This is a genomic window from Nitrospirillum bahiense (genome assembly GCF_007828025.1).
Classification (GTDB): Bacteria; Pseudomonadota; Alphaproteobacteria; order Azospirillales; family Azospirillaceae; genus Nitrospirillum; species Nitrospirillum amazonense.
Window position 1 is genome coordinate 448,359 of record NZ_VITO01000002.1, and the last position, 56,739, is coordinate 505,097.

Annotated in this window: 49 protein-coding genes and 1 tRNA gene (1 of these 50 cut by a window edge); 31 read left to right on the plus strand and 19 right to left on the minus strand. The window is 67.5% G+C overall.

The features are described 5' to 3' along the window. Positions 1-146 precede the first annotated feature (146 nt). The 6 genes from FBZ88_RS04655 (at position 147) to FBZ88_RS04680 (ending at position 6,760) form a co-directional block, all read left to right on the plus strand. Complete coding sequence (locus FBZ88_RS04655; protein WP_186464200.1) at positions 147-1,373, plus strand: TCR/Tet family MFS transporter; 1,227 nt, start codon at positions 147-149, stop codon at positions 1,371-1,373. 303 nt (positions 1,374-1,676) lie between these two features. Beyond that, positions 1,677-2,846 (plus strand): response regulator, encoded by a 1,170-nt coding sequence (locus FBZ88_RS04660; protein WP_145615630.1) that lies wholly within the window; start codon positions 1,677-1,679, stop codon positions 2,844-2,846. A 55-nt stretch (positions 2,847-2,901) separates the two neighbouring features. After that, positions 2,902-5,607, plus strand: a complete 2,706-nt coding sequence (locus tag FBZ88_RS04665; protein WP_211102513.1) for a response regulator — start codon at positions 2,902-2,904, stop codon at positions 5,605-5,607. 60 nt (positions 5,608-5,667) lie between these two features. Then, a complete protein-coding gene (locus FBZ88_RS04670) occupies positions 5,668-5,955 on the plus strand; it encodes a type II toxin-antitoxin system Phd/YefM family antitoxin (RefSeq protein WP_145615631.1) in 288 nt (95 codons plus the stop codon). An 8-nt stretch (positions 5,956-5,963) separates the two neighbouring features. Further along, on the plus strand, positions 5,964-6,374 hold the full coding sequence (locus FBZ88_RS04675; protein ID WP_211102514.1) for a type II toxin-antitoxin system VapC family toxin: 411 nt from the start codon (positions 5,964-5,966) through the stop codon (positions 6,372-6,374). Continuing rightward, positions 6,371-6,760 (plus strand): hypothetical protein, encoded by a 390-nt coding sequence (locus FBZ88_RS04680; protein WP_211102515.1) that lies wholly within the window; start codon positions 6,371-6,373, stop codon positions 6,758-6,760. Before FBZ88_RS04675 ends, FBZ88_RS04680 begins: the two co-directional genes overlap by 4 nt. 21 nt (positions 6,761-6,781) lie before the next feature. Here FBZ88_RS04680 and FBZ88_RS04685 read toward each other — a convergent pair whose 3' ends face one another. Then, positions 6,782-8,392 (minus strand): S10 family peptidase, encoded by a 1,611-nt coding sequence (locus tag FBZ88_RS04685; RefSeq protein ID WP_246138493.1) that lies wholly within the window; start codon positions 8,390-8,392, stop codon positions 6,782-6,784. Between the two features lie 310 nt (positions 8,393-8,702). Between FBZ88_RS04685 and FBZ88_RS04690 the strand changes: the two genes are divergently transcribed. Beyond that, positions 8,703-9,665, plus strand: coding sequence for a Tim44 domain-containing protein (locus FBZ88_RS04690; protein WP_145615634.1), 963 nt, complete (start codon positions 8,703-8,705; stop codon positions 9,663-9,665). A 22-nt stretch (positions 9,666-9,687) separates the two neighbouring features. Here the strand turns inward: FBZ88_RS04690 and FBZ88_RS04695 are convergent, their stop codons facing one another. Continuing rightward, positions 9,688-13,209 (minus strand): CHASE domain-containing protein, encoded by a 3,522-nt coding sequence (locus tag FBZ88_RS04695; protein ID WP_145615635.1) that lies wholly within the window; start codon positions 13,207-13,209, stop codon positions 9,688-9,690. 178 nt (positions 13,210-13,387) lie between these two features. After that, positions 13,388-15,616, minus strand: a complete 2,229-nt coding sequence (locus FBZ88_RS04700; RefSeq protein ID WP_145615636.1) for a methyl-accepting chemotaxis protein — start codon at positions 15,614-15,616, stop codon at positions 13,388-13,390. Between the two features lie 271 nt (positions 15,617-15,887). Between FBZ88_RS04700 and gatB the strand changes: the two genes are divergently transcribed. Further along, positions 15,888-17,342 carry an Asp-tRNA(Asn)/Glu-tRNA(Gln) amidotransferase subunit GatB gene (gene gatB / locus FBZ88_RS04705; protein WP_145615760.1) on the plus strand — a complete coding sequence of 485 codons (1,455 nt, stop codon included), beginning with the start codon at positions 15,888-15,890 and terminating at the stop codon, positions 17,340-17,342. A gap of 209 nt (positions 17,343-17,551) precedes the next feature. After that, positions 17,552-17,643 (plus strand) — tRNA-Ser (locus FBZ88_RS04710). Between the two features lie 101 nt (positions 17,644-17,744). Here the strand turns inward: FBZ88_RS04710 and FBZ88_RS04715 are convergent. Beyond that, positions 17,745-18,110, minus strand: coding sequence for a DUF4180 domain-containing protein (locus tag FBZ88_RS04715; RefSeq protein WP_145615637.1), 366 nt, complete (start codon positions 18,108-18,110; stop codon positions 17,745-17,747). A gap of 216 nt (positions 18,111-18,326) precedes the next feature. Here FBZ88_RS04715 and FBZ88_RS04720 point away from each other — a divergent pair, with 216 nt between their 5' ends. Beyond that, a complete protein-coding gene (locus tag FBZ88_RS04720; RefSeq protein WP_145615638.1) occupies positions 18,327-18,638 on the plus strand; it encodes an alkylphosphonate utilization protein in 312 nt (103 codons plus the stop codon). Positions 18,639-18,647: 9 nt separating this feature from the next. On the opposite strand, the gene FBZ88_RS04725 is transcribed toward FBZ88_RS04720, so the two are convergent. Continuing rightward, complete coding sequence (locus FBZ88_RS04725) at positions 18,648-20,198, minus strand: S41 family peptidase (RefSeq protein WP_145615639.1); 1,551 nt, start codon at positions 20,196-20,198, stop codon at positions 18,648-18,650. A gap of 97 nt (positions 20,199-20,295) precedes the next feature. On the opposite strand from FBZ88_RS04725, the gene FBZ88_RS04730 reads away from it, so the two are divergent. Further along, positions 20,296-20,796 (plus strand): MarR family winged helix-turn-helix transcriptional regulator, encoded by a 501-nt coding sequence (locus tag FBZ88_RS04730; protein ID WP_186291098.1) that lies wholly within the window; start codon positions 20,296-20,298, stop codon positions 20,794-20,796. Between the two features lie 134 nt (positions 20,797-20,930). Here the strand turns inward: FBZ88_RS04730 and FBZ88_RS30115 are convergent, their stop codons facing one another. The 3 genes from FBZ88_RS30115 to FBZ88_RS04745 all read right to left on the minus strand — a co-directional run bounded on the left by FBZ88_RS30115 (position 20,931) and on the right by FBZ88_RS04745 (position 24,232). After that, positions 20,931-21,524, minus strand: a complete 594-nt coding sequence (locus FBZ88_RS30115; protein WP_186464201.1) for a helix-turn-helix domain-containing protein — start codon at positions 21,522-21,524, stop codon at positions 20,931-20,933. Positions 21,525-21,880: 356 nt separating this feature from the next. Further along, on the minus strand, positions 21,881-22,138 hold the full coding sequence (locus FBZ88_RS04740; RefSeq protein WP_145609467.1) for a hypothetical protein: 258 nt from the start codon (positions 22,136-22,138) through the stop codon (positions 21,881-21,883). 135 nt (positions 22,139-22,273) lie between these two features. Continuing rightward, on the minus strand, positions 22,274-24,232 hold the full coding sequence (locus FBZ88_RS04745; RefSeq protein WP_246138494.1) for a lytic transglycosylase domain-containing protein: 1,959 nt from the start codon (positions 24,230-24,232) through the stop codon (positions 22,274-22,276). 117 nt (positions 24,233-24,349) lie between these two features. Here FBZ88_RS04745 and dapA point away from each other — a divergent pair, with 117 nt between their 5' ends. Together dapA and smpB are read left to right on the plus strand one after the other, a co-directional pair. Continuing rightward, complete coding sequence (dapA, locus tag FBZ88_RS04750; RefSeq protein ID WP_145615640.1) at positions 24,350-25,243, plus strand: 4-hydroxy-tetrahydrodipicolinate synthase; 894 nt, start codon at positions 24,350-24,352, stop codon at positions 25,241-25,243. Positions 25,244-25,265: 22 nt separating this feature from the next. Further along, entirely contained in the window at positions 25,266-25,736 is a 471-nt protein-coding gene (gene smpB / locus FBZ88_RS04755) for an SsrA-binding protein SmpB (RefSeq protein WP_004272619.1), read from the plus strand. A 46-nt stretch (positions 25,737-25,782) separates the two neighbouring features. Here smpB and FBZ88_RS04760 read toward each other — a convergent pair whose 3' ends face one another. Together FBZ88_RS04760 and FBZ88_RS04765 are read right to left on the minus strand one after the other, a co-directional pair. After that, a complete protein-coding gene (locus FBZ88_RS04760) occupies positions 25,783-26,427 on the minus strand; it encodes a uracil-DNA glycosylase (protein WP_145615641.1) in 645 nt (214 codons plus the stop codon). A 41-nt stretch (positions 26,428-26,468) separates the two neighbouring features. Further along, positions 26,469-27,053 carry a LabA-like NYN domain-containing protein gene (locus FBZ88_RS04765; protein WP_050898188.1) on the minus strand — a complete coding sequence of 195 codons (585 nt, stop codon included), beginning with the start codon at positions 27,051-27,053 and terminating at the stop codon, positions 26,469-26,471. A 270-nt stretch (positions 27,054-27,323) separates the two neighbouring features. Here FBZ88_RS04765 and folK point away from each other — a divergent pair, with 270 nt between their 5' ends. The 9 genes from folK (at position 27,324) to FBZ88_RS04810 (ending at position 35,555) form a co-directional block, all read left to right on the plus strand. Further along, a complete protein-coding gene (gene folK / locus FBZ88_RS04770; RefSeq protein WP_186464202.1) occupies positions 27,324-27,815 on the plus strand; it encodes a 2-amino-4-hydroxy-6-hydroxymethyldihydropteridine diphosphokinase in 492 nt (163 codons plus the stop codon). A gap of 174 nt (positions 27,816-27,989) precedes the next feature. Further along, positions 27,990-28,373 carry a DNA-directed RNA polymerase subunit omega gene (gene rpoZ / locus FBZ88_RS04775; RefSeq protein WP_145615642.1) on the plus strand — a complete coding sequence of 128 codons (384 nt, stop codon included), beginning with the start codon at positions 27,990-27,992 and terminating at the stop codon, positions 28,371-28,373. Positions 28,374-28,508: 135 nt separating this feature from the next. Beyond that, a complete protein-coding gene (locus FBZ88_RS04780; RefSeq protein ID WP_145615643.1) occupies positions 28,509-30,689 on the plus strand; it encodes a RelA/SpoT family protein in 2,181 nt (726 codons plus the stop codon). A 248-nt stretch (positions 30,690-30,937) separates the two neighbouring features. Beyond that, entirely contained in the window at positions 30,938-31,456 is a 519-nt protein-coding gene (locus FBZ88_RS04785; protein WP_186464203.1) for a DUF2062 domain-containing protein, read from the plus strand. A 1-nt stretch (position 31,457) separates the two neighbouring features. Then, on the plus strand, positions 31,458-32,255 hold the full coding sequence (locus FBZ88_RS04790; protein ID WP_145615644.1) for a pyridoxine 5'-phosphate synthase: 798 nt from the start codon (positions 31,458-31,460) through the stop codon (positions 32,253-32,255). Then, positions 32,255-32,722: a holo-ACP synthase gene (acpS, locus tag FBZ88_RS04795; RefSeq protein ID WP_145615645.1), complete on the plus strand. Its 468-nt coding sequence runs from the start codon at positions 32,255-32,257 to the stop codon at positions 32,720-32,722. Before FBZ88_RS04790 ends, acpS begins: the two co-directional genes overlap by 1 nt. A 59-nt stretch (positions 32,723-32,781) precedes the next feature. Then, the gene (lepB, locus tag FBZ88_RS04800; protein ID WP_145615646.1) at positions 32,782-33,558 is read left to right on the plus strand and encodes a signal peptidase I; all 777 of its coding nucleotides are present in this window, start codon (positions 32,782-32,784) and stop codon (positions 33,556-33,558) included. Positions 33,559-33,562: 4 nt separating this feature from the next. Next, complete coding sequence (gene rnc, locus FBZ88_RS04805) at positions 33,563-34,282, plus strand: ribonuclease III (RefSeq protein ID WP_145615647.1); 720 nt, start codon at positions 33,563-33,565, stop codon at positions 34,280-34,282. Between the two features lie 97 nt (positions 34,283-34,379). Further along, on the plus strand, positions 34,380-35,555 hold the full coding sequence (locus FBZ88_RS04810) for a M23 family metallopeptidase (protein ID WP_145615648.1): 1,176 nt from the start codon (positions 34,380-34,382) through the stop codon (positions 35,553-35,555). A gap of 9 nt (positions 35,556-35,564) precedes the next feature. Here the strand turns inward: FBZ88_RS04810 and FBZ88_RS30730 are convergent, their stop codons facing one another. Beyond that, positions 35,565-36,878 (minus strand): SIP domain-containing protein, encoded by a 1,314-nt coding sequence (locus FBZ88_RS30730; RefSeq protein ID WP_246138495.1) that lies wholly within the window; start codon positions 36,876-36,878, stop codon positions 35,565-35,567. Between the two features lie 239 nt (positions 36,879-37,117). Next, on the minus strand, positions 37,118-38,143 hold the full coding sequence (locus FBZ88_RS04825) for a glycerophosphodiester phosphodiesterase (protein WP_145615649.1): 1,026 nt from the start codon (positions 38,141-38,143) through the stop codon (positions 37,118-37,120). 426 nt (positions 38,144-38,569) lie between these two features. On the opposite strand from FBZ88_RS04825, the gene era reads away from it, so the two are divergent. The 4 genes from era (at position 38,570) to cueR (ending at position 44,320) form a co-directional block, all read left to right on the plus strand. Then, positions 38,570-39,457 (plus strand): GTPase Era, encoded by an 888-nt coding sequence (gene era, locus FBZ88_RS04830; protein WP_040845569.1) that lies wholly within the window; start codon positions 38,570-38,572, stop codon positions 39,455-39,457. Between the two features lie 102 nt (positions 39,458-39,559). Beyond that, entirely contained in the window at positions 39,560-42,049 is a 2,490-nt protein-coding gene (locus FBZ88_RS04835) for a heavy metal translocating P-type ATPase (protein WP_145615651.1), read from the plus strand. An 82-nt stretch (positions 42,050-42,131) separates the two neighbouring features. After that, positions 42,132-43,919 carry a tetratricopeptide repeat protein gene (locus FBZ88_RS04840; protein ID WP_145615652.1) on the plus strand — a complete coding sequence of 596 codons (1,788 nt, stop codon included), beginning with the start codon at positions 42,132-42,134 and terminating at the stop codon, positions 43,917-43,919. Next, positions 43,916-44,320 carry a Cu(I)-responsive transcriptional regulator gene (gene cueR, locus FBZ88_RS04845; protein ID WP_145615653.1) on the plus strand — a complete coding sequence of 135 codons (405 nt, stop codon included), beginning with the start codon at positions 43,916-43,918 and terminating at the stop codon, positions 44,318-44,320. Before FBZ88_RS04840 ends, cueR begins: the two co-directional genes overlap by 4 nt. On the opposite strand, the gene FBZ88_RS04850 is transcribed toward cueR, so the two are convergent. Continuing rightward, positions 44,305-44,841 carry a DUF3237 domain-containing protein gene (locus FBZ88_RS04850; RefSeq protein ID WP_246138496.1) on the minus strand — a complete coding sequence of 179 codons (537 nt, stop codon included), beginning with the start codon at positions 44,839-44,841 and terminating at the stop codon, positions 44,305-44,307. The genes cueR and FBZ88_RS04850 overlap by 16 nt on opposite strands. Positions 44,842-45,008: 167 nt before the next feature. On the opposite strand from FBZ88_RS04850, the gene FBZ88_RS04855 reads away from it, so the two are divergent. The 3 genes from FBZ88_RS04855 (at position 45,009) to FBZ88_RS04865 (ending at position 46,179) form a co-directional block, all read left to right on the plus strand. Next, complete coding sequence (locus FBZ88_RS04855; RefSeq protein WP_145615655.1) at positions 45,009-45,401, plus strand: DUF1801 domain-containing protein; 393 nt, start codon at positions 45,009-45,011, stop codon at positions 45,399-45,401. A gap of 170 nt (positions 45,402-45,571) precedes the next feature. Then, a complete protein-coding gene (locus FBZ88_RS04860) occupies positions 45,572-45,838 on the plus strand; it encodes a ribbon-helix-helix domain-containing protein (RefSeq protein WP_145615656.1) in 267 nt (88 codons plus the stop codon). Further along, complete coding sequence (locus tag FBZ88_RS04865) at positions 45,835-46,179, plus strand: type II toxin-antitoxin system RelE/ParE family toxin (RefSeq protein WP_145615657.1); 345 nt, start codon at positions 45,835-45,837, stop codon at positions 46,177-46,179. Before FBZ88_RS04860 ends, FBZ88_RS04865 begins: the two co-directional genes overlap by 4 nt. A 144-nt stretch (positions 46,180-46,323) precedes the next feature. Here the strand turns inward: FBZ88_RS04865 and FBZ88_RS04870 are convergent, their stop codons facing one another. Then, a complete protein-coding gene (locus FBZ88_RS04870) occupies positions 46,324-46,665 on the minus strand; it encodes a hypothetical protein (protein WP_145615658.1) in 342 nt (113 codons plus the stop codon). 32 nt (positions 46,666-46,697) lie between these two features. After that, positions 46,698-48,902 carry a putative bifunctional diguanylate cyclase/phosphodiesterase gene (locus FBZ88_RS04875; protein WP_246138497.1) on the minus strand — a complete coding sequence of 735 codons (2,205 nt, stop codon included), beginning with the start codon at positions 48,900-48,902 and terminating at the stop codon, positions 46,698-46,700. Between the two features lie 222 nt (positions 48,903-49,124). Here FBZ88_RS04875 and recO point away from each other — a divergent pair, with 222 nt between their 5' ends. Further along, positions 49,125-49,910, plus strand: coding sequence for a DNA repair protein RecO (gene recO, locus FBZ88_RS04880; RefSeq protein ID WP_088871442.1), 786 nt, complete (start codon positions 49,125-49,127; stop codon positions 49,908-49,910). Between the two features lie 63 nt (positions 49,911-49,973). Further along, entirely contained in the window at positions 49,974-52,223 is a 2,250-nt protein-coding gene (gene parC / locus FBZ88_RS04885; protein ID WP_145615660.1) for a DNA topoisomerase IV subunit A, read from the plus strand. 80 nt (positions 52,224-52,303) lie between these two features. Here parC and FBZ88_RS04890 read toward each other — a convergent pair whose 3' ends face one another. The 4 genes from FBZ88_RS04890 to FBZ88_RS04905 all read right to left on the minus strand — a co-directional run. Next, a complete protein-coding gene (locus FBZ88_RS04890) occupies positions 52,304-54,688 on the minus strand; it encodes a glycoside hydrolase family 9 protein (protein ID WP_246138498.1) in 2,385 nt (794 codons plus the stop codon). Between the two features lie 290 nt (positions 54,689-54,978). Next, complete coding sequence (locus tag FBZ88_RS04895) at positions 54,979-55,440, minus strand: hypothetical protein (protein ID WP_145615662.1); 462 nt, start codon at positions 55,438-55,440, stop codon at positions 54,979-54,981. Positions 55,441-55,660: 220 nt separating this feature from the next. Next, on the minus strand, positions 55,661-56,395 hold the full coding sequence (locus FBZ88_RS04900; RefSeq protein WP_145615663.1) for an arginyltransferase: 735 nt from the start codon (positions 56,393-56,395) through the stop codon (positions 55,661-55,663). A 181-nt stretch (positions 56,396-56,576) separates the two neighbouring features. After that, positions 56,577-56,739, minus strand: partial view of a flagellar motor protein MotB gene (locus FBZ88_RS04905; RefSeq protein ID WP_145615764.1) — the 3' end only. 983 nt of this gene lie beyond the right edge of the window; the window shows 163 of its 1,146 coding nt (coding positions 984-1,146); its start codon lies off the right edge, out of view; its stop codon occupies positions 56,577-56,579.

Genomic DNA, 56,739 nt, shown 5'->3' on the forward strand with positions numbered 1-56,739 from the left:
GACAGGGGGGAGGGCTTGGACAGAATGACCGGCGGCGTTTTCGGGACTCCCCGCCGCCGGGCAAAAGGATTAAGGGTAGACCCTGCAAAGAATGACCAACTCATCCCGGCGCCCGCAACGCCGGGGTTCCAGTTCCGGGCCTGACCATGACCGCATCCCCCACGCCGCGCCGTGCCGCGCTGGCCTTCGTTTTCGTGACGGCACTGCTGGACGTCCTGGCCCTGGGCATCGTCATCCCGGTCCTGCCTGATTTGGTGAAGGGCTTCGTCGGTGGCGACAATGCCCGGGCGGCGCATATGGTGGGCCTGTTCGGCACCCTGTTCGCCGCCATGCAGTTTCTGTTTTCCCCCCTCATCGGCGCGCTGTCCGACCGGTTCGGCCGGCGGCCCATCCTGCTGGTCTCCTGCTTCGGCCTGGGGGTGGATTACCTGCTGATGGCCGTGGCGCCCAGCCTCGGCTGGCTGGTCGTGGGCCGCATCGTCTCCGGCATCACCGCCGCCAGCTTCACCACCGCCTCGGCCTACATCGCCGACGTGACCCCGGCGGAAAAGCGCGCCGGTGCCTTCGGCATGCTGGGCGCCGCCTTCGGCCTGGGCTTCATCGTCGGCCCGGCGGCGGGCGGCCTGCTGGGCGGGATCGAGCCGCGCCTGCCGTTCTGGGTGGCGGGGGGCTTGAGCCTGCTGAACGCCTGCTACGGCCTGTTCGTGCTGCCGGAATCGCTGCCGGCCGACCGGCGCGGCGCCTTTTCCTGGCGGCGGGCCAACCCGCTGGGCGCCTTCGCCCTGCTGCGCGGCGCGCCCGGCCTGCTGGGCCTGGGGGGCATCGTCTGGCTCTATTATCTGGCGCATGAGGTGCTGAACAACACCTTCGTCATCTACGTCAACGACCGCTACGGCTGGGGGCCGGAGTCCGTGGGCCTGACCCTGGCGGGGGTGGGCGTATGCAGCACGGTGGTGCAGGGCGGCCTGGTCGGCCGCGTGGTCAAGCGCCTGGGCGCGCGGCGCACCATGATGGTGGGCCTGGTGGCGGGTGCCGCCGGCTTCACCACCTTCGGCGCCTCCCCCGTGGGGGCGGGCCTGCTCTGCGGCATTCCCCTGGTGGCGCTGTGGGGCATGGTCGGCCCCTCGGCCCAAAGCATGATGTCGGCCCAGGTGGCGGCGACGGAACAGGGGCTGTTGCAGGGCACCCTGGTCAGCATCCGCGGCATCACCGGCATGATCGGCCCGCTGCTGTTCACCAGCGTGCTGGCGGACAGCGTCGGCCCCTTCGCCATGCTGCCCCAGGGATCGCCCTTCATGCTGGCCGCCGTGCTGCTGGTGGCGGCGCTGGCTTTGGCCTTCGTCGTCACCCGGCCGCAGCGGGCGATGGCATGAGGGGGCGGCCTAATACTGGCCCCCTATGACGCGTCGGCACGCTGAGCAATTGAATAAAAAGCGACCGATCTTCTTCATAATTAAAGTGTAATCTTTTGCAAACCGTCATCTGAAAGAAATATTCGGCCTATACAAAAGAGGGATGTCACGCGGGTGCCGGGCGCCCGACGGCGTTTCCTGCGGTGTCCCGGATGCGGGACAGCGGGGCGGAGGTGCGCCCAAGAGCCTGCTGTGACAGGAAAATCCCAGGCTCCCCTCAGGTGGGGGCGCCAGCGGGGGCACCTCTCGAGTGGGCGACGGCCGATGTGGGAAGACAATAGTCCCGTGATTGCGGAGAAGACGCGGCCGCAAATACTGGTCGTCGATGACACGCCTGACAACCTCAAGATCATGAGCGGCCTGCTGAAGGACGATTACCACGTCCGTGTGGCCAATTCCGGTGAGCGGGCCCTGGCCGTCATCGCCGCCCACCCCAGCCTAGACCTGATCCTGCTGGACATCGTCATGCCCGGCATGGACGGGTACGAGGTCTGCCGCCGGCTGAAGGCCAATTCGGCCACGCGCGACATCCCCGTTATCTTCCTGACCGCCCGCAACGAGGTGGCGGATGAGGAGCGGGGCCTAGCCCTGGGCGCCGTCGATTACATCACCAAGCCCATCAGCCCGCCCATCGTTCTGGCCCGCGTGAGCGCCCATCTGCGGCTGAAGGCCATCGCCGACCTGCTGCGCGACAAGGCCGACTTCCTGGAGGCCGAGGTGGCCCGCCGCACACGGGAGATCATGGCCATCCAGGACGTCACCGTCATGACCCTGGCCTCATTGGCGGAAACCCGCGACACCGAAACGGGCAACCACATCCGCCGCACCCAGTTCTACGTCCGCGCCCTGGCCATCCGGCTGCGCCACCATCCCCGCTTCGCCGGCTACATCACCGACAGCCGCATCGACACCCTGTTCAAGTCGGCGCCGTTGCACGACATCGGCAAGGTCGGCATCCCCGACCGCATCCTGCTGAAGCCGGGCCGCTACGTGCCCGAGGAATTCGAGATCATGAAGCGGCACACCACGCTGGGTCGTGATGCCATCGAGGCGGCGGAGGACGCGCTGGGCGCCCCGGTCGAGTTCCTGACCTGCATCAAGGAAATCGTCTATTCCCACCATGAGAAGTGGGACGGCAGCGGCTATCCTGAGGGGCTCTCGGGGGATGCCATCCCTATCTCCGCGCGGCTGATGGCCGTCGCCGACGTCTACGACGCGTTGATCAGCCGCCGCGTCTACAAGGACCCCATGCCGCACGAGCAGGCGGCGGCCATCATCGCCGACGGTTCGGGTAGTCATTTCGATCCCGATATCGTCAAGGCCTTCCTGGAGATCGAAGGGGAATTCCGGGCCATCGCCGAGCGCTTCGCCGACCAGGACGGTTTCCTGGACGGGAAGCGCGATTATCTGGCTATGGCGGCCGAGGGCCGGTGAAAGAGCAAGAGTGAAGAAGGGATCGGGGAGGCCCGGCTTGACGCAGGGGCTGCATATGGACACTGCGGGCGCGGAGAGGATGGCGACGGGCGAGGCCACGGCGGCGATGCCGGTGGTCTATCGCGCCCGCGACATCCTGCAGCCCGCCCAGGGCATCAGCGAGCGCACGCCCTGCGGCGACGTCGTGCAGATCTTCCTGGGCGCGCCGCTGCTGCCCTGCGTTGCGGTTGTGGACGACTTGGGCGGGGTGCTGGGGCTTATCGCCCGCGAATTCCTGTTGTCCACCTTCGCCCATCAGATCAAGTCCGAACTCTACCGCCGCCGGCCGGTGGCCTTCATGCTGGGCCGGCCCTACCTGTGCGTGGATGTCGATACGCCGCTGGACGACGTCAGCGCCATGATCGCCAGCGACCATCCCAAGGCGCTGACGGAAGGTTTCCTGATCACTGACCAGGGGCTGTATGCCGGTGTCGGCACCGGCGTGGCACTGTTGAGCCGCATCGTCGCCATGACCCGCACCCGCGCGGTGGAGTTGGAGGCAGCCCGCCATACCGCCGAGGCGGCGTCACAGGCCAAGGCGGACTTCCTGGCCAACATGAGCCACGAGATCCGCACGCCGATGAACGCCATCATCGGCATGAGCCATCTGGCGCTGAAGACCGACCTCACCCCCCGCCAGCGCGATTACCTGACCAAGATCCAGCGGTCCAGCCAGCACCTGCTGGGCATCATCAATGACATCCTGGATTTCTCGAAGATCGACGCCGGCAAGCTGACCATCGAGCAGGTGGAGATCCGGCTGGATGAGGTTCTAGACGGTGTCGCCAACCTGGTGTCGGAACGGGCAGCGGCCAAGGGGCTGGAGTTCGTCTTCGACGTGGACGCGGCGGTGCCCGGCAACCTTATGGGCGACCCGCTGCGCCTGGCGCAGATCCTCATCAACTTCGCCGGCAACGCCGTCAAATTCACCGAGACGGGCCGCATCTCCATCAACATCCGCGCCATCGAGGAGGATGAGGCCTCGGTGACCCTGCTGTTCCAGGTGGCGGACACCGGCATCGGCATGACGGCGGAACAGCAGGCCCGGCTGTTCCGCAGTTTCGAGCAGGCGGACACCACCACCACCCGTCGCTTCGGCGGCACGGGGCTGGGCTTGGCCATTTCCAAGCGGTTGGCGGAGCTGATGGGCGGCGCCGTCGGTGTCGACAGCGACTATGGCAAGGGTTCCTGCTTCTGGTTCACGGCCAAGCTGGGGCGGGTGTCGGCCAGCCAGCCGCTGCTGCCCCGGCCCGACCTGCGCGGTCGCCGCGTGCTGGTGGTGGACGACAGCCGCAACGCCCGCCGGGTGATGTCGGCCATGCTGACCTCCATGTCCTTCCGGGTGGACGGGGCGGCGGACGGCCGCGCCGCCATCGCCGCCGTCAAGGAGGCCGCCGCCGCCGGGGCGCCATATGACGTGGCTTTCCTGGACTGGCAGATGCCGGATCTGGACGGCATGGAGACGGCGCGGGGCATCGGCGCGCTGGGCCTGGCCCATCCGCCGCACCTGATCATGGTGACGGCCTACAGCCGCGACGACGTGCGCCGCGCGGCGGAGCGGAGCGGCATTGAGGACGTGCTGATCAAGCCGGTGAACTCCTCCGTCCTGTTCGACGCCGTGATCCGCGCCATCGCCGGCACCGAGGCGGCGGAGCCCAAGGCCAGGGCTGGCGACCTGCCCGCCGACTTCGAAGCCTTGCAGGGACTGTCCGTCTTGTTGGTGGAGGATAACGACTTCAACCAGCAGGTGGCGATCGAGCTGCTGACCGACGTAGGCGTCGGCGTCGATTTGGCGGAGAACGGCGCCATCGCGCTGGAGAGGATCGCGGCGCGGCACTACGACGCCGTGCTCATGGATGTGCAGATGCCGGTCATGGATGGCCTGACGGCCTCGCGCCGCATCCGGGAGATGGGGGAGACGACGCTGCCCATCATCGCCATGACCGCCAACGCCATGGCCTCGGACCGGGAACGCTGCCTGGCGGCGGGCATGAACGACTATGTCTCCAAGCCCATCGATCCCGACCAGCTGTTCGCCGTCCTGGCGCGTTGGGGGCAAGGCAGGACCGAGGCGGCGGGGCCGCGCGCCCTGCCGCTTGTCCCCCTGCCGTTTGTTATGGGCAAGCCAGCTGAGCCGGTGCCGGAGCGCGCCATCGCCATCCCCGGCATCGACGCGGAGGAGGGGCTGCGGCGGGTGCGCGGCAAGCGGGCGCTGTACGCCGACATCCTGAAGAAGTTCGCCGCCAACCAGCGGGCCACCCCCGCCGCCATCCTGGACCGCTGGCGCAGCGGCGACGCCACCACGGCGGAGCGGCTGGCCCACACCCTGAAGGGCGTCGCCGGCACCATCGGCGCCGGCGAGGTGCAGCGCGCGGCGGCGGCGGTGGAGGCCGCCTTGCGCAGCGGTGCCGCGCCGGAGCGGACGGTGTCCATCCTGACCCCGCTGCTGGAGGATGTGGCGGCCGGTATCGAGCGCTGGCTGGCCCAGGACGCACCGGCCCCGGCGCCGCCGGCCTCGCCGGATGCCGACCCGGCCAGGGCCGCGGCCCTGTTGGCACGCCTGCGCGACCTGCTGGCCGACAACGATCCCGAGGCCGAGGAACTGGTCGAGAGCAATCTGCACCTGCTGCGCACCGCCCTGCCGGCCCCCCGCGCCGACGACTTCATCCAGTCGGTGCGCGGCTTCGACTTCAGCCGCGCGCTGGATTTGATGGAGCCGTGACTGGCTTGGTTCTGTCCATCTTGATATAATAGTCAGGCAGACCAGTTTTCCGAGGCGGACATGACGCGAGAAACACGTGGGGCGCCAAGGCTTGATGATCGCTGGCCTTTACAGGATGCCAAGGCGCGTTTCAGTGAGCTGGTGCGTCGGGTCAAAAGCGATGGCCCACAGCATGTCACGGTGCACGGTCGCGACGAGGTGGTCGTTATTTCGGCGGAGGAGTTCCGCCGGCTGAAGGGAAGCCTTTCCGGGCAGGCCTTGGTGGACGTGCTCCAGGCGTGTCCACATCCGGATGTGGAGTTTGACGTCGAGCGCATGGTGATGCCAGTGCGTGATGTCGTTCTATGACGGGCTGGTTGCTCGACACCAATGTCTTGTCCGAACTCCGTCGGCCCAAGCCGGACAGGAAGGTCGTTGCCTTCGTGGCTGACCAGCCACTTGATACTCTTTTTATCAGCGCCGTGACGCTGGCGGAGATTCGCTTTGGCATTGAGCAGGCAGCCGATGCCGGCAAAAGGTCGGAGCTGACGGCTTGGCTGACGCACAAGCTGCGCCCAATGTTCGATGGCCGCGTGCTGCCTATTAGTGAAGACGTGATGTTGAAGTGGCGCCTGCTGGTAGAATCAGGTCGACAAGCGCGGCATACCTATACGCAGCCTGATCTGATCATCGCCGCGACGGGGTTGCACTATGATTTGACGGTGGTGACACGCGACGTGACGGATTACGCCCGCACGGGCGTGTCAATCCTGAACCCGTGGCTTTGATGATGATCCCGAAAAACGGAAGCCATGTGACGGCGCCCTTCGTCAGCCGCTACCTGATCGCCCACGCCTGTTTCGCCTGCCGGCGTTCCTGGAAACTGCCCGTGCTGTTTGGTGGCGTGGGGGAGGGTGGGCGATCTTGTCCCGCATGCGGCGGGGGTCTATGCCTGATGGGGCGCTCATTCAAGGCGCCGAAGCGCACTGACGTCGCCCAATGGCGGAAGGTGGAAGCGCTGTGGCGGCGGGGTTACCGGTTCTGGAGCTATCGCTCGCATCCCGGAGCGGAGCCGCTGCCGGCCACGCTCAAGGAGGTGTCCGGATTCCTGCGGCGCAATCCGGATCACCCTATGCGCCTGAAGCCGGCCCGCGCGGCGGCGGGGTGGCGCTGACCGCCCCGCCGGCCACCGGTCTTACTCGCTGGCCCCCGGCGCCGCCGCCTTGACGAAGTGGCGGACGTCGTCGGTCAGCTTATCCAGGGCGGCGCGGTTCAGGTACATCATGTGCCCGGCCTCGTAATAGCTGAAGGTCACCCGGTCGGTGGGCACGCCGTTGGCGTTCATGGCGTTCTCGTTGGAGAAGAACGGCACGCAGATGTCGTACCAGCCGCTGGCCATGAACACCTTCAGCTTGGGGTTCTGGCGCATGGCGTCACCATACCAGGGCGCCACGTTGGCGTAGCCGCCGCCTTCATCGCCCCAGGTCTTCCAGTCCCAATTCTTGCCCACGTCGCCGCTGGTCCGGTACTCCCGGTCCATCTTGATGTTCAGGTCGCTCAGCAGATAGCTCTGCAGCGTGGTGGCGAAGGCGGCGCCCACGCTATAGCCGGAGGGATCGCTTTCCGCCTGGTCTCCGGCCGAATCGTATTCCTGGCCGGTGTAGCGCCCGTCATAGATACCCACCACCTTGCCCTGGTCGCGCAGCAGTTCCTTGGCGAAGCGCACGTCCCGGATGCGCAGGTTGGTGCGGTCCAGGTACAGCGGCGACAGGCCGGTGAAGCGCGCCAGCTTGTCGATCACGCCCTTGCGCTCCGCCGGGGTCATGCGGTTGCCCTTCAGCAGGGCCACCGGATATTCCTCCACCGCGAACTTGCGTACCTGGTTCATGAAGGCGTCGAACCCCATGGAGGTGTCGGCGATCTTCTTGTGGTACCAGGCCACGGCGGCATAGGTCGGCAGGAAGGCCGGGTAGGGAACGTCGTTGCCGCGATTGAATTCGAACGCGCCATAATCCACGGCGCCGGAGATGACGATCAGGCCGTTCAGGCCCACGGGCGCGCCATTTTCCAGCAATTCGGGGAGCAGGGCGCCGATGCGCATGCCGCCATAGCTCTCACCGCCGATGAAGACGGGGGAGTTCCAGCGCTTGTGGTCGGTCAGCCAGCGGCGCATGAACTGCGCGATGGAATGGGCGTCCTGCTTCACGCCGTAATAGTCCTTCTCGTCCCCCTTGGGCAGCAGGCGGCTGTAGCCGGTACCTACCGGATCGATGAAGACCAGGTCGGCCACGTCTAGCAGGCTTTGCGGATTGTCCTTCAGGGGGTAGGGCGGGCTGCCGGCGCTGGTGGCGTCGCTGGGCACGTCCACGCGCTTCGGGCCCCAGGCGCCCATGTGCAGCCACAGGCTGGCGGAGCCTGGCCCGCCGTTGAACAGGAAGATCAGCGGGCGCTGGGTGGCGTCCTTCACGCCCTTCTTCACATAGGCGGTGGAGAAGACGGTGGCCGCGTCCTCCTCCTTGTCGTTCACCAGGTGGGTTTCGCCGGCCAGCACCTGGTAGTCCACGCGCTTGCCGTTGAAGGTGCCGCTACGGTCGACGGTGAAGTGCTTGGGCGTCCAATCCTTGTCGCCCCCGGCCTTGTCGCCCCCGGCCTTGTCGCCATTGGCCTTGTCGTCGCCCTTGGCCTGATCGGCCGCCGGCTTGTCGCCAGCGTTGGCGGGCGTGCTGGTGATGGCCATGTGCGTGGTCAGCAAGACCATGGCCGTGCCGGCCAGCAGGGCCGCCAGCTTCCACTTCGGTGCGGGCATGTGTAGGAACCCCCATTACCCCTGGTTTCGTTGTTGCCCGGCGTCCGGCGCTTCCCCGCAGTGCCGGCCCGGGCTTGCCTGCAGTCTAGACACGGGGAAGGCCTGCGGGCAAAGGTCCCGTCTGTCGCGGGCCGCCGAAAAGCGGTATGGCGTGCTCGTGCGGCAGTGGCCCTCGCAAATTTGCAAAAGGGGCCCACATTAGGGTGGCCACATTTGGGTGGGACTGAAAGATCGGTCCCATTGTTTAGGGGGAGAGAGAATGTTCGGTCGGTTTGGTTCGCGTGCGGTCGCCGCCCTCCTGGCGGTGTCCATGGCCTTGGCGCCTCTGGCTGCCGACGCCCGCCCGGGCCGCAGTTCCAGTTCCGGCAGCCGCGGCAGCCGGACCTACACCACGCCCGCCACCCCCTCGGTGACGGGCCAGCCCATCCAGCGCAGCATCACCCCGCCACCGGCAGCCGCGCCCGCGGCACCGGCCTACCAGCCGCGCCCGGCCTTCCAGCAGCCGTTCGCCCAGCCGGGATTCTCCCAGCCCAGCTTCACCCAGCGTCATCCCTTCCTGTCCGGCATGATGGGCGGCTTCCTGGGCGCCAGCCTGTACAACTCGCTGTTCGGCCACCATGGCTACGGCGTGGGCGGCGATTATGGCAGCGGCTCGGGCGGGGCCTTTGGCGGTTTCATGCGCCTGCTGATCATGCTGGGCATCGCCTACCTGATCTACCGCCTGGTGCGCATGGCCATCAGCGGCCCGCGCGCGGCGCCGGCCTCGGGCATGACGTACGAGCTGTACCCGCCCCAGGACGCGCCCTATCAGGCGTCGCCCTTCGGCGGTTCCGCCTCGGTGCCGCCCCCGCCGCCGGTGCCCGCCATCGGCGTGCAGATGCAGGGCCAGGACCTGTCGGCGTTCGAGCAGATCCTGACCGGCGTCATGGACAGCTGGAGCAAGGGGGACCTGACGGCCCTGCGCCGCCACCTGACGCCGGAGATGCTGTCCTATTACGGTGAGGAGATGACGGAGAACCAGAGCCGGGGCATCCGCAATCTGGTGGCCGACGTCCAGCTGGTGAAGGGCGACGTGGTGGAAAGCTGGCACGAGGACGGCCGCACCTATTGTACCGCCCTGCTGCGCTGGCGCGCCCGCGACTGGACGGTGGATGAGAACACCGGCCGCGTCGTGTCCGGCGATGACCGCCACGCGGAGGAGGTTCAGGAACTCTGGACCTTCGTGCGGGCGGATGGCGGCCGCTGGCTGCTGTCGGCCATCCAGCAGGTTTAAATTCCAGGCGCGGCGGCGGCTGTCACCTCACGGCCGCCGCCAGCTTGCCCATGGCCGTCGCCAGTATGTTGAGGCTGGCATCCCACACCGCCCAATTCTCGTGCGCCAGCGCATGTTCCGCCGCCGCCACGGCCGTGACCACGCCGCCGGCGGCGATCTGGCTGGCCGTGCCGCGCAGGGTGTGAAGCTGGCGGGCCGCGTCGGCGGCCCTGTCCTCCGCCACCGCCTGGCGCAGTTCCTGCGCCGCGCCGGCGAATTCCCGTACGAACCGCTCGACCAGGCTGACGTACAGATCCTCGCTGTCTTGCAGGCCCAGGGCTTCAAGCCGTTGGTCCAAATCGGGCAGGATGGCGCGCAGGCGCGCCAGGGCGCTGGGCGACGAGGTGGGCGCGGCCACCACCCGACCCCGGCGTGGTGCCGCCACCTTCGGCGCGTGGCGCAGGATGGTGGTCACCATCTGGTCCAGGTCGAACGGCTTGGTCATGAAGTCGGTGATCCCGGCCGCGTAGGCGCGGGTGCGTTCCGCATCCAGGACGCCGGCGGTCAGGGCCACGACGGGTAGCGTGGCCAGGCCGGCTTCCTCCAGGATCAGCCGGGTGGCCTCATAACCGTCCATCACCGGCATTTGCATGTCCATCAGCACCAGGTCCACGGAGCCGGGCTGGGCCCGGAGCCGCGCCAGGGCCTGTGCGCCGTCGGCGGCGATGGTGACGCTGGCCCCCTCGCGCTCCAGGATCTGCCGTCCCACCTCCTGGTTGATGCTGTTATCCTCCACCATCAGCAGGCGCAGCCCCTTCAGCCGCTTCGGCCGTCGCGACCGGGGGGCGCTCGCAGTGGCGTCCGGCGGCGGCGCGGTCCGGGTCGCCTGGCTCGCCGTGCGCGCCGGCGACGCCACGTCCAGGGGCACGATGAACCAGAAGGTGCTGCCGGCGCCGGGCTGGCTTTCCACCCCGATCTCGCCCCCCATCAGGGTGACAAGGCGCTTGCTGATGGCCAGCCCCAGGCCACTGCCGCCATAGCGGCGGGTGGTCGAGCTATCGGCCTGGGTGAAGGCGCTGAACAGGGTGGGAATGGCATGGGCGGGAATGCCGATGCCGCTGTCGGTCACCGAGAAACGCAGCGCCACCCGATCCGAGCGGGGCCAGGCGACGGTGCGGACATCCAGCATCACACTGCCGACTTGGGTGAACTTGATGGCGTTGCCCAGCAGGTTCAGCAGAACCTGCTGCAAGCGCAGGCGGTCGCCCACCACCGTCACCGGCGTGTGGGGCGCGATGGTGGCCGCCAGGGCGAGTTTCTTCTCCTCCGCGTTGACCGACACCAGCGACACCAGTCCGTCCACCAGGTCGGGCAGCGGGAATTCCGCATGCTCAAGATCCAGCCGTCCCGCCTCCACCTTCGAGAAATCGAGGATGTCGTTGATCAGCGCCATGAGGCTGCGGCCGGCCGAGGAAATCTTGGTGACGAAGTTCCGCTGCTGCGCGGACAGCCTGGAATCGGCCAGCAGTTGGGTCAGGCCCAGGACGGCGTTCATCGGGGTGCGGATTTCGTGGCTCATGTTGGCCAGGAAATCGGTCTTAGCCCGGCTGGCCGCTTCGGCGGCGGTCTGGGCCGCGACCAGGGCGGCCTCACGGTCGCGCATCTCGGTGATGTCCCAGTTCACGCCGATGATGCGGATGGGCCGGCCGTCGGCGTCCCTGTCGGTGATCGAGGCGCCCTTCACATGGCGTACGCCGCCGTCGGGCCGTACGACCCGGAATTCCGTGTCCAGGTCGGCGCCGCCGTCGAGCACGCGCCGGAACTCCGCCGTCACCCGCGCGGCATCGTCCGGCTGGCAGTGGGCCCGCCAGATGGAAAAGCAATCCTCGCCGTCGCGCCGCGCGCCGTAGAGCTGGAACATCTGCTCGTCCCAATCCAGGCGGCCGGTGGCCACGTCGTATTCCCAGATGGCGATGCCGCTGGCCTTTGTGGCCAAGGCCAGGCGTGAGGAGGTGGCGCGCAGGGCCTCTTCGGCCCGCAGCTGTTCGGTGACGTCGCGCCCTGATCCGCGATAGCCGATGCAGGCGCCCGCGGCGTCCAGGATGGGGGTGCCGCTGATGACGATATGACGCAAGGCGCCGTCGTTGCCCATCAGGTCATAGCGCAGGTCGCGGAAGGGCTGTCCGCGGCGGACTAAATCCTCATATTGGCCCAGGCGCGGATCAGTGGCGTTGGCCGACAGCTCACGCCGTGTCTTGCCGATCAGGCTCCGGTGATCCTGCCCGATGCGTGAGACGCCCTGCGACATGGCGGTGAAGCGGCCCTCGGCGTCGGTTTCCCAATACCAGTCGGTGGACAGCTCCGTCAGCGTCTTGAACCGGGCCTCCCGCTGTGCCAGGTCGGCCGTGCGCGCCTTGACCTCCCGCTCCAGCATGTCCGTCTGGCGGGCCTGCTCCTGGCCGGCGGCCAGCCGGCGGGCGCGGTTTGCCATGTAGAGGTGCGACAGTAGGGCCAGAAGGACGCCGGCGACGCCGACCCGGCCTGCCGCCAGCAGGGGCGGCGTGAGGTTCAGGGCCTGCCGCAGGACGGGCGTCGCCTGGTAATGGATCAGCCACTGGCGGCCGAATATGGACAGGCGATTATCATGGACCAAGGCATCGACGAAGCCTATGGCGGGGACGGGGGTTTGGTAGAAGGGGAGGGTGTCCGCGCTGTCGGTCACGTCGCTGAGGGTGAAGCCGACATCCGCCCGCATCAGTTCCGATCCAGCGATCATCTTGCTGATCAGGAAGGGGGTATAGGCCCATCCCACCGTCGCGGTCCCGCGCGTGTCGGGCGTGGTGAGATCCGCCCCTTGCCGGTAGATGGGCAGCAGCAGCAGGAATCCGCTGTTGTCCCCCGGGGCTTGCACCAGGGAAATGGGGGCGGTCAGGCGGGGTTCGCCCGACCGCATGGCGGCTATGGCGGCCGCATGGCGCGCGGGCTCCGAGGCGATGTCCAGGCCCACGGCGGTGGCGTTCACGCCTTCAGGCTCCACGAACTGGATGACGGCGTGTTCGCCATCGTGTGGCCTGAGTTCCCAGATGCGGAATCCAGGACGCCCGCCAAGACGTTCCCGCTTGATGAAGGCCTCCTCTTCGGCGACCGGCACCCGCCGCACGATGCCGAAACCCGCGGCCCCCCGGAATTCCGTCTCCAGGGAGCGTGTTTGGCTGTAGCGGCGGAACTGATCCACGGTCAGGGAATCCAGCCCCGCGACGACCGCCGCGCCGCGGGCGCCGCGCAGGCCGTATTGGTACAGTGTCAGCTGCTGGCGCAGGTCTTCCGTCATTTCGCCGGCGCGCGCCGACAGGCTGTCGGCGGCCAGGGCGCGGTTATGGGCATCGGTGAGCCGGGCGACCACCGCGCCGCCGACCAGCGCCAATGCCAAAATCAGCACGGGCAAAAGCAGGGCGAGCCGACTGGAGCCGCCAGGCACGCCATCGGCGCCTGGCAGCCGCCAGGGGAAAGGGGCGGGAAGGATGTCGCCGTTGCTGGGAAATGGCGGCGAATTCTGAAAACGCATCCCGACCTCACGATTTCTCCGGCGGCCATCTTCGCCAGCTAGCCTGAAGAAATCGTTAGGATTAACCGCACATTTCCAGAACTATACTTATGGGTACTGAGTCCAGGCCGGTTGGAGTCGAGCGGTTTGGTAACCCAATCTTTCACAGAGTATTACACGGCCTGAAAAAAACGCCTGATCAGGCTGCGGTCCGGTGTCGGGCCACCAGCGCATCCACCGCCTGGGCAGCCTCGTCCGTCAGGCGGAACTGGACGCGCGTGGTGTCGCCCTCCTGGGCGGTGACGCGTCCCCGGAAACGGCGGCCATCCACGTCGATCTCGACCTCTTGGCCGGCGCCACCGATGGCGGGGCCGGTCACGGCGCAGCCACCCCGGCCGATATTGACCAGGCGATGCGTCGCGGGACCGGAAAGGGCGGCCCCCGGCGCCCCCACGCGGGCCGGCAGGTCGATGTCGTGGCGGTCGAACTGGCGGCGATCCTCGGCCGTCTGCATGGCGACCAGGAAATGTTCCACGTCGGTGCGCAGCTGTTCCGACTGCCGCGACAACTCGTTGGCCGCGACCAGCAATTGCCCCGAGGCTTCCTTGGTGAATTCCGCGCTGTCCCGCACCAGGGTCAGGGACTCGGTCACCTCCTGCGTACGGGCGGCGGCCTCCGCGACGTTGCGGCTGATTTCGCTGGTGGCGGCGCTCTGCTGGCTGACGGCGGCGGCGATGGCGCCGGAATTGCCATCGACGACGCCGATGGTGGTGGCGATGCGGTTGATGATGCCGATGGCGTTGTCGGCCGCGGCCTTCACACCGCCGACCCGCGCCTGGATGTCTTCCGTCGCCTGTGCCGTTTGGTTGGCCAGGCTCTTGACCTCGGTCGCCACCACGGCGAACCCCTTGCCGGCCTCGCCGGCGCGTGCCGCCTCGATGGTGGCGTTCAGCGCCAGCAGGTTGGTTTGCGCGGCGATGGTCTGGATGAAGCGCACCACCTCGTTCACGCTCTCGGCCACGGTGGCCAGCTCATCCACCACGTTGCGGGCGTGCTCCGCCTCCTGCACCGCCGTCTTGGTGGTGGCGGCCGTCTGCTCCGCCTGCGCGCCGATCTCGTTGCTGCTGGCGGCCAGTTGCTCCGTCGCCGCCGCCACCGTCTGGGTGTTGGCCGTGGCGCGGGCGGCGCTGTCGTCGGCGGCCTGGGTGCGGGCGGCGGTGTTGTCGGCCTGGCTGGCCAGCGAGCCGGCGGTGGCCTCCAGTTCCGTGGCGGCGGCGGCCATGCCACGCAACTCGGCGCTGATGGCCAGCTGGAAATCCTTGGTCAGGGTTTCCAGCGCCTGCTGGCGGCGCAGCCGCTTTTCCTGTTCCAGGGTCTGCGCCGCTTCCAGCGCGTGGGTGCGCTGGGCGTTTTCCTTGAAGACGACCAGGGCACGGGCCATGGCGCCGACCTCGTCCCCGTTGTCGGCGTGGGCGATGCTGGTGTCCAGGCGGCCTTGCGCGAGACCCGACATGGCGCCGGTGAGGTCACTCAGCGGCATGATGACGAAGCGGCGCACCACCAGGTAAACGGCGCCGCCGGCGACGGCGAACAGCGCCAGCGAGATCAGCAACACGCGCAGCTGCGTCGCCTTGAAGCCGCTGATCCGCGCGTTCAGCAAGCGCTCGAGGTCGGCCGACGCGGCCGTGTAGAGGGCATCCTGCGTCTTCAGCGCCGACAGCGTTTCCGCGTCGGCGACGCTGCCCTTCTCGGCGCCGGCGGTCAGCGTGGCGGCGGCTTTCTGCAGGGCGGCGACCGGGGCCTCCAGGGCCTTCTTCACGCTGCCATCGGCATTGCCGCCGTAAGCGGAGGTTGCGGAGGAATCGACGCCGGACAGCAGGGACTTGACCCCGCCCAGGGCGACGAACAGGTCCACCTTGTTGTCTCCCGCCTGATGCGTCACCGCCCGCAGACCCGTGGTCTGGTCCTGCAGGTCGGGCAGTTTGACCAGGACGATGTCCATGACATAGAAGCTGTCCAGGTCCGGATCCAGGATCAGGTTGGACTTGTCACCGATCTGGGCGATCAGTGCGCGCAAGGCCGCACGGGTGGCGGGGCTGCTGCCCCCGTCCTTCTTACCCAGGGCCGCCACCAGCTCATCCGCCTTGGCGGCGCTCTCCATGTCCTGGCCCCAGGCGGCCTGCAACTGGCGCACCGTGGTGGCGCTGCCGGCCGCATCCACCGCGGCCCCGCCCGTTTCCGCGGCGGCCAGCCGGGTTTGGATGGTCTGCAAGCCCCTGAGGTAGGCGGTGCCGGCCAGTTCCTTGGCCGCGAAGTCGATGGATATCTGCTGCTGTGCGATCAAGGCGTACAGCAGGTAGCCCACGGGAACCAGGAAAAGCAGGACGGCCAGACCCAGCTTGTGGGCGATCTTGAGGGACTGGAGCATCGTGACGATCCTGTTACGGAAAGAGTTAAGCCGTAGGTAATGGGCAACCGGTTGATGATGTCTTAATTTCCGCGCCGAATTTCCATACTTATTCACCATTGAAAATAAAATAACGACTCTCTCGCCGCAACTTTTAGTGGGTGATTCGGGGCGACCATGGGGACGGCCCTGGTGGGCGCCGGGCTGCACCGTCGCCCAAGCCGGTTGCGTTTTTACGCGATTCCGGCCATGAAAACCCCTCACTCCATGATTGGACTTGATGGCGAAGACGATGGCTTATCGGATTGCAGGCGAGACGGGCGAATGGGAAGTGGTGATCGGGCTGGAGGTCCATGCCCAGGTCGTCTCCAATGCCAAGTTGTTCAGCGGGGCGGCGACCGCCTTCGGTGCCGCGCCCAATAGCCAAGTCAGCTTCGTGGACGCGGGCTTCCCCGGCATGCTGCCGGTGATCAACGAGGTCTGCGTGGAGCAGGCGGTGCGCACGGGCCTGGGCCTGAAGGCGCAGATCAACCTGCGCTCGGTCTTCGACCGCAAGAACTACTTCTATGCCGACCTGCCCTCCGGCTACCAGATCAGCCAGTTCCAGCAGCCCATCGTCGGCCATGGCACCATCGTGCTGGACCTGGCGGACGGCTCCACCCGCGAGGTGGGCATCACCCGCCTGCATTTGGAGATGGACGCGGGCAAGAGCCTGCACGACCAGAATCCGACCAAGACCTACATCGACCTGAACCGGTCGGGTGTGGCCTTGATGGAAATCGTGTCGGAACCCGACATGCGGACGCCGGAGGAGGCCGCCGCCTACCTGCGCAAGCTGCGCACCATCCTGCGCTATCTCGGCACCTGCGACGGCAACATGGAGGAAGGCTCCATGCGCTGCGACATCAACGTGTCGGTGCGCAAGCCGGGTGAGAAGTATGGCACCCGGACGGAGACGAAGAACGTCAACTCCATCCGCTATGTCCAGCAGGCCATCGAGTACGAGGCCCAGCGCCAGGTGGCGCTGATCGAGGATGGCGGCGTGGTGGTGCAGGAAACCCGCTTGTGGGATCCGAACAAGGGCGAGACGCGGTCCATGCGCTCCAAGGAGGAGGCGCACGACTACCGCTACTTCCCCGATCCGGACCTGCTGCCGCTGGAACTGGACGCCGCCTGGGTCGAGGAGATCAAGCGCACCCTGCCGGAACTGCCGGACGAGAAGAAGGCCCGTTTCATGGCCGACTATAAGCTGCCGGTCTATGATGCCGGCGTGCTGGTGGCCGAACGCTCGCGCGCCGACTTCTATGAAGAGGTGGCCCGGGGCCGCGATCCCAAGATGGCGGCCAACTTCGTCATCGGCGACCTGCTGGGCGCCCTGAACAAGACGGGTGCCGACATCGACAGCTCGCCCATCAGCGCCGCGGCGCTGGGCGGCCTGATCGACCTGATCGCCGACAACACCATCTCCGGCCGCATCGCCAAGGAGGTGTTCGCCGACATGCTGGAGACGGGCAAGCCCGCCGCCCAGATCGTGGAGGAGAAGGGCCTGCGGCAGGTGACGGACACGGGCGCCATCGACCAGGCCATCGCGGCCGTGATGGCGGCCAACGCCGACAAGGTGGCGGAGTTCCGCAGCGGCAAGGACAAGCTGTTCGGCTTCTTCGTCGGGCAGGTCATGAAGGCCACCCAGGGCAAGGCGAATCCCGCCCTGGTGAACGAGATCCTGACCGCCAAGCTGAAGGGCTGAAGCGCAGGCTTAAGGTTAGGACCGGGCCCTTGCGCCTTGGTCCGGCAGGAAAAATGGCGTGCCGTACCGGGGTTTTCCCGGGGATGGCGTGGGCAGGGGGGCCGGTCGGTCCCCCTTTTCATTTTCCGGCGATTTTCCCTCACCGTTATCGTTGACAAGGGGGCCGCCGCCCGAGTACATACGCGAACCGCCGACGACAGTCGGTGGACGGAGGGGTGGCCGAGTGGCTGAAGGCAACGGTTTGCTAAACCGTCGTACCGGGAAACTGGTACCGTGGGTTCGAATCCCATCCCCTCCGCCATCACTTAGCGCAAGCCACGTCATGGGCTAAGTGAACGGACAAGCCGCCCTTCGGGGCGGCTTTGTCGTTTCTGGTTTCGGCCGCATAACGATGCCGGCCATTCAAGGCGCCAGCCGCCGTTCCAGGGTCGCCAGATCGTCCACGAACCACACGACTTGGCCCCGGTTGGCTTCGTAGATGAAATCTCGCAACGCCCCGCTGCCGGCCGTCCAGGCGCTGACGTCGCCCACGATGACGGGGCGCAGCTGGTAGTTGGCGAACTTCTGGATGACGGCTCCCGCCTGGCCCGTGGCCAGCGTCAGGAAGCCGGCGCCCAAGCGGCTAAGGGGGATGGCCACCACCCGGGCCCCATGTTCCCACGCCAGGCCGATCAGGGGCACCGCGTCCTGGTCGCTGGTCAGCAGCGGCCCCTCCGCCGCGCAGATCAGCACACGCGTGCCCTGGAGGTCCTGGGGAAGGTCGGTCATGAGGGGGCTCCCGAATGAAGCAACGCCGTTGTGCGGCCAGTGTAGCACTGGCGGGGCTTTCGGGAGTGACGGCCGCCGGTCCGTCCGCTACCTTCCCGGCGGCGTGCCGGCGCCCTGATCCACCGGCCAAGCGATAGGCCCACCCACGCTACCGCGCCCGCGCCGTCTCGGCGTTCCCGGGCGACGGTGGCTCATACCCAGAGATTGAGGTTCCCAATGAACAGTTCGGCCGATGAAGAGTTCGTTTACGACGAAGCCAGCGGCGAATGGATCCTGGCCAGCCAAGCGGCGGCCAACGCGGCGGCGGCCAGTACAGTCGAGGTGCGGGATTCCGTGGGCAACCTGCTGGCCGACGGCGACAGCGTCACCTTGATCAAGGACCTGAAGGTGAAAGGCGCCAACCAGGTGCTGAAGCGCGGCACGGTCATACGGTCCATCCGCCTGACCGGCGACGCGCAGGAGATCGACTGCCGCCACGAGACCATCAAGGGCCTGGTGCTGCGGGCGGAGTTCGTGAAGAAGGGTTGAGCCGGACTTTCAGTGTCGGGCTGGGCCCGTGGCGGCGATCTCTGCCGCGCGCTGAAGCATGGCGTCGTCGGGCGTTTCGATCAACGGCGCCGGGATGGCGATGTCCGGCGTCACCCCCCGGGGCCGCGTGTCGCCGTTGGGCCGCACGATGTGCGCCTTGGGAAAGCCCACGGTGATGCCGGTGGCGGGCAGGGTGAACCGTTCCATGGCGCCATAGGCGGTCGCCATGTCGGTGGTCGCCTCCCCCAGGACCTTGCCGAACCCATAGTCCTGGATGGTGGCGGCGACGGCCACCCCATTGGAATAGGTGTGCCGGTCGATCAGGGCGTATACCGTACCCTGAAACCGTCCGCCCGGATTGGGCTGTGTTTCCGGAAGGGTGAAGTCCACGACGACGCCAGGATGGGCCGTGGCGTACAAATCCGCGAAGCGGCGGGAGATGGGGCCAGCGGCGACCGCGTCGTGCAGGATGCGGTCCTGGTTCGCCGTGACGGCGTCGGCGCTGACCCGAATCTTGAACGATGAAAAGAAGCGATAGGGCCGGTCGGCGATCCAGGAGACCATGACGTCGCTGAACAGGCTGTCGCCGCCGGGATTGCCGCGAAGGTCGATGATCAGACGGTGCACGTCCTTGGCCGCGAACATGCCGAAGGCGTTGTTGATGAACGTCCGGAACGCGGTCACATCCCACTCGTCCGCGCCGGTCCTGGCGGCCTCATTATAAAACGGGCCGGGGCGCAGATAGCCGACGCCATTGGCCAGGATCCGGGCGTCCCGCAGGGGATGCTCCAGGTCCAGGCGGGGCGGTTGCCGGCTGGCAACCGCCGCGATTTCCGATGCCGTTCGCGCGGCGACGTCAGTGTCGAACGCGTCGCCGTCGGCCGTCTTCACGCGGACCTTGAAACCGGACCGGGCGCCGACCTCCACCCAGAGGTACATGGGGAAATCATATTCCAGGATGCTGTCCGCCAGCGCCGTCGTCTCGGCCGAGACATGAGCGCGCGTGCGCTCCAGCCAGCGTGCCGCCGGCACCCCGTCGATGGCCAGGATCTCGCTGCCCCGGGGCAGATGTGGAACGTCGCTGAGATTGGCGGCGATATGGAGGCGGCCATCGCGGATGCGGACCATGAAGGGGAACGCGCGCCCCTCCGCCTTCCGGTAGGCCGCCCAGGCGCCGTAGACGCCCTCGACCCGCGCATGCCCCTGGTGGGCCATCGCCACGAGGCGTTGGAAGCGCGCCTCGGCCTCGGTGCGCGTCATGGGCCCCGTGATCCCCGCCCGCAGCGTCTGGTAGAGGCTGTCCATCTCCGCCTCCGGGGTGAAGGCGTAGAGGTCGAAGGCGTCGGCCTTCAACCGCTGATACAGCATGTCCAGGTCCGCCAGCACCTGGTCGGGGGAATAACTGGCCTGGACGGCGGGCTGCGCGGTCGCCGGGGGAGGGACGAGCGCCAGGACGCCCGAGGTCAGGACGCCCAAGGCCAAGGCGCCCAAGGTCGAGCCACAAAGAAGCGCCAAGGCCCGAACACGGCGCCCCATCGGCATGCCGGAAGCGTGTCGCATGATCCCCCCTTCGCTGTTTTCGCATCCAGGTGATATCCAATCCCGGATGGCGCTGATATTAGTTAGGCGCCTATGTAAATGCAAGAATGAGGAACCGATGGCGACGGATCACACCCGCAAGCGCGGCCCCCTGGCCATCGGCGGCCGTCTGCGCCGCCTGGTCGAACGCATGGACCAGGACGCCGGCCGGGTTTACGCCGACCTGGGGGTCGTGTTCGAACAGCGGTGGTGGGGGGTGATGGAACATCTGGCCGAGCAGGGGCCGGCGTCGGTAGCGGAACTGGCGCGGGCCCTGGGCATCACCCAGCCATCCGTCAGCCAGACGCGCCGCTCCCTGGAGGCGGCGGGCCTCATCCAGGCGCAAGCGGACCCTCGGGACGCGCGTAGCCGGCGGCTTGACCTGTCCGACCAGGGGCGGGCGCTGTACCGCCAACTGGCGCCCGTCTGGGCGGCGATGGACGTGGTCGCGGTGGAACTCAACGCCGAGGTGGCGGACGTGATGTCGATGCTCGACCGCCTGGACGCCGCCCTGGCGCGCACCTCGCTTTACGAGCGGATACGCCGGGCGATGGATGGGCCGCAAGGGGGGAAAGGTTAGGCCGCTTGGATCACGCGATAGTGAAGTCGATCATGTCCAATTGCCTGATTTGAGACGAAACGGGCGCGGCAGTTGCCCGCCGCGCCCGTCTTCGACCTGAAGCCATCCCCATGAAGGGATCGTGTCCTGGCGCCTTACGGCGGCGTGGGGGCTGACTTGCCGCGCTTGGGCGGCTTGGCGGCCTTATACATGTCAGCCGGGTCCCAGACGGCGCCGCGGCGCCGGCGGGCGGGCTTGGCATCGCCGCCGGCGTCTTCTACGCCGTCACCGGAGGCGGCGGTGGAGGTGGCGGCCGGGGCGGTTTCGGTACCGTCATCATCATGCGACACGGCGCGCAGCAGACCGGCGACGCAGTCGGCGATGTCCGCCGGCGCATTGCGCCAGGCGCGCAGCAGATCCAGGTCGCGGCGCGACAGCAGCGGCGAGCCCTCATCGGGCGCGCTGAAGCTGGTGGGGGCGGGGCGGTCGGCGCCACTCTCCAGGTCGTCGAAGAAGAAGGTCAGCGGCACGTCGAGGATTTCGGCCAGGCGATACAGCTTGCCCACCGAGACGCGGTTGGAACCCCGCTCGTATTTCTGCACCTGCTGGAAGGTGATGCCTAAGGCGCGGGCCAGATCCGACTGGCTCATCCCCAGAAGACCGCGGCGCAAACGGATGCGGCTGGCGACGTGGTTCTCAATCTTGCCTTCAAGTTCGGCAACAACCGTGTTCTTAGTCCTACGGGGCATGGGCACTACTCCAAGTCGATGACGCGCCATCTGAGTTCATCGGATGGGACGACAGCATAACCTACTAAGGTAGGAAGCCTGAATTGGGGCGAGAGTATGAAGGCGCCTTGGCGCTGACAACTGGCATTGTCTCCCCACACTCTACCTTTCCCCGCTGTTTCCTTCTTTAGAGCTGTTTAGCTGAGAGAATACAATAGTATTCATCTTTTTAGTCCCCGTAACAATCTCGGACACCGGAGAGAGGCAGGGATGACAGGGGTATCACGGCCGAAAAGTTCAGGCGCGGACGGGTATGCGCGCCGACTCGCGCCACTCTTCCGTGGGTGCCGGGGCCCGGCACCTCCTGATCGCGTAGCTTAGGGCAGATTGGCGGGTTCCATCCCCGTCGGCGTCCCTGCCGGCGGGGGGATTACAGCGTCTGGTCCGTAAACGGCGAGCTGGGCCTTCAGCACGTCGAGCAATTCATTGAGGCTGTCGCGGGCGTAATCATCGCGCTGACGCGCCAGTTCAGTCCGGGTCAGCTGGATGAAGGCGTCGACCAGGCGATGATGAATGACGGCTGCCCGCAACAGGGCGGCGGGAAGCGGCTGCGGAGCCAGGGGAACAGAGGCCATAGCACGTACCTACCGGGAACTGTTTACCCGGGTAGGATATGGCGTTCGTCGTTAATCGCAAGTTAACATTGGGTCTGAGGGTTTCCCCCCTAACCTTTTGCGCGAATTAACCAAAATACTGTTGCCGATTGGACATCAACCGGCCGTGCCCCGCTTCAGATCGGTGGTCATGGGCATTTGGCGCCCCCCCATGCGGATGCGGTAGACGTGCAGGTTCTCCAGCACGCGCTGGACATAGTTGCGCGTCTCGTAGAAGGGCAGGGTCTCGATCCAGTCCACCGGATCCACCGCCTCGATGCGCGGATCGCCATAGTCGCGCAGCCAGTTGGCCACCCGGCCAGGGCCGGCGTTGTACGCGGCGATGGCCAGGATGTAGGAGCCGCCGAAGCGGTCCAGCAGATCCTGCACGAACACGCTGCCCACGCGGATGTTGAAGTCGGGGTCGTGGGTCAGCTTGGCCACCGTGTATTTCATGCCCTCGCGCCTGGCCAGCTGCTGCGCCGTCGGCGGCATCAGCTGCATCAGGCCCAGGGCGCCGGCGCCGCTGGCCGCATCGACCTTGAAGCTGCTTTCCTGGCGGATGAGGGCGTGGATCAGTGCCGGTTCCGGCTGGGCCGGCAGGTGGCTGGAGACGATGGGATAGCCCGCGTCGGCCAGCACGATGCCCTTGTTCAACGACAGCCGGCTGATGCTCACGCCCAGGTCGCGGCGGTGCATTTCCAGCGCCGCCTTGGCCACCAGCACGAAGTCGTCCGGCGTCCTGGCGTCCTGCGACAGCTTGCGCAGGAACAGGTCCACACGGTCGTCGTCCTCGGTCAGAACCTTGTCCAGCAGACGGGCGGCGCGCGCCAGCTCGTTCTTTTCGAACTTGGCGCGGGCGTCGGCGGAGGGCGTGGGGGCGATGGGGATGGCTTCCGTCTGGCCCAGCTTCTCCTGCGCCATCATGCCGTAGAAGGTGCTGCCATAGCGGGCCCCCAGTTCATACCACTGGCGGGCGCGCTCCGGGTTGCCCAGCTTCTCGCAGGCACGGCCGGCCCAATAGGCGCCGCGCGACTGCCCGACGGGGGAGGAGACCCCCTCATACAGGCGGGTGAAGTGGTCCAGCGCCTGTTCCGGCTTGTTCAGGAACTGCAGCGACAGCCAGCCGGCCAGGAACTCCGCCTGGATGAAGCCCAGGCCGTCGGTCACGCCATGGTTGGCCGCCAGGCGATAGGCGCGCTGCATCTGGCCCTGGTCCATCAGATGGCGCGCCAGGATGTGGCGTTCCGTCCACCAAGCCTCGGGATGGCCCAATTCGCCATTGGCATTCTTGGGGCCCGCGTCCTTGGGCAGATTCTCCAGGATCTCCAGCGCGCCGGCGTCCATCTCCTTGCGTCGGCGCCAGCGCAGCCGTTCGTAGGTGATGCCGGGTTCGCTCATCAACGGCGCGGGCACCTGCTGCAGCAGGCGCTCCACGCCCGGGTCCATGTCGGCCATGGCCAGGCGGGCCAGCGCCACGGCCTGGTGGCCGGGGTCGACGATGGGCAGCATGCGCCGCGCGTCCTCCTCGTCGTTCTCCCACAGCAGGCGGTCCAGGCGGGCCCAATGGTCGGCGGGGCGCAGGATGGCCACGTACTTGGTGCGGAACGTCCGCTCGTCCACCACGCCGAAGTTGCCCTTGATGTAGCGGTCGCGGATCAGGCCGATGGCCTTCTCGCTGTCGCCCAGGTTCAGCAGGCTGTCGGCGTAGCGCATGAAGCCGGTGGTGGTCAGGGGCGGGTGCTTGTCGAACCAGTCGCGCGTCGGCGTGTCGCCGAAATTGGGCATGCGGATTTCGGCGTTGCGCCGCAGGGCCGCCAAGCCGGGCCAATCCGGATTCTTGTCGATGAAGTCCGTCAGCTCCTGGAAGCTGGCATCGGTGTCGGCGCGGCCGAGATCCATCCAGGTCAGGACCTTGTCGACCAGCGGGTCATGCCCGCGCTCGGCCAGCTTGTGGGCGTCGGCCCACTTGCCCCTGTCGGCCGCCTTGAAGGCGGCGCGGTAGGTGCTGATATCGCTGGAGGACTGGGCCATGGCCGCCATCGGCGCGCACAGCAGGGAAAGCGGCAGGATCAAGGCGGCCAGCCCCCGCCGGAACGGGGGCCAGGGGGCCTTCTCTCGTCGCTTGTCACCCAGGTGCCGGGCCGCTAAGGTTCGCGCCTTTCGGGTCGAATGCCCACGGAGATTGCAGAGATGACCACCGCCACGCCCGCCCTCGCCGGTTCCCTCGTCGCCCTGATCACGCCGTTCGCCGACGGCAAAGTGGACGAGCGCGCCTTCCAGGCCTTGGTGGACTGGCAGGTGAAAGAGGGCACGCACGGCCTGGTCCCCTGCGGCACCACCGGCGAGTCGCCGACGCTGAGCCATGAGGAGCACCGCCGCCTGGTCGAGCTGTGTGTCGAGGTTGCCGACCGCCGTGTTCCCGTGGTCGCCGGCACCGGCAGCAACTCCACGGCCGAGGCCATCAGCCTGACCAAGCACGCCAAGGCCGTGGGCGCCGACGCCGCCCTGGTGGTGACGCCCTACTACAACAAGCCGACGCAAGAAGGTCTCTACCAGCATTTCAAAGCCATCCATGATGCGGCCGACCTGCCCATCATCATTTATAACATTCCCGGCCGCAGCGTGATCGACATGTCGATCGCCACCATGGCCCGCCTCGCGGCGTTGCCTAACATCGTTGGCGTGAAGGACGCCACCGCTGATTTGGTGCGGCCGTTGCGCACACGGCTCGAAGTCGGCGCCGACTTCATCCAGCTGTCGGGTGAGGACGCCACCGCCACGGCCTTCCTGGCGCAGGGCGGGGTGGGGTGCATTTCCGTCACGGCCAACGTGGCGCCGCGTCTGTGCGCCGAGATGCAGAACGCCTGGGTGCGCGGCGACCTGGCGGAGATGGCCCGCATCCGCGACCTGCTGATGCCGCTGCACCACGCCATGTTCGTGGAGACCAGCCCGGCGCCGGTGAAGTACGCCGCCAGCCTGCTGGGCCTGTGCCGCCCGGAACTGCGCCTGCCGCTAGTGGAAACCACGCCGGCGACTCAGGAGCTGGTGCGCGCGGCCCTGGTCCACGCTGGCCTGCTGAGCTGAGGGAAAGGGCCGGATAGCCGCCATGGCACGTGCCGACGAACATAAATACGCCGCGCAAAATCGGCGCGCCCGCTTCGATTTTTTCATTACCGAAACGATCGAGGCGGGCATCATGCTGACCGGGACGGAGGTGAAGTCGCTTCGCGCCGGCCGGGTCAGCATCGCCGAGTCCTATGCCGGTGAGCGGGATGGGGAGTTGTACCTGATCAACGCCCATTTCCCGGAGTACCAGCTGGCCGGCCGCTTCTTCCAGCATGAGCCCAAACGGGCGCGCAAGCTGCTGGTCCGCCGCCGCGAGATGGACAAGCTGTTCGCCTCCATCCGCCGCGACGGCGTCACCCTGATTCCGCTGTCGATCTATTTCAATGACCGCGGCTACGCCAAGGTCGAGATCGGCGTGGCCAAGGGCAAGAAGAAGGGCGACAAGCGCGAGGCGGAAAAGGAACGCGACTGGCAGCGCGACAAGGCGCGCCTGATGCGGGCCAAGGGCTAATACGGAACATAAAAAAAGGCCGGGGTCTTTACTCCGGCCTTTCGCATTAGGTGCCCAGGTACTGGCGCACGGCCTTGAACACATCCTCGAACATGGTGTCGGTCAGGCGGCCGGTGTTGGTGTTGTAGCGGGAGCAGTGATAGCTGTCGAACAGTGTCACCCCGCCGCCCAGGTTGTGCCGGGCGCCGTGGCCGAAGGGGTGGGCCGCCTGCCGCAGGCCGAACGTGCGGATGACGCTGGTGTGGGAGACGGAGCCCAGGGCCACTACGGCCTTGAGCCTGGTCATCGCTTCCAGTTCCGCCACCAGGAAGGGGCGGCAGGTGTGCGATTCTTCCGGCGTAGGCTTGTTCTCGGGCGGCACGCAGCGGACGGCGTTGGTGATGCGCGCGTCGACCAGGGTCAGGCCGTCATCCGGCCGCTCCAGATACTGGCCCGTGGCGAAACCGAACTTCAGCAGGGTGGCGTACAGCAGGTCGCCGGCGTAGTCGCCGGTGAAGGGACGGCCGGTGAAATTGGCGCCGCGCAGGCCGGGCGCCAGGCCCACCACCAGCAGGCGGGCGTCCAGGCCGCCGAAGGACGGCACCGGCCCGTTGAATTTGTCAGGGAAGGCCGCGCGGTTGCGCAGGCGATAATCCACCAACCGGGGACATAAGGGGCAGTCATGCCCCGGCGGCGTCAGGTTCTGTGTCATGGGATAAGGGCGCCCGTTACGTGTCGTGTGGGCGCCGGATATCATTCCATTGGCGTGGTGTCGATAAGCTGCGCGTGCTCCACCGGCGGCCGTGGGGCGTGGGCGCGGGCGATGTCAGGCGCCAGATCCATCAGCTCGATGAAGTTGTCGGCTTGGCGGCGCAACTCGTCGGCGATCATGGGCGGGGTGGAGCGCACGGTGCTGATCACCGAGACGCGCACGCCCTTGCGCTGCACCGCCTCCACCAGGCGGCGGAAGTCGCCGTCGCCGGAGAACAGCATGATGTGGTCCAGATGCTGCGCCATCTCCATGACATCGATGGCCAGTTCGATGTCCATGTTGCCTTTGATCTTCCGGCGACCAGATGCGTCAGTGTATTCCTTGGTCGGCTTCGTGACCATGGTATAGCCATTATAGTCCAGCCAGTCGACCAGCGGCCGAATCGGCGAATATTCCTGATCTTCAACCAGCGCGGTATAATAGAAGGCGCGAATCAGGCGCCCCCGTTTTCCGCAGAAATTCAACAAACGCTTGTAGTCGATATCAAAATTTAGAGCGCGCGCGGCAGCGAATAAATTGGCGCCATCGATGAAGAGGGCGAGGCGTTCCTCGGGATAATGCAACATTTTGTATTCCTTTGAATATTATTTGGAAGGGTAATGCAGAGGATTCAATTATCGGTAGCGTGCCGTCTTTATAGCGCGCTGACAAGCGTCTACATAAAGTGAATGGGTTAACGCGTTCAAGCGAGATATGGTCGCAGCCGGTGTATTTAAAGTCACATCTCCCTTCTGGGGATATCGTTCCCGAGGGCGGGCACGATATTTAGGCCTTAAGGGTAGATGCTGGCGTCCCCCCGCGCGATGCGCGGAGGGGGTGGGGTAGGGGTAAGGTGAATGATTCTGGTGGGCGTGGGATCGAACCTGTCGGTTCCTGGTGTCGGCGGCTCACGCGATGTCGTGGCCGCGGCGGTGCGCGCGCTGGCTGGCGAGGGGGTGACGGTGGTGGCGGTGTCGCCATGGTACCGCAGCGCCCCGGTACCCTTGTCCGACCAGCCCTGGTACGTCAATGGCGTGGTGCGGGTGGAAACGGACCTGGACGCCTCCGCGCTACTGGCCGTCCTGCACCGAGTGGAGGCCGCGTTCGGCCGGGTGCGGCGGCAGGTGAATGAGGCGCGGGGACTGGACCTGGATCTGCTGGCCTATCACGACGACATCCGGGCGGAGGCGCCGGTGCTGCCCCATCCCCGCCTGCACCAGCGTGCCTTCGTGCTGTTGCCGCTGCGCGATCTGGCGCCCGGGTGGCGGCACCCGGTGACGGGGATGGACCTGGCAAGCCTGGTGGCGGACCTTCCGCCAGGCCAGGTGACGGAACGCATCGACGACTAGGAGGCGGGCGGGACCAAGTCCCTTTCCCCGGCCGTTCTCCACGACCGAAACGCAGGAATGCGGCGGATCGGGTGTCGCCTTCCTTGCAACCGTGAAAACAGGCCCTTATAACTATGGAATGGTGTTCGGTGCCCCTATTCCCGGCACCCGTTTCGTTGTTGGAGTGAGCAAGGTATGGCCCGCGTTACCGTTGAAGATTGCGTCCTGAAGGTTCCGAACCGGTTCGAGCTGGTGATGATGGCGGCCCAGCGGGCGCGGGACGTGGCGGCCGGCGCGCCGCTGTCGGTCGATCGCGACAACGACAAGAACCCGGTCGTCGCCCTGCGCGAGATCGCGGACGAGACGGTGGTGCTGGACAGCCTGAAGAACTCCCTGATCAAGGGGCATCAGCGCGTCCAGGAGCAGGACGAGCCCGAGGAAGAGATCATCGAGCTGATGGCCGGTGAGCAGGCCTGGGCCGTGCAGGGCGCCGCTGGTGAAGATGACGACCTGGGTGGCGAGGATGCCGCCGAGGATGCGGCGCAGGGTGACGACCTCGGCGACGACGAGGGCCTCTGAGCCGGTGGTGGGGCAGGCCGTGGGTAAGCGACCCGTCCCCCTTGGCTATTGTTTCATGGATAGCGCCCTGAACGGCCATGCCGCGCCGGCCGTGGTGCGCTGCGCGCAACAGGCCTGGGGCCGGGCAGGGCATCCATGATGCGCCAGTACGAACTGGTTGAGCGGGTCCGCTCCTACGATCCCAATGCGGACGAGGACAAGCTCAATCGCGCCTACGTCTTCTCCATGAAGGCGCACGGGTCGCAGAAGCGCGCGTCGGGCGACCCCTACTTTTCCCACCCGCTGGAGGTGGCGGGCCTGCTGACCCAGTTGAAGCTGGACGGCGCCTCCATCATCACGGCCCTGCTGCACGACACGGTCGAGGACACGCTGACCACCTTGGAAGAGGTGCAGCGCCTGTTCGGGCCGGAGATCGCGCGGCTGGTGGACGGCGTGACCAAGCTGTCGCGCATCGAGCTGCAGAACCTGGAAAGCGACCAGTCCAAGCAGGCGGAGAACTTCCGCAAGCTGGTGCTGGCGATGTCGGAAGACATCCGCGTCCTGCTGGTGAAGCTGGCCGACCGTCTGCACAACATGCAGACGCTGCACTACCTGTCCAAGCCGGAGAAGCGCAAGCGCATCGCCCGCGAGACGCTGGAGATCTACGCGCCCCTGGCGGAGCGCATCGGCATCCAGCGCTGGAAGGACCAGCTGGAAGAGCTGTCGTTCAAGGAACTGAACCCGGACGCCTACGACAGCATCACCAAGCGCCTGCAGGATTTGGAAGAGCAGGGTGCGGGCCGCGTCGATCGCATCATCACCGAACTGGTGGACACCCTGCACGAGAACGGCCTGCCCCAGGCCACCGTGTCGGGCCGGCGCAAGGCGCCCTATTCCATCTGGCGCAAGATGCAGCGCAAGAACGTGACGTTCGAGCAGCTGTCCGACGTCATGGCCTTCCGCATCACCGTCGAATCCATCGAGCAGTGCTACCAGGCGCTGGGCGTCATCCACGCCCGCTATCCGGTGGTGCCGGGGCGCTTCAAGGACTACGTCTCCACGCCCAAGCCCAACGGCTACCGCTCGCTGCACACCACCGTCATCGGGCCGGAGCGCCAGCGCATCGAGGTGCAGATCCGCACCGCCGAGATGCACGAGGTTTCCGAGCTGGGTGTAGCTGCCCACTGGGCCTACAAGTCCGACGGCAGCAGCCAGCCCAAGACCGAGGGACGGCAATACCGCTGGCTGCGCGAGCTGCTGGACATCCTGGAGCATGCGGTCCGGCCGGAAGAGTTCCTGGAGCACACCAAGCTGGAGCTGTTCCAGGACCAGGTGTTCTGCTTCACGCCCAAGGGCGACCTGATCGCCCTGCCGCGCGGCGCCACGCCGGTGGATTTCGCCTACGCCGTGCACAGCCAGATCGGTGATACCTGCGTCGGCGCCAAGATCAACGGCCGCATTCAGCCGCTGCGCAGCCAGCTGCAGAACGGCGACCAGGTCGAGGTCGTCACCAGCAAGGCGCAGACGCCGTCGCCCGACTGGGAAAACTTCGTCGTCACGGGCAAGGCCCGCGCCCGCATCCGCCGTTACATCCGCACCCAGCAGCGCGCCCAGCATATCGAGCTGGGCCGGGCCATGGTGCAGAAGATCTTCCGGCAGGAAGGCTACGACTATTCCGACAAGGCGCTGGAAGGCGTTCTCAAGATCTTCCAGTACCAGTCCGCCGATGACCTGATCGCCGCCATCGGTGCTGGCCTTGCCGGCGCCCGCGACGTGTTCAACGCCGTCTTCCCCGGCCACAAGGTGGTGCAGCAGATCACGCCGGACGAGAAGATCGTCCAGCTGACCCGCGGCAAGACCAGCAAGCCCAAGGGCAAGGACAGCCCGCTGCCCATCAAGGGCCTGATCCCGGGCATGGCCGTGCACTACGCCCGCTGCTGCCACCCCCTGCCGGGTGACCGCATCGTCGGCATCGTCACCACCGGCAAGGGCGTCACCATCCACACCATCGACTGTGAGACGCTGGAAAGCTTCCACGACAGCCCGGAACGGTGGATCGACGTCTCCTGGGATAACGAGGCCGACGGCGCGGACGAGAAGGTGGGTCGCATCACCGTGGTGGTGGCGAACGAGCCGGGCAGCCTGGGCACCGTGTCCACGGTGATCGGCAAGAACGGCGGCAACATCACCAACCTGAAGATCACCCACCGCACGACCGACTTTTTCGAGATGTTGATCGATATCGACGTGCATGACGTGAAACATCTGACCAATATCATTGCCGCGCTGCGGGCCACGCCGGTCATCAATTCCGTTGACCGGGCGCGGGGCCGCTGACGCAGTGTCCTCAGTCGTCGTGCCGCCGCATGGCGTGCTAGGGATAGGCATAGGGGAGGAACCGATCGGTCCGCGGGGCGTGCGGCACGATCGGCCTAGACGAAGGTCATACGGCGCTGGCGTGGCGCCGTGCCCAGGTCTAGAACAGTGCAAGTTTGTCGGGGGGCCGACACCCATCGCCCAGAGACTCACCCAGGGGCAGCAGGCTTATGTTCCGCCGTCGTGAAAAAAGGCCATTCGCCGAAGCCGTGAAGCAGACCTTGTGGCCCCGCATGGGCTGGCGCCGCGCCGGTCGCTATTGGATGCACCGCATCGGCCGCGTTCCCGGCACGCCCTATGGCATCTCCGCCGGGTTCGCCAGTGGTGTCGCCATGGCCATGACGCCCTTCATGGGGGTGCACTTCCCCCTGTCCATCGGTCTGGCCTGGCTGCTGCGCGGCTCCATCGCGGCCTCGCTGCTGGGCACGCTGTTCGGCAACCCGGTGACCTGGCCCTTCATCTGGCTGGCCACCTACCGTTTGGGCTGCTTCGTCCTGCACATGCACCCCGGCCACGGCCCCATGGAACTGTCGTGGAGCGTGTTGCGCCACAGCGCCTGGCAGGTGGTGGCACCCATGACCGTCGGCGGCTTCCTGTCCGCCGCCCTGACCTGGCCCCTGGTTTTCCTGGTGCTGCGCCCCCTGATCGCGCGTTACAAGCACCATCGCATCGCCGCCAGCCATCATCACCCGGTTCTGGGCCATGAGCCCAAGCCGGCCGGAGATTGACATGACGTCTGAAACCCAGAGCCAGCGCTTGCGCCTGGGCGTCAACATCGACCACGTGGCCACCATCCGCAACGCCCGTGGCGGCGTCCATCCCGACGTGTTGCGCGCCGCCCACCTGGCGGCCGACGCCGGTGCCGACGGCATCACCGCCCATCTGCGCGAAGACCGCCGCCACATCCGCGACAGCGACATCGACCGCCTGATGTCGGAGATTTCGCTGCCCCTGAACCTGGAGATGGCGGCGACGGAGGAGATGCTGGCCATCGCGCTGCGCCACCGCCCCCACGCCGCCTGCCTGGTGCCGGAGCGCCGGCAGGAGCGGACGACCGAGGGCGGGCTGGACGTGGTGGGCGGCTATGAGCACCTGGCCCCCATCGTTGGCCACCTGAACGACGCCGGTGTGCGCGTGTCGCTGTTCATAGCGCCCGACCGGGCGCAGCTGGACGCGGCTAAGCGCATCGGCGCCCCGGTGGTGGAATTGCACACTGGCCGCTACGCTGATGCCGAGAACGCAGCCGAGCTTGAGGCCGAATTGGCGCGCCTGACCGCCGCCGCCGCCCATGCCGGCCAGATCGGCCTGGAATGTCATGCCGGCCATGGCCTGCGCTTCGACAACGTGATGCCGGTCGCGGCGCTGCCGCAGGTGCGGGAGCTGAACATCGGCCACTTCCTGGTGGGCGAGGCGGTGTTCGTCGGGCTGGAGGCGGCCATCCGCCAGATGCGGGCGCTGATGGACCTGGCCCGTCCCGCCGGGGCCCGTTCCACCGGGGCCCATTCCGCCGGCACTGCGGCGTCATAATGTCCTTCGGCGCTTTTCAGCCCGGCAGCGTCATCCTGGGCATCGGCAACGACCTGATCGACATCACCCGTATCGAGAAGACCCTGGCGCGGTTCGGCCAGCGCTTCGTCGAGCGGGTCTTCACTGACGTGGAACGGGCCAAGTCCGACCGGCGCGCCAAATCCAACGGCCGCGCCGCCAGCTACGCCAAGCGCTATGCCGCCAAGGAGGCCTGTTCCAAGGCGCTGGGAACGGGTTTCCGCGAGGGCGTGTTCCACAAGGACATGGGCGTCATCAACCTGCCGAGCGGCCAGCCGACACTATGTCTCACCGGCGGCGCCCTGGAGAGGTTGCGGGCGATGACGCCGCCGGGCATGGTGGCGCAGATTCATCTGACGCTGACGGATGAGCCGCCCATGGCGGAGGCCTTCGTCATCATCACGGCGACGCCGGCCCCGGCCGGTGGCGCCGCCAACGGTACTGCTTGAAAATCCCGGTGGGCCCGCTAGATCGGTGCCACCCACTCTCACTGAGGTTGTTTCGTTCCATGAGCCAGCAGAATGATCGCGTCAGCCGCGCGGCCCCCCAGCCCCAGGCGGAAAGCTGGGGCGACGTGGTGCGGACGGTCATCTACGCCCTGATCATCGCGCTGGGTGTGCGGACCGTGGCGTTCGAGCCCTTCAACATCCCCTCGGGCTCCATGATCCCGACGCTACTCATCGGCGACTACGTCTTCGTGTCCAAGTTCAGCTACGGCTACAGCCGCTACTCGCTGCCGCTGGGCTTGCCGCTGTTTCACGGCCGCATCTTCGGCAGCGTGCCGGAGCGGGGGGACGTAGTGGTCTTCCGCCTGCCCACGGACACCAGCCAGGACTACATCAAGCGCGTGATCGGCCTGCCCGGCGACCGCATCCAGATGATCGACGGCATCCTGCACATCAATGGCGAGCCGGTGAAGCGTGAGCGGGTCGAGGATTACACCATGGAGACGCCGTTCGGCCGCCAGAGCGCCGTGCCGCGCTACATCGAGACCCTGCCCAACGGCGTGAAGCACACCATCATCGAGATCATGGGCGACGACGGCGGGCTGGACAACACACCCGTCTACACCGTTCCCGAGGGCCATATCTTCTGCATGGGCGACAACCGCGACAACAGCCAGGACAGCCGCGTCCTGAACGTCGTCGGCTATGTCCCGCTGGAGAACGTGGTGGGCAAGGCCCAGTTCAAGTTCTTCTCGCTGGAGGAGGGCGTGCACTTCTGGGAATTCTGGAAGTGGCCGACGTCCATCCGCTTCGGCCAGATCTTCAGCAAGGCGCACTGACGCCATGGCCACGTCCGCTGGCCCGCTGGACACCGGCGGTGCCGACATCGCCACCCTGGCCGAGGCCCTGGGACACACCTTCACCGAAGCCCGCCATCTGCTGGAGGCGGTGACCCACCCCAGCGTGGCCGGCATCGGTCGCGGCCCCCGCGCCGCCACCGGGCATTATGAGCGGCTGGAGTTCCTGGGTGACCGGGTGCTGGGCCTGGTGATCGCCCAGTGGCTGCTGGAACGCTTCCCCGAGGAGAACGAGGGCGGCCTGGCCAAACGCCACACCGCCCTGGTGCGGGCCGAGGCCCTGGCGGGCGTGGCGGAGACCTTGGATCTGGGCCGCTACCTGCGCCTGGCCCCGGGCGAGGCGGACGCGGGTGGGCGCACCAAGCCCGCCATCCTGGCGGACGCCTGCGAGGCGGTGATCGGCGCCCTGTACCTGGATGGTGGCCTGGACGTGGCCGGCGCCTTTATCCGCAAGCATTGGGCCGGCCGCATCGACGCCGCCGAGCTGCCGCCGGTGGAACCCAAGACCGCCCTGCAGGAGTGGGCGCTGGCCCGGGGCCTGCCCCTGCCGGTCTATGAGCAGGTGGGGCGCACCGGCCTAGACCATGAGCCGGTGTTCACCGTGCGCGTGGCCGTGCAGGGCAAGGGCAGCGAGGCTGCCAGCGGCCCGTCCAAGCGCGCCGCCGAGAAGGCCGCCGCGCTGGAGATGCTGAAGCGGCTGGGCTGAGCCCCCGGGCGTTTGATGGTGGACGATTGACGACAGGCGGTTGACGGCGACGCGTTGTGCGGCATCCTGCGGGTGTTCCATACCGTCAGGGGCCGCCATGCTTCGCCGCCGTCTCGCCCAGGTCCTTGTCGCCAGCGGTTTCCTGGCCGCCGCCTTCGGCGCCGATGCCGGTGCCAGGGCGGAACTGGATGTCCATTCCATCACCCCCTTGGACATCCGGATCCTGCGCCCGGCCAGCGTGGTGCCGGCCACGGACGGCCGCCATCTGGTGTTCGAGGCGCTGATCAGCAATTTTTCCCCCGTGCCCATGACCTTGGCGATCGTGCGGTTGGGCACGGTGGCACAACCGGCCGCCCTGGCGCGATTCGAGGGCACGGCCCTGACGGATCTGCTGTCGCGGCCCGGCCGTCCGCCCGGTGACGGCCGGCCGCCGGTGACGGTCATACAGGGCAATAGCTACGCCGCCGCCCTGTTCGACGTGCATCTGGGCGATGATGCCGAGGTGGCGGATCTGCGGCTGGCGCTCACCATCGCGCCGTTCAAGCCCGACCTGCCCGACACCACGCTGAACACGGCGGTCGCCGTCCCGCTGGACCGGGCGCCGCCCGTCGTCGTCTCCGCCCCGGTCGCCGGCACGGGGTGGGTGGCCTTCAACGGCCTGTCCGCCGCCTCCATACACCGGACCACCGTGATGGTGGTGGACGGGCAGGCGCGGGTACCGGAGCGCTACGCCATCGACTTCATGAGGCTGACCGCGGACGGGCGGGAGTTTGGCGGCGACCAGGCGCGCAACGAGTCCTGGCCCGGCTATGGCCAGGCGGTGTTGGCCGTGGCCGACGGCGTCATCGAGAGTGTGCGCGACGGGCTCCCGGATAACGTGCCCGGCCGGCCGCCGGCGCAGAAGGTCACGCTGGACACCATCGCCGGCAACCAGGTGGTCCTGCGTATGAAAGGGGGCGCGTACGCCTTCTATGCCCATCTCATTCCGGGCAGCATCCCCGTGCGGCCGGGCCAGACCGTGCACAAGGGCGAGGTGCTGGGCCGGCTGGGCAACTCCGGTCAATCCGACGCCCCCCACCTGCATTTCCAGGTGGGGGATCGCGGGCATATCGCGGCCAGCGACGGCCTGCCGTTCGTCTTCGACGCCTTCACCCTGCTGGGGGTGGTGGCCGATACGGCGGCGGCCGACGCGGGTGGTGCCTGGACACTAAGCCAGGCACCGCAGCCACGCCACGGTCAGCTGCCGGCGGAAAACGCGGTCACCGGGTTCTGACGGGCCGTCTCACAGGTTCTCGTGCGCGCCAGCCGCGCCGCGCAGCCAATAGCCGGACGCCCGCATCCATTGCGCCGGGTGCTTGCGTTCCTCGAGCACATAGGCGCGCAGGGCCTTGGCCACGGCGGCTTCGGCGGCGATCCAGACATAGCCGTCGCCCGGCGGCAACGGGATGCCCTCGACCGCACGGCGCAGGGTGGCGGCGTCGTCGGTGCCCTGGCTGTCGCGCGTGACCCAGTGGGCCGTCCAGTGGGCCTGGGTCTGGATCACCTGCTTTTCAGCGTCATTGTCTACCGCCACCACGGTGAAGACGGGGACGCCCGGGCGCAGTTCCTCCAGCCGCCGGCCGATGGCGGGCAGGCCCGTCTCGTCGGCGATCAGCAGGTACCAATCGAAATCGTCCGGTACGATCATGGAACCGCGCGGGCCGCCGATCTCCAGCGTGTCGCCCACCTTGGCGCCCAGGGCCCAGGCGGTGGCCGGGCCGGCGTCATGCAGGGCGAAGTCCAGGGTCAGGGTGCGGTTCGCCTGGCTGAAGGCGCGGGGGGTGTAGTCGCGCATCAGCGGCTGGCCATCCGGGCCGGGGAAGAACAGCTTGATATGGTCGTCGGCGCCTCGACTGTCGAAGTCCGCCAGTTCGGGCGAGGTCAGGACGACGCGCAGCATCTTGGGCGTCAGGTGGGTCGCGCTGGTCACGGTCAGGGTGCGCCGCCGGGTGTCGAAGCGCATACGGCCGATCTGGTGGCGGGGGGTGTCGGTCATTCGGTCACCTAGGTCAGGTCTGTCGGATTGAGGGGCGGGGACGGTTGCCCCGCCGTCATTTGCGAGGGAGGGCGCCAGGATCTCCGCCGTGGCGCGCCGCAGGATGGCGGCCAGGCGGCGGGCTTCGGCGGCATCGCAGCCGCGCTTGCCGTAAAGGGCGGATTTCAGGGCATGGCGCGCCTGGTGCAGGTCCTCGGACGCCGCAGGATCGGCATCGGTGACGCCGGCGAAGGCCTCGCGCACCTGCTCCATCCGGCCGCCGATGCGGCGCAGGCCCTCGAGGATGGCGACGGCCGTGCCGCGGTGGCCCTCCAGATGGGCGCGTCCGCTGTCGGTGATGCGATAGAGCTTGCGATTGCCCTCCGGCTCCGCTGCTGCGTAGCCGATCTCCGCCAGGAAGGTCAGCGCCGGATAAATGACGCCGGGGCTGGGGGTGTAGAAGCCGCCGGACTGTTCCACCACGGCGCGGATCAGCTCATAGCCATGGGCCGGCTTGCGCTCCAGCAACGCCAGAAGCAGCAGTTCCAGGTCGGCGGACGATAGCTTGCGGCTACCGGGCATGCCGCCGCCACCGCCCCAGAAGCCGCCGCCACCGCCAAATCCGCCCCCGTGCTTCCAATGATGCCACCCGCCGCGCCCGCCCATGGCCAGGTAAGGGGGATGGGATGTCGTATGATCGGAAAACATATCGTACGATATAGCGAACGATATGAAACCGACAAGAGGGGCCTGAAAAGAAAACGCCCCGGCGGGAGAACCCGGCCGGGGCGTGGCGGAAAGACGGGAGAGAGGGGCCTAGCTCAGTGCTTCTTGCCCGGCACGGCCTCGACGGGGAAGACCTTGGGCAGGGTGATGCCCTTGGCGGCGGCCGCCTCGCGCAGCAGCACCGGCTGGTCGGAGATGATGCCGTCCACGCCCATGTCGATCAGCTTGGCCATGTCCTCCGGCTTGTTCACCGTCCAGGGGATGACGGTCAGGCCCAGGCTGTGCGCTTCCTGCACCAGGCCGGCGTCGATGTCGGTGTAGAGCGGTGACCAGACCTTGCCGCCGGCGGCCTTCACCGCCTTGGGCACGCTGCCGCCATGGTCCACGGGGTCGAAACCGGCGGTCCAGGGCAGCTTGGCGGTCAGGCTGACCGACGGTTCGCGCAGGTCCTGCTCCGTCAGGTAGACGGTGGGGATGGTGGGGGCCTTTTGCTGCACCACCTGCAGGGTGCGCCAGTCGAAGGACTGGATCATCACCCGGTCCTCGAACTTCTCGGCCTTCAGCACGGCCAGCACTTTGTCCACGAAGACCTCCGGCGTGGGGCTGTCCTCGGGATGGCTGGGGTCGATCTTGGTCTCGATGTTCATCTTCACGGTCTTGTTGCCGGACCGCTTCACCAGGTCGATGACCTCTTTCAGGGTGGGGATGGGCGTGCCGGGAATGGGGCGCTGGTCGGGGAAGTGGCTGCCATAGGCGCTGCCCGGGCGCAGCTGGCCCACGTCGTACTTCTTGATCTGCTCCAGCGTCAGGCTGAAGAAGGCCGGGGTGGGGGCGGTGACGTAGGCGCCGTCGGGCCCCTTGGCCAGGTCGGGGTTCAGGTGCCGCTCATGCGAGATGATGACGTTGCCGTCCTTGGTGATGTTCATGTCCATCTCCAAGGTGGTCACGCCCAGCGACAGGGCGTGGGCGAAGGATTGCAGCGTGTTTTCCGGCCACAGGGCGCGGCCGCCGCGGTGCGCCTCGATATCCAGGTCGCGGGCCTGGGCGGGGAGAATGACAGCGGAGGCGAGCGCGGCGGCCAGGGGCAGCCAACGGGGCGCCAAACGGTGCGGCAGGGACATCGAAGCGGGCTCCTGGTAGACTGGGACCGTGAGCCGGCCGAGGCCGGCGCGGTCGAGCTATAGCCCGGGCATCCCCTAAGCCCTTGTTAAATTTCCAAGGCGGTGCTGTGCGCCGATCGCCAGCGCAATCCTTGGATGCCGCGCCGCCGCTGGTGCCAGGGCGCGGTCTGTGTCATGAAGCCGCGCATGCGGCGGCGGGCGGATGCCAAAGGGTGTCCGGGCCCGCCGTTCCCTTTAAGGATGTGAGTGATGAGCGACGTCGAACACGGCCAGGACGGCCTTCCCCCCGATGAGGACACGGTGACCGGTGCCGCCGGCCCCGAGCACGCGGCGCAGGAGGCGCCCGAGGGTGAGGAAGAGTATCTGGACGATGAGGACGATTATGAGGATGACGAGGAAGAGGGCGACGGCACGCCGCTCGCCCCCATGCGCTGCGGCTTCGTCGCCCTGGTTGGCGCGCCCAACGCCGGCAAGTCCACGCTGCTGAACGCGGCGGTGGGCAGCAAGGTGTCCATTGTCAGCCCCAAGGTGCAGACCACCCGGTCGCGCGTGCTGGGCATCGGCATGCACGACCGCGCCCAGATCCTGTTCGTCGACCTGCCCGGCATCTTCACGCCCAAGAAGCGGCTGGAGCGCGCCATGGTGGCCGCCGCCTGGTCGGGGGCGGAGGAGGCGGACCTGGTGGCCGTGCTGGTCGACGCCTCGCGCCGCGTGGATGACGACACCAACGGCATCATCCAGCGCCTGAAGGACAGCAAGCGCCAGGCCATCCTGATCCTGAACAAGATCGACCTGATCCCCTATGAGCGGCTGCTGGAACTGGCGGCGCGCTTCAACGAGACGGGTGTGTTCACCGACATCTTCATGATCTCCGCCCTGACCGGCGACGGCCTGAAGGACTTCCTGGACAAGCTGGCCGCCCGCCTGCCGGAAGGCCCCTGGCTGTTCCCGGAGGACCAGCTGTCCGACATGCCGCAGCGCCTGCTGGCCGCCGAGATCACGCGCGAGAAGCTGTTCCTGCAACTGCACCAGGAACTGCCCTACGCCGTGGCGGTGGAGACCGAGGCGTGGGAGGAGTTCGAGGACGGCTCCGTCAAGATTTCCCAGATCGTCTACGTCCAGCGCCCCAACCAGAAGGCCATCGTGCTGGGCAAGGGCGGCAGCAAAATCAAGGCCATCGGCGCCGCCGCCCGCGTGGAGCTTGAGGAAATCCTGGACCGCCGCGTGCACGTCATGCTGTTCGTGAAGGTGCGCGAGGACTGGGCCGAGAAGCCCGACAGCTACAGCCAGTGGGGGCTGGACTTCAACGCGTGATACGACAGGGCGGCAGCCCCGCGCTGCCGTCATGGCGCCGACCTTGACCCTCCCATCGTGGGAGGGTCTATCTATACGGGACATCTCGTCGAGGAGACTGAAATGTCCCATGTCGCCGCCGTTCCGCCCGCCGCCCCCAGCACCGTCGACATCCCCATAGCCGGGATGACCTGTGCCGGCTGCGTGCGCCGGGTGGAGAAGGCGATCGCCGCCGTGCCGGGCGTGGCCGCCGCCACCGTGAACCTGGCGGCGGAACGCGCCCATGTGGAACTGGCCGAGGGCGGGCGCCTGCCTGACGTGGTCGAGGCCATCCGCAAGGCTGGGTACGACGCCGGCACCCACACCGTTGAGCTCGCCATCCAGGGCATGACCTGCGCCGGTTGCGTGGCGCGGGTGGAGAAGGCGTTGCGCGCGGCGCCGGGCGTGGTCGAGGCCACCGTGAACCTGGCGACGGAGCGGGCCACCGTGGTGCTGGTCGATGGCGCCGATGTCGCGACCGTGGCGGGTGCGGCCACCAGGATCGGCTATGAGGCCAAGCCCCTGGTTCAGGAGGACGTTGCCGCGCAGACGGACCGGGAGCGGGCCGCGCGGGTGGCGGAGATCAATGCCCTGAAGCAGGCCGTGGCGCTCGCCGCCATCGCCACCGTGCCCCTGTTCGCGGTGGAGATGGCGCGGCACTTCATTCCAGGGGTCCACCATTGGCTGGTGGGCGCGGTGGGGGAGCAGCCCTGGCGCTGGGTCAGCCTGATGCTGGCGGCCTTCGTCCTGGCCGTGCCCGGCGGCCGCTTCTTCGCCAAGGGTGTGCCCAATCTGGTGCGGGCCACGCCGGACATGAATTCCCTGGTCGTGCTGGGGGCGGGTGCCGCCTTCCTCTATTCCACCGTGGCCACGGTCGCGCCGCATCTGTTGCCCGCCGGCACCGACAACGTCTATTTCGAGGCGGCGGCCGTCATCGTCACCCTGATCCTGGTCGGCCGCCTGTTCGAGGCGCGGGCCAAGGGCCGCACCAGCGAGGCCATCAAGCGCCTGCTGACCCTGCAGGCCAAGACGGCGCGGGTGGAGCGGGACGGCCAGACCCTGGAATTGCCCATCGCAAGCGTGGTGGTGGGCGACATCGTGCTGGTGCGCCCCGGTGAGCGCGTGCCGGTGGACGGCAGCGTGCTGGACGGGTCGTCCTTTGTCGATGAAAGCATGATCACCGGGGAACCGCTGCCGGTGGAGAAGGGCCCCGGCGCGTCGGTCGTCGGCGGCACGGTCAATAAGACCGGGTCCTTCCGCTTCCGGGCGGAGAAGGTGGGGGCGGCCACCCTGCTGTCCCAGATCGTGCGCATGGTGGAGACGGCGCAGGGCGCCAAGCTGCCCATCCAGGCGGCGGTGGACCAGGTGACGGCCTGGTTCGTGCCGGCGGTCATGGCGGCGGCGCTGCTGACCTTCGCCGCCTGGTACTTCTTCGGGCCGGGGCCGCAGCTCAGCTACGCCCTGGTCAATGCTGTCGCGGTGCTGATCATCGCCTGCCCCTGCGCCATGGGCCTGGCGACACCCACCTCCATCATGGTGGGCACGGGCAAGGCGGCGGAACTGGGCATCCTGTTCCGCCAGGGCGACGCCTTGCAGGGCCTGCGCGACGTGCGCGCCGTGGCCTTCGACAAGACGGGCACTCTGACCCTGGGGCAGCCGACGCTGACCGACCTGGCGGTGGTGGAGGGCTTTGCCGAGGACGAGGTGCTGCGCCTGGTGGCGGCGGTCGAGGCGCGGTCCGAGCATCCCATCGCCCAGGCCATCGTGGCCGGGGCCTGGGCGCGCGGCCAGGTTCCGCTGGCCGTGGATGGTTTCCGGGCGGAAACCGGCTTCGGCGCGCAAGGCCGGGTCGAGGGCCGGGTGGTGGCCGTGGGCGCCGACCGCTACATGACCCGCCAGGGCATCGGCGTGGCGCCGGTGGCGGAGGCTGCGGCCCGGCTGGGCGGGGAGGGCAAGAGCCCGCTCTACGCCGCCATCGACGGCCGGCTGGCCGCCATTCTGGCCGTGGCCGACCCGGTGAAGCCTGAGGCGGCCGAGGTGGTGCGCACGCTGCACGGCGCCGGTCTGACGGTCATCATGGTCACCGGCGACAACCGCCGCACGGCGGAGGACGTGGCCAAGACTTTGGGCATCGATGAGGTGGCGGCGGAGGTGCTGCCGGAGGGCAAGGTGGCGGCGGTGACGGAATTGCAGCGGCGCCACGGCCGCGTCGCCTTCGCCGGCGATGGCGTGAACGACGCCCCGGCCCTGGCCACGGCGGACGTCGGCCTGGCCATGGGCGCCGGCACCGACATCGCCATCGAGGCGGCCGACGTGGTGCTGGTGCGGGGCGACCTGCGTGGGGTGGCCACGGCCATCGCCCTCAGCCGCGCCGTGCTCGGCAACATCCGCCAGAACCTGGCCTGGGCCTTCGGCTACAACGTGGTGCTGATCCCCCTGGCCGCCGGCCTGCTCTACCCCGTCACCGGCTGGCTGCTGTCGCCCATGGTGGCGGCCGGGGCCATGGCCCTGTCCAGCGTCAGCGTGCTGACCAACGCCCTGCGCCTGCGCCGCTTCCGGGCGCCCGGCTCATGACCGGCACCCGTGCGCGGGACCGGTCTTGTGGTGTACGGTCCTCGGGTAGTTTCAGCCCCTGGATGACGTAGGAAAGCGACCCATGCCCACCGTGGGAGAGGTCTTGGCCGTGGCCCTGGACCATCACCAGTCCGGCCGCCTGGATCAGGCGGAGGATTTGTACGGCCAGATCCTGCGCGCCATGCCGGATTGCGCCGACGCCTTGCACCTGCAAGGCGTGCTGTTCGTCCAGACCGGCCGCGCCGCGGGGGGTGAGAACCTGATCGCCCAGGCCATCGCGCTGGACGGGGCCAATGTCGACTATCGCGCCAACCTGGCCCAGGCCCAGCGCCAGCGGGGCGATCGGTTGGCCGCCCTGGCGACCTATGGCCAGGTCGTAGCCCTGGCGCCGCGCCATGGCCCGGCGCACCTGGCCCACGCCCAGATCCTGGAGGAACTGGGCCGGGTGGAGGAGGCCGCCGACACCTACCGGCTGCTGACCCGCTTGCCCTACCAGCTGGCCGAGGCCCAGCTGGGCCTGGGCCGCTGCCTGCTGCGCCTGGACAGGAAAGAGGAGGCGGAGGCCGCCCTCCGTGCCGCCCTGGCGGTGGCGCCGGATGAGGTGGTGGCGCTGGTCAATCTGGGGGATCTGCTGCGCCAGCAGGGCGGGCATGAGGCCGAGGCCGCCCGCCTGCTGGACCATGCCCTGCGGCTGCGGCCCGGCCTGTTCGAGGCGGCCGCCAGCCGGGCGGAGCTGCATGCGGCGATGGGGGAGATGGTGGCGGCGGCCGAGGCGGCGCGCGGCCTGATCGCCGCCCACCCCACCCGGCCGGAGCCCTACGGCATCCTGGCCCGCGCGCTGCGTTACCAGGGGTATACGGCCGACGCGCTGAAGGTCGGCGCCCGGCACCTGACCCTGACCCCGGATGATCCGGAGGTGGCCATGAGCATGGCATGCTGCCACCTGCGCCTGGGCGATTACCGCGCCGGGTTTCCCCTGTATCGCCGGCGCTGGCGTCTGACGCCCCTGCCGCGGCGCCACCAGGGTGTGCCTGAGTGGGACGGCCGCGCCCTTCCCGGCAAGAGCCTGGTGGTTTGGGACGAGCAGGGCGCCGGCGACACCATCAGCATGCTGCGGCTGCTGCCCCAGGCGGCGGCCCGCGTGGGCCGGTTGCTGTTCGAATCCCCGCACGCGCTCTCGGTGCTCTGGCCACCCGCGCTGTGGCCCGGCCAGAGGCAGGGGGACGTGGTGCTGCGCGGCCAGCCCTTGCCGCTGGCGCCCGATTATCAGATCGCCATGATGGATCTGCCGGAGGCCCTGGGCCTGACGGTGGACACCATCCCGTGGAACGGCCCCTATCTGAGCGCGGCGCCGGAGCGGGTGGCGGCGTGGCGGGCGCGCCTGGCGGACGTGCCCGGCCGCCGCGTGGGCCTGCTGTGGGCGGGCAATCCCCAGTTCCCCGTCGATGCGTGGCGCTCACCGGGCCTGCGGGCGCTGCTGCCCCTGCTGGAAGCGCATCCCGACGTGACCTTCATCGGCCTGCAGCGGCCGGAAGGCAGGGGCGCCGTTGATGGGCTGACGCTGCCGCCCAATCTGTTGGATCTGGCGCCGGAGGTACGCGATTGGGCGGACACCGCCGCCATCATGACTCTGCTGGACCTGGTGATCACCCCGGACACCGGGCCGGCCCATGTCGCGGGCGCCCTGGGCCGCCCGGTATGGACCATGGTGATCACCGACGCGGACTGGCGCTGGATGGACCAGCGGGCGGATACGCCTTGGTACCCCAGCATGCGCCTGTTCCGGCAGGCCACGCTGGGGGATTGGGTGCCCGTGGTGGCGGCCATGAGCGCCGCCCTGGCGACCTTCAAAGGGGACCACGCGTCATGAACATAGGCCAGGCCTCCAAGGCGTCCGGCGTCAGCGTCAAGATGATCCGCTATTACGACGAGGTCGGCCTGGTGCGCCCCTCCGGCCGGTCGGAGGGCAACTACCGCGAATACGACGCCCGCGAGATCAATGAGCTGCGCTTCATCAGGCGGGCGCGGGGTCTGGGCTTCGATATGGCGGAGATCGCCCAGCTGCTGTCCCTGTGGCGCGACCGCGAGCGTCCCAGCCGCGAGGTGAAGGCCATCGCCCAGCGCCACCTGGCCGACCTGGATACCCGAATCCGCGAGATGCAGGCCATGGCCGACACGCTGCGCCACCTGGCCCATTGCTGCGCCGGCGACGACCGCCCCGACTGCCCCATCCTGGAAGACTTGAGCGGGGCCGCTCAGACGACCTTGTAGACGCGGATCAGGACGGCGTGCCGCTCCGGCGGCAGGCCATGGACGGTGCCGACGAAGATGCCACGGTTCAACCAGGCGTGGGGTCCCTCCGGGGCGGTGAACTCCAGGACGGAATACGCATAGGGGGCTTGGCCCGGCGGCGTGTCGATGAGCGCCCGGTTGTTCACGGTGATGATGGCGCCGTCATCCGTCTTCAACTCATAGAGGGCGTTCAGCAGCAGCACGCCGTCGGACCGGACCAGTTGCCGGTCGGCGCCGCCGCCCAGAACCGTGCCCTTGATGCGCGGCCCCTGGAACACGCCACCGGTGATGGGCACCATGCGCCGTTCCCCCAGCGGGGACCGGCCCAGGGTGATCATGGGCTCCAGGTCCACCACCGCCTCATAGGTGAATTCCGTGGTGGGCAGTTGCAGGGGCACGGTGCTGAGCGGGGTCGGGGGCGCCGACGGGGCGGCGGCCTCCGCGCGATCCGCCACGATCGCCCCGGCGATCCCGGCCGTCGCCGCGGCCTGCAAAAGCATCCGCCGATCCATGGTGCCCACCGTGTCCATCCCCATCTCCATTGTTTATTGATATTAACAGTTATGAATAAACATGGTTGTCGATGCAATGGGTGTGGCAAATGGGGGGAGTGGCGCTGCCGGCGTGACCGCCTCGACATTTCCAGCCGGCCTGCCAAACTGCGCCCATGGACGCTCTCTTCCTCCTGCCGGGCGCCGTGCGGCGCGATCCCGAGGTCGACGCCTGGTTCGCCCAGGGTGATCCCCTGCGCCTGATGATCCAGCCGTGGTTCGAGGCGTTGCGCGGCTGCGGTGACGATGTGCGGGAACTGATCCACGACCGCCAGCCCACGGCATGCGTCATTGACGCGGCCTTCGCCTATGTCGGCGCCTATACGGCGCATGCCAGCGTGGGCTTCTTCCATGGCGCCGATCTGGACGACCCCGCAGGCTTGCTGCAGGGCACCGGTAAGCGCATGCGCCATGTGAAGCTGCGCTGGGGCCAGGCGCATGATACCGCAGCGCTGACGGCGCTGATCGCCGCGGCCTACCGGGACATGCGGCGGCGCCTCCAGAAATAGCGCCGCCCGGCTGGTCCCAAACAGTGCGTCTGGGCGTCGGCTACTGCACGATGCGCGAACAAAGGAGAGGGACAGGAGCCCGGATTGCGATTCGATCGGGCGCCAAAATTTGACAAATTTTGGCCATATCGTACCATGGCGCTGTTGGATCTGGAAGGAGCGGCCTTGAGATGAGCACCCTGAACGTTTCCATGCCAGAGGCAATGCGGGCGTATGTCGAAAAACAGGCGGCAGAGGGCCAGTACAGCGCCAGCGAATACATCAGACATTTAATCCGCGAAGACCAAAAGCGCCAGGCGGAACAGGCCCGTAAGCTATTGGGTGACTACCTGGTCTTGAGTGCACAGCAGTTGGATGAAGACGATCTCTCGGACGCATCTGTCGAAAGCCTGCTTGGAGAAGGCCGTGCTCGCCGGGAAGGCCAGTCTTCCCGATGACAAAGCGGAGCTATGTCCTTTCCCATGAAGCGGGATTGGATCTAGTCGAAATCGAGGACTACACCGCTCGGGAATGGGGCGACGCCCAGGCGGAATCTTATATTCGAGCGCTATTCCTGGCGTTTGAAAAATTGGCGCGCAACCCACAACTGGGGCGCCGCCGTTCCGATGTTCCCGGGCCATTCCTGGTTTACGGCGTGGGCAGGCATTTGATCGTCTATCGCTTCCAAGAGGTGCGTGACCGTCTGGAAATTCTCAATGTTTTACACCCGTCGATGGATATTGCCGCACGGATGAAGCAGGCACTAAACCGACGGAAGCAGCGTTTGACCAAGCAATAAGCACTACCGCCGCGCAAGCTGATCCAAGCTCACCGCGCCTTGGGCGGCAGCCCCCGGAGCGCCGACAGTCCTTCCAGCACTTGACGGCTGCGGCTTCAAAAGCGGGGGTGCCCGCCGGAATAGGGTGATTGACGCAACAATGTGTTAGCTGAAGTCCCACTTAAGTTTGTGGACATCTACCACATCAGCGCCCATGTGGCGGATGAATATGTCGCGAAGCGCATCTTTATGCGGCTGCCATTTCGACACATCTTCCAACAGGTCTATACCCTCGGCCAAAAATAGCCAGTCGACGAATTGATCGGCTGTCACCGGGCCACTTTCCGGAATGAACATGCTGACATGACGCGGTTGATCGTCAACTACGCTTCCGCACCATCCACGATCGACGCAGACCTCATGTATGAGGGCGTTAAACCCCGGCTTTTGAGGCTCCTGCTCCTCATCGGGGGAAGGCGCTATTTCAAAATAGACTTTCATGCTCACCTTTGGCGGTTCCGCATTGTCACCTTGGGCGCTCACCGCCCCTTGGGTGGCAGCCCCCGGAGCGCCGACAAGCCCTCCAGCACTTCACGGCTGCGGCGGCGCGCGTCCATCAGGTCTTCCACGGCCTCCTTGGGCAGGGGCGGGGCGAAGTGGAAGCCTTGGCCGAACTGGCAGTGCAGGCCGCGCAGGAAGTCGGCCTCGGCCTCCTTCTCGATGCCCTCGGCGATGACCTCCAGGTCCAGGGCCTGGGCCAGCAGGGTGATGATGCGGGCGATGGCGCTGCGGCGGTCGCTTTCGCCAGCAGCGCGCACGAAGCTGCGGTCGATCTTCAGGGTGCCGATGGGATAGCGGTGCAGGTAGCTGAGCGAGGAGAAGCCGGTACCGAAATCATCCAGCGACAGCTTCACGTCCTTGCGCTTCAAGGCCTCCATGATGGCCAGGCAGCGGCCGGGGTCGTCCAGCAGCAGGCTTTCGGTGATCTCCAGCTTCAGGGTGCCGGGGGTGATGCGGTGGGTGTCCAGCGTCTCCGTCACCGCCGCCACCAGGTCGTCCTCCATGAGCTGGCGGCCGGAGACGTTGACGCTCATGAACAGGTCGGGGCTGAAGCGGCCCTGCCACTCCGCCAGCTGGCGCGTGGCCTCCACCAGGGCCCAGCGGCCCATCTTCAGGATCAGGCCCGTTTCCTCCGCCAGGTGGACGAAGTCGCTGGGCGGGATCATGCCGCGCTCGGGATGGAACCAGCGCATCAGCGCCTCGAACCCCGCCACCGAGCCGTCCGCCAGGCGCACGATGGGCTGGTAGAACAGGCGGAACTGCCGGCCCTCGACGGCGTGGCGCAGATCCGATTCCAGGCGCAGGCGGGTCAGCGCGCGCTCGCGCAGCGCGTCGTCGAACATCTCCACCCGGTTGCGGCCGCTGGTCTTGGCGCGGAACATGGCCAGACCCGCGTCGCGCAGCATGTCGCCCGCCGACGCATAGCCGGAGCCGGACAGGGCGATGCCGGCGGTGACGTTCATCACCACCTCCTGCCCGTTGGACAGGGTCAGGGGTTCCGCCACCGCCGACGCCAGTCGTTCGGCCGCGTCCACCGCCGCCTTTACGTCCAGCACGCCGTCCATCAGCACGCCGTATTCGTCGGCCGACAGGCGGGCCACGGTGTCGCCGCTGCGGCGGGCGCCGTCCAGCCGCTGGCCCACGGCGCACAGCACCTCATCCCCCACCAGGGGGCCCAGGCTGTCGTTCACCGTCTTGAAATGGTCGATGTCGAAGATCATGACGGCGAACTGCGCCTCTTCCGGCCGGCGCCGGCGGCCCAGCGCCTGGCCGATGCGGTCGAGCAGCAGCATGCGGTTGGGCAGGCGGGTCAGACCATCGTGGAAGGCGTCGAACAGCAGCTGCTGTTCCGCCCGCTTGCGCGCCGTGATGTCGGTCATGGAGCCGGCCATGCGGATGGCCTCGCCCTCCTCATCGCGGATGGCCACGCCACGGATCAGCACCCACAACTCCGCCCCGCCGGCGTGGCGGGTGCGCACCTCTTCCTCCAGATGCGCGCTGCCGCCGGCCAGGTGGGTATCCACCGCCGCGCGCAGGCGGGGGCGGTCCTCGCCATCGATCTGGGCGTACCAGTCCTCCATGGTGCTGGTGCGCGCCCCGCCGCCGATGCCCAGCATGGCCGTCCAGCGGGGGGAGCAGTAGAGCTGGTCCGTGGCCACGTGCCAATCCCACAGCCCGTCGTTGGCGCCCTGGGCGGCCAGGGCATAGCGCTCCTCGCTCAGGCGCAGCTGTTCCTCGGCGTTCTTGCGGTCGGTGATGTCGCGCTGGGCGCCGACGATGCGGGTCGGTTCCCCATCGTCGTCCAGCACGACGATGCCGCGGCACATCATCCACAGCACATGGCCGTTGCGGTGGGTGATGCGGTATTCGATCTGGAAGGGCTTGCCGCCGGCGCTGGCCTGGGCGTCCAGGGTGGCCTGCAGCCAGATGAGGTCATCCGGGTCCACCCGGTTCAGCCATTCGTCGGGCGAGCTGCCGATCTCATCCTCGGCATAGCCCAGCAGCGCCTTCCAGGTCTCACCGTAATAGACCCGATCGGTGCGCAGATCCCAGTCGTACAGCCCCTCATTGCTGGCCGCCGCCGCCAGGCTGTACCGCTCCAGCGTCAGGCGCTCATCGTCGCTCAAGACCGGTACGGCGGCGGGGGAGGGACCCTTCAGGCGGGCGGGCTTGCCGGTATTCATGTCAACACCGGCGGCGTGACACGCGCCATGACCAGTCCGCGCGGTGAACCAGCCCCCATAATCCAATGATTGCCAGTAGATGGGCTGTGCACGCGGGCGCTCGGTTCAAGGGTTATTAATGCAGGGTATACTAAAAAACTCAGGAGTGACACCGTTGGCCTAAACGGCGGCGCGAGAGCATTGGCATACACCGTCCGGGGCGCAATCTGCTAGAAGGCTTCCATGGAATGGACTGACGACGCCATCGTGCTTTCTGCCCGGCCGTTCGGCGACACCGCCGCGCTGGTGGTCATGCTGACGCGGGAGCATGGCCGCCACGCCGGCGTGCTGCACGGCGGGCAGTCGTCACGCTATCGCGGCGCGCTGGAGCCGGGGGCCCAGGTCACCGCCCGCTGGCGCGCCCGCACCGCAGACCAGCTGGGCACCTGGACGGTGGAACCCGTGCGCTCCGCCACCGGTCTCTATCTGGACGATCCCTTGCGCCTGGCCGCCATCGTGGCGGCCACCGCCTTGATGGACGCCATGCTGGCGGAGCGGGAGGCCCACCCCGGCCTTTATGACGCCACCCTGGCCCTGTTCGCCGCCCTGGACCTCGACATCTGGCCGGCCGTCTACGTGCGGTGGGAGGTGGGGCTGCTGGAGGAGGCGGGCTTCGGCCTGGACCTGACGCAGTGCGCCAGCACCGGCCAGCCCGTGGGCAACCCGAACGACCAGCTGGCCTACGTCAGCCCCCGCACCGGCCGCGCCGTGTCGGCCTCGGCGGGGGAGCCCTACCGCGACAAGCTGCTGCCCCTGCCGGGCTTCCTCATCGGCCTGGGCTTCCAGGGCGGGGGGGAGGAAGATGTGGCGGCCGGCCTGCGCCTGACCGGCTATTTTCTGGAACGGCATGTCTTCGCCCAGCGCCATGCCGAGGTGCCGCCGGCCCGCCAGCGCCTGGTGGAGCGTTACTTGCGCGCGAACGGTCTTCCGGTCCCCGGGATCGACGGGGCGGAACCGCAGGAAACCTAAGTTTCCCACAGGCTGCACCACGGCTGGCAATCGGCCCACCATATCTGGTAGTGTCCGCCCATCATGACCGATGCCACCGAGATCCTTGACAAGCCCCTGGCCGACGCGCTGGGCGAGCGTTACCTGTCCTACGCCCTGTCGACCATCGTGTCGCGGTCGCTGCCTGATGTGCGTGACGGGCTGAAGCCGGTGCATCGCCGCATCCTCTACGCCATGAGCCAGCTGAAGCTGGAACCCTCCACCCCGCCCAAGAAGTCGGCTCGTGTGGTGGGTGACGTCATCGGCAAGTTCCATCCCCATGGCGACGCCTCGGTCTATGACGCGCTGGTGCGCCTGGCCCAGGACTTCGCCTCCCGCTATCCCCTAGTCCAGGGACAGGGCAATTTCGGCAATATCGACGGCGATAACGCCGCCGCCATGCGATACACCGAGGCCCGCCTGACCGAGGTGGCCAAGGCCCTGCTGGATGGCATCGACGAAGACGCGGTCGACCTCCGCGCTACCTACGACGGCGACGGCGAGGAGCCGGTGGTGTTGCCGTCGGCCTTCCCCAACCTGCTGGCCAACGGCTCGGCCGGCATCGCCGTGGGCATGGCCACCAGCATCCCGCCGCACAACGCCGGCGAGATCTGCGACGCCCTCAGCCTGATCATCGACCGGGAACTGCTGGTGCCGGAAGACCGCCGCCGGCCGGTGACGGTGGATGAGCTGGTCACCCTGATGCCCGGCCCCGACTTCCCCACCGGCGGCGTGCTGGTGGAAAGCCGCGACGCCGTGCGCGAGGCGTACCGCACCGGCCGCGGCGGCTTCCGCCTGCGCGCCAAATGGGAGACGGAGAAGCTGGCCCAGGGCACCTGGCAGATCGTCGTCACCCAGATCCCTTATCAGGTGCAGAAGTCGCGCCTGGTGGAGAAGATCGCCGAACTCCTCATGGAGCGTAAGCTGCCCCTGCTGGAGGATGTGCGCGACGAGTCGGCGGAGGATGTGCGGCTGGTGCTGGTACCCAAGAGCCGCAACGTCGACCCGGCGGTGCTGATGGAACAGCTGTTCCGCAACACCGACCTGGAAGTGAAGATTCCGCTGAACATGAACGTGCTGGACGCCGACCAGGTGCCACGCGTCATGACCCTGCACGAGGTGCTGCGCGCCTATCTGGATCACCGCAACGTGGTCCTGGTGCGCCGCTCCCGCCACCGCCTGGCCAAGATCGAGCACAGGCTGGAGGTGCTGGGCGGCTATCTCATCGCCTACCTGAACCTGGATGAGGTCATCCGCATCATCCGTGAGGAGGATGAGCCCAAGGCCGAGTTGATGCGCGCCTTCGGCCTGACCGATGTCCAGGCCGAAGCCATCCTGAACATGCGCCTGCGTTCCTTGCGCAAGCTGGAAGAGATGGAGCTTCGCCGGGAGCATGAGGGCCTGACCGCCGAGAGGTCGGAACTGTTGTCCCTGCTGGACGACGACGGCAAGCGCTGGACGGCCATCGCCGCCGAGGTCGCCGCCACCAAGAAGCGCTTTGGCCAGGCGACCGAGCTGGGTGCCCGCCGCACCGCCGTGGGCGACGCCCCCACCGACGTGGTGGTGCCGGTGGAGGCCATGATCGAGCGTGAGTCGGTCACCGTCTTCCTGTCGGAGAAGGGCTGGATCCGCGCCGTGAAGGGCCACCTGCCGCCCACCGAGACGGCGGAGGCCAAGTACAAGGAGGGCGATGCCGAGCGCTTCGTCCTGCATGCCGAGACGACGGACAAGCTGCTGGTGTTCTCCAGCACCGGCAAGTTCCACACCATTGGCGTCGATCGCCTGCCGCGCGGCCGCGGCTTTGGCGAGCCGGTGCGCCTGATGGTGGATTTGGGCGACGCCGACATCGTCACCGTGCTGCCCTACCGTCCGGGCAAGCGCCTGCTGGTGGCGTCCAGCGACGGTCGCGGCTTCCAGGTGGATGCGGATGAGGTGGTGGCGCAGACCCGTGCCGGCAAGCAGGTGCTGAACGTGGGCGACGGCGCCACGGCGCTGGCCTGCGTGCCGGTGGAGGGCGACACCATCGCCGTCATCGGCAACAACCGCAAACTGCTGGTCTTCGCCCTGGAGGAACTGCCCGTCATGGTGCGCGGCAAGGGTGTCGCCCTGCAGAAGTACAAGGACGCCAGCCTGTCCGACATCTGCGTGTTCGAAAGCGCCAAGGGCCTGTCGTGGAAAATGGGCGGGGCCGGCGACCGCACCCGGGTGGAGACCGACCTGTCGCCTTGGCGCGGCGCGCGCGGCACCCAGGGCAAGCTGCCACCCAATGGCTTCCCGCGTAACAACCGGTTCTGATCCGTCAGGTCAGAATCCAAATGAAAACGCCGGAGTGGCGATCACTCCGGCGTTTTCATTTTGGGCGGGGCGATAAGGTTTTATTGCCCCTTGGTCACCATGATCCCAGCGTTGGCCGCCAGGATGTAGGAGGTGGTAGTGGCCACGGTGGATTCGTTTTCGAACCAAAGGAAGGGCCAGGCCACCTTCTGCTCCGGGAAGTCCGGCTTGATGACCAGCACGCCCGGTACCATGGCGCCCGGCACGGTGGAGTAATCCGCGCGGTTGTGGGTATAGGCGATCATCTTGGATTCCGTGCCCACGGTGGAAACCAGGGACAGGTTGGTCGCCGGGTGGCGGCCCAGCACGTAGTCCAGGGCATCCAGGGTGTACTGGGTGCCGATGATGCCGGGGAAGGCCTTGTGCAGCAGGTACATGTTGGTGCCGAAGCCGGCCACCTGGCCTGAGCCGGCCCAGGTGCCCATGGCCACGGGCACGCCGAAGGGCGTCTTGGCGGCCTCGGCGTCGATGGTGGCCTTGGCCTCCGTCACCGCCTGGGTCAGCTGCGCGCGGTAGTCGGCGTCCATGTAGGGCAGGGCCAGCGTCGCCATGCCGCCCAGGAAGGCGAAGCGCTGCTTGATGGTGGGCAGCAGGGACTTCAGCTTGTTGGTGTACAGCGGATCGGCGCCCTTGGTGGTGATCACCAGATCCACCGTGGCGGAAAAGGCGGCCATGTCGAGCAGATCGGCGGGGTTCCAGTCACCCCGTTCCGGCCGGTCCATGCGGTCGCTGGGATCCTGCTGGTTGGCCCACATCACCTTGGCGGCGGCCAGTGCCTGGGCGGCCAGGTCGGGATCGATCTCCCCCAGCACGCGCGAGGCGGCGGCCAGGGCGCCGGCCACATGGTAATCGTCCGCCGGCACGTCGGAGGTGAAGGCCCAGCGGTCGTCGGGCACGCCGGAATAGGTGCCGTTGCTCTCGTTGGGGCCCAGTTTGGGATCGTAGATCAGGCGGTCGGTCTGCGAGCCGGCGTCGCCCAGGTGGGTGTACTGCTTCAAGGTCGGCTCGATGATGCCGACGATGGCGTGGCCGAAGACCTTGTACTGGGCCAGCAGCTGCAAGGTGCCGTGGCGGATCTGCTGCAGCACGTCGGGGATGCCGTCGGGCTTGCGGATCTCCACCTGGCGGGCGGCCTCGTCGATGGTGTCCTCATCCCAATCCATGCCGAACAGTTCCCGCGCCCGTACCAGGTCGCGCACCACCCAGGCGTTGTCGGAGGTCTGGATGTCATAGTCGCCGGCATCCTGCCACCCGCCCACGTTCAGGCCGGGAATGTGCTCCCCCGGCTTGAAGGGCGAGTCCAGGTGCGGGCCCATCTTGTACCCGTCGAAATGGTGGATGTTGGGGGCGGCCTGCCGGGCGTCGTCGATGTGGGACAGGCCCTGCCAGGCGCGATACTGCTCGCGTACCGCGATGTGGTCCATCTGCTCCGCCAGATAGGTGTCCAGCGACGGCTGCCAGATGTGGTCGTAGGCATCGGGGGCGATGCGGAAGGGATTGAACAGGTGCCCGGCGTAGGAGATGGCGTAGATGCCGGGCGTGCGCACCGAGGAGAAGTCGAAGGTGGCGTAGTCATAGCGCAGCCACTTGCCCCAGGGCTTGATGGTGCCCTTCAGCGCCACGGTCTGGCTGCCGTCGGCGCCGATGCGCACCAGCTGGATGTCCTTGGGCGCCTTCATGTGCGGGTCGAGTTCGACGGTCGCGACCTTGGCCCGGTCGGGCGTGTAGCCCGCCTGGTTGAAGGCGACGACCGGATCGCGCACCCAGTTCTTGATGACGTTGGGATGGACATGCCAGACGATGGCGTCCGTGGTCTTGCCCGCCGGAATCAGGGCGCGCACCACGAACCAGCCGTTCTGCGCCCGGTTGCGCGCGTCATAGAGGGCCAGGGGCGAGGTGTCGGAGGTGATGGCCACGCGCGTCAGCGGATCCTCCGGCGCCAGCACGATGGACGAGCCGCCGGAGGCCAGGGGCAGCGGGTCGCCCGAGCCGTCCTTGGCCATGGGCCCGGCGGGGTTGCGCGGGAACAGGCCCGAACTGTCGCCCAGCACATAGGTCTTGCCGAAATAGCTGGTGGGCAGGAAATCCAGGCTGAAGGCGGCCTTGCCGACATACTCCGCCGGCAGCGGCTGATCCATGTTCACCGCCACGCGGAAGCCCGTGCCCTCCGGCGTGATGACCAGGCGGTAGCTGAAGCCCTGTTCGGGGAAGTTGCTGTAGACCGTCAACTGGTCGGGGCCGGGGCCGCGCTCGCGCTTCACGAAGGCGGGGACGGGGTCCCACTGTTCCGGCGTGGGGTTCAGGCGCACGGCGCCATCGGTGGCGATGCGCTCACCATGCAGCACGATCTGGATGCCGGCGTTCTTTTCGTCGCGGAATACCGGATGGAAGTGCATCTGGTCGATGATGACGCTGAGGCCCTGCATTTCCAGGGTCTCGTTCGGGCTGACGGTCAGTCCCCCCCCAGGCGTTTTCGGCGAGCCGGCAATGGCCGGCGGCGTGGCGGCAAGGCATGATTGGATAAGCCATGGCTGAATAGCCAAGGCGGCGGCGAACCAGACTGCCCGCATGGATGTCCCTCCCGTTAGCGTTAACATTTTTATGTTAACGGTACCATTTTGCCCACACTGTGCGGCAAAGCGGGCGCGGACACAACCCCCACTTCGAAGCAGGTGCAGGCGGCCGGGGTAGGGGAGCGCCCCTGGAAAGGGGGCGGTTATCGGGCGCGAACCGTGATGGTGACGGTGTCGCTGAAGAAGCCGCCCCGGCGCACCGTCTGGCGCGGCAGGCTCAGCAGGATGCTGCCGGTGCGCAGTTCCGTCTGCGGGTCCAGGCGGTTGATCACCTGCGGCTCGCTCAGGGGGCGGCCGTCCACCTGATCGTAGGAGATGGTATAGGGGATTTTATTGCCGCTGGCATCGACCAGGGCGCCGCCGTTGTTGGATGATAGCACCACGGTGTAGCCTGCGGACTCGTTGCAGTGCTCGCCCAGGTCGCCCAGCATGACGTTGCCGCCGTCCGTCGACAGGCTGGTATCGCCGGTGGAAACGGACACGAAACAGTTGGACTCCACCACCCCCTTTACGGCGATGTTCAGCGCCATCGCCGGCTTCATCGCCGGCAACGCCAGAACCAAGGCCAGGAACGCAGGGCGGATGAAACCGCTGACCGCACGCATGGAACGCAGGCACCCTTTTCTCAAGGTCCGGGCGCGACACCCCCGATGGGTGCCGCTGTCGGGCATATCGCAACGTAGCAATATACATGCCGTTAATTTAGCAGCGGTATGACGCCGCCGACTCGCGTGCGGGCTGGCGCCTCTTGCTCAATGAAAGACGCTTTTTGCATTGTGCAATGAATTTTGGAAATGTGACGGCGTGTGACGGCAAAAACCGTCATCAGGAGGCGGGTTCCAACGGCAGCCAACCGTCCCGGCCCAAGGCCTCCAGCGGCTGGAAGCGCCGCTTGTAATCCATCTTGCGGCTACCCTCGATCCAGTAGCCGAGATAGACGTGGGGCAGGCCCTCGCGGCGGGCTTGGTCCACCAGGGTAAGGATCAGGTGGGTGCCCAGGCTGCGTTCCGGCATGTCGGGGTTGTAGAAGCTGTAGACGGCCGAAAAGCCGTCATCCAGGCGGTCGGTCAGGATCGCGCCCATCAGGGTGCCGCCGCCGTCGCGCAGGGTATAGAGCCGGCTGTCGACCTGGCCTTCCTCGATCATGGCGGTGTAGTCGGTCATGCCCATGCGGCTCATGTCGCTGTCGCTGTGGCGCGCGGCCTGATAGCTGGCGAAAACCTGAAACTGTTCCGCCGTGGCGCTGGCCGGCTGCATGCCCGCCACCAGGTCGGCATTGGCGCGCATGACCTTGCGCATGGTCTTGTTGGGGCTGAAGGTGGCGACGGGGATGCGCACGGGCACGCAGGCGGCGCAGCCGCTGCAGACGGGCCGGTAGACGATGTCGTGGCTGCGGCGGAAGCCCGCGCGGGACAGGGCGGAATTGACCCCGCTGGCCTGCTGCCCCACCAGCCGGGTGAACAGCTTGCGCTCCATGCGCCCGGGCAGGTAGGGGCAGGGCATGGGGCCGGAGCGGTAGAATTGCTGCAACGGCCGGGAATGGGGGGGGATGACGGACATCCGCGCCTTTCTTGAACGGTCAGGGCTCCTGGGACATTGCCCCGGGGGCAAGCGAACGAATACTAGGCCTACTCAAGAACCATGCCGGCCAAAACGATACCCGATGTTGGGGACTGGATGAACTTTACCGGGAGATGTAGGGCCATACCAGAGGCATTCCCTTTGGGGGTAATCGTGTTCTTCAGCGCCCGCCGCCTTCCGGCCGGCTGGTGACCGAGGGGGGCGGGGGCGGCACGGGCTGGCCGGCCGGGGTGGTGGGGACGCCTGCGGGCGTGGTGGCGGTACCCGGCGGCGTGGCCGTTTCCGTCAGGGGATGTTCGCGCAGCACGGTGATGCTGATGCGC

Excerpts from the sequence above, each read along its gene's own strand:
- acpS (WP_145615645.1), top strand. The coding sequence starts at position 32,255 with ATGTCCTTCGGCGCTTTTCAGCCCGGCAGCGTCATCCTGGGCATCGGC.
- FBZ88_RS04700 (WP_145615636.1), bottom strand. The coding sequence starts at position 15,616 with ATGCTCCAGTCCCTCAAGATCGCCCACAAGCTGGGTCTGGCCGTCCTG.
- FBZ88_RS04760 (WP_145615641.1), bottom strand. The coding sequence starts at position 26,427 with ATGACACAGAACCTGACGCCGCCGGGGCATGACTGCCCCTTATGTCCC.
- era (WP_040845569.1), top strand. The coding sequence starts at position 38,570 with ATGCGCTGCGGCTTCGTCGCCCTGGTTGGCGCGCCCAACGCCGGCAAG.
- recO (WP_088871442.1), top strand. The coding sequence starts at position 49,125 with ATGGAATGGACTGACGACGCCATCGTGCTTTCTGCCCGGCCGTTCGGC.
- cueR (WP_145615653.1), top strand. The coding sequence starts at position 43,916 with ATGAACATAGGCCAGGCCTCCAAGGCGTCCGGCGTCAGCGTCAAGATG.
- parC (WP_145615660.1), top strand. The coding sequence starts at position 49,974 with ATGACCGATGCCACCGAGATCCTTGACAAGCCCCTGGCCGACGCGCTG.
- FBZ88_RS30115 (WP_186464201.1), bottom strand. The coding sequence starts at position 21,524 with ATGCCCCGTAGGACTAAGAACACGGTTGTTGCCGAACTTGAAGGCAAG.
- FBZ88_RS04665 (WP_211102513.1), top strand. The coding sequence starts at position 2,902 with ATGGACACTGCGGGCGCGGAGAGGATGGCGACGGGCGAGGCCACGGCG.
- gatB (WP_145615760.1), top strand. The coding sequence starts at position 15,888 with ATGGCTTATCGGATTGCAGGCGAGACGGGCGAATGGGAAGTGGTGATC.
- FBZ88_RS04900 (WP_145615663.1), bottom strand. The coding sequence starts at position 56,395 with ATGTCCGTCATCCCCCCCCATTCCCGGCCGTTGCAGCAATTCTACCGC.
- FBZ88_RS04725 (WP_145615639.1), bottom strand. The coding sequence starts at position 20,198 with ATGCGACACGCTTCCGGCATGCCGATGGGGCGCCGTGTTCGGGCCTTG.
- FBZ88_RS04765 (WP_050898188.1), bottom strand. The coding sequence starts at position 27,053 with ATGTTGCATTATCCCGAGGAACGCCTCGCCCTCTTCATCGATGGCGCC.
- FBZ88_RS04855 (WP_145615655.1), top strand. The coding sequence starts at position 45,009 with ATGGACGCTCTCTTCCTCCTGCCGGGCGCCGTGCGGCGCGATCCCGAG.
- dapA (WP_145615640.1), top strand. The coding sequence starts at position 24,350 with ATGACCACCGCCACGCCCGCCCTCGCCGGTTCCCTCGTCGCCCTGATC.
- FBZ88_RS04790 (WP_145615644.1), top strand. The coding sequence starts at position 31,458 with ATGACGTCTGAAACCCAGAGCCAGCGCTTGCGCCTGGGCGTCAACATC.
- FBZ88_RS04875 (WP_246138497.1), bottom strand. The coding sequence starts at position 48,902 with ATGAATACCGGCAAGCCCGCCCGCCTGAAGGGTCCCTCCCCCGCCGCC.
- folK (WP_186464202.1), top strand. The coding sequence starts at position 27,324 with ATGATTCTGGTGGGCGTGGGATCGAACCTGTCGGTTCCTGGTGTCGGC.
- FBZ88_RS04715 (WP_145615637.1), bottom strand. The coding sequence starts at position 18,110 with ATGACCGACCTTCCCCAGGACCTCCAGGGCACGCGTGTGCTGATCTGC.
- FBZ88_RS04670 (WP_145615631.1), top strand. The coding sequence starts at position 5,668 with ATGACGCGAGAAACACGTGGGGCGCCAAGGCTTGATGATCGCTGGCCT.
- FBZ88_RS04740 (WP_145609467.1), bottom strand. The coding sequence starts at position 22,138 with ATGGCCTCTGTTCCCCTGGCTCCGCAGCCGCTTCCCGCCGCCCTGTTG.
- FBZ88_RS04720 (WP_145615638.1), top strand. The coding sequence starts at position 18,327 with ATGAACAGTTCGGCCGATGAAGAGTTCGTTTACGACGAAGCCAGCGGC.
- lepB (WP_145615646.1), top strand. The coding sequence starts at position 32,782 with ATGAGCCAGCAGAATGATCGCGTCAGCCGCGCGGCCCCCCAGCCCCAG.
- FBZ88_RS04850 (WP_246138496.1), bottom strand. The coding sequence starts at position 44,841 with ATGCTTTTGCAGGCCGCGGCGACGGCCGGGATCGCCGGGGCGATCGTG.
- FBZ88_RS04825 (WP_145615649.1), bottom strand. The coding sequence starts at position 38,143 with ATGTCCCTGCCGCACCGTTTGGCGCCCCGTTGGCTGCCCCTGGCCGCC.
- FBZ88_RS04860 (WP_145615656.1), top strand. The coding sequence starts at position 45,572 with ATGAGCACCCTGAACGTTTCCATGCCAGAGGCAATGCGGGCGTATGTC.
- FBZ88_RS04780 (WP_145615643.1), top strand. The coding sequence starts at position 28,509 with ATGATGCGCCAGTACGAACTGGTTGAGCGGGTCCGCTCCTACGATCCC.
- smpB (WP_004272619.1), top strand. The coding sequence starts at position 25,266 with ATGGCACGTGCCGACGAACATAAATACGCCGCGCAAAATCGGCGCGCC.
- FBZ88_RS04685 (WP_246138493.1), bottom strand. The coding sequence starts at position 8,392 with ATGCCCGCACCGAAGTGGAAGCTGGCGGCCCTGCTGGCCGGCACGGCC.
- FBZ88_RS04655 (WP_186464200.1), top strand. The coding sequence starts at position 147 with ATGACCGCATCCCCCACGCCGCGCCGTGCCGCGCTGGCCTTCGTTTTC.
- FBZ88_RS04835 (WP_145615651.1), top strand. The coding sequence starts at position 39,560 with ATGTCCCATGTCGCCGCCGTTCCGCCCGCCGCCCCCAGCACCGTCGAC.
- FBZ88_RS04890 (WP_246138498.1), bottom strand. The coding sequence starts at position 54,688 with ATGCAGGGCCTCAGCGTCATCATCGACCAGATGCACTTCCATCCGGTA.
- FBZ88_RS04840 (WP_145615652.1), top strand. The coding sequence starts at position 42,132 with ATGCCCACCGTGGGAGAGGTCTTGGCCGTGGCCCTGGACCATCACCAG.
- FBZ88_RS30730 (WP_246138495.1), bottom strand. The coding sequence starts at position 36,878 with ATGCCCGGTAGCCGCAAGCTATCGTCCGCCGACCTGGAACTGCTGCTT.
- FBZ88_RS04730 (WP_186291098.1), top strand. The coding sequence starts at position 20,296 with ATGGCGACGGATCACACCCGCAAGCGCGGCCCCCTGGCCATCGGCGGC.
- rnc (WP_145615647.1), top strand. The coding sequence starts at position 33,563 with ATGGCCACGTCCGCTGGCCCGCTGGACACCGGCGGTGCCGACATCGCC.
- FBZ88_RS04810 (WP_145615648.1), top strand. The coding sequence starts at position 34,380 with ATGCTTCGCCGCCGTCTCGCCCAGGTCCTTGTCGCCAGCGGTTTCCTG.
- FBZ88_RS04660 (WP_145615630.1), top strand. The coding sequence starts at position 1,677 with ATGTGGGAAGACAATAGTCCCGTGATTGCGGAGAAGACGCGGCCGCAA.
- FBZ88_RS04895 (WP_145615662.1), bottom strand. The coding sequence starts at position 55,440 with ATGCGTGCGGTCAGCGGTTTCATCCGCCCTGCGTTCCTGGCCTTGGTT.
- FBZ88_RS04865 (WP_145615657.1), top strand. The coding sequence starts at position 45,835 with ATGACAAAGCGGAGCTATGTCCTTTCCCATGAAGCGGGATTGGATCTA.
- rpoZ (WP_145615642.1), top strand. The coding sequence starts at position 27,990 with ATGGCCCGCGTTACCGTTGAAGATTGCGTCCTGAAGGTTCCGAACCGG.
- FBZ88_RS04690 (WP_145615634.1), top strand. The coding sequence starts at position 8,703 with ATGGCCTTGGCGCCTCTGGCTGCCGACGCCCGCCCGGGCCGCAGTTCC.
- FBZ88_RS04695 (WP_145615635.1), bottom strand. The coding sequence starts at position 13,209 with ATGCGTTTTCAGAATTCGCCGCCATTTCCCAGCAACGGCGACATCCTT.